The organism is Cognatundibacterium curvum (assembly GCF_014284235.1).
GTDB lineage: Bacteria > Pseudomonadota > Gammaproteobacteria > Burkholderiales > Burkholderiaceae_D > Undibacterium > Undibacterium curvum.
Genome location: NZ_JACOGD010000010.1, coordinates 1 through 57671, shown reverse-complemented (window position 1 = coordinate 57671; position 57671 = coordinate 1). Strand labels below are relative to the sequence as shown.

Here is a 57671-nt window from a genome sequence, read left to right as displayed (position 1 = left end):
GGCCACGCAATTCACGGGCGGCAGGCTGGAAGCGCTGGATCAGGGTAGGCATGTCGCTGCTCTGGGCACGGATACGCAGCATCCAGCGCGAGGCACGCTGGGTGATCGCGATCAGTTTCGACAACAGGTCCAGCTGCAATTTGCCATCGACTTTGTAATCGAGCGCATCGATCTGATCCCACAAGACTTCCAGATCAAAAATCTCACGCGCCAGTGTGAACGCACGGATCACATCCGCTGCGCTGGCACCGGCTTCAGAAGCGATGAAATTGACGAAAGTCGCACCGGCGCGGTTGACCACGGTGTTGGTGATATAGGTCGCAATGATTTCACGCTTGAGCGGATGCACTGCAATCGCATCGGCAAAACGCTCAGACAAGACTTGCGGGAAGTAAGCCTTGAGCGCACGGCTGAAGAAAGGATCATCCGGCAAATTGGATGCCACCAGTTCATCAAACACCGACATCTTGGCATAGGCCAGCACCACGGCGCCTTCCGGAGCAGTCAGGCCTTGCTTACGCGCTTTGCGATGGAAGATTTCTTCATCGCTAGGCAGGTATTCAATCGCGCGGTTCAGACGGCCTTGTTTTTCCAGGGTCTGCATCAGTCTTTGCTGACCATCGAGTACATACAACGGCCGGTGCGCAGCAATGTCCAGTGCCTGGCTTTGGTAGTAGTTATCGGTCAGCACCAGATGGCCGACTTCATCGGTCATCGAGGCCAGCAAATCATTACGTTGTTTGAGCGTGAGATCACCGGCTTCAACGATGGCACCAACCAGAATTTTGATATTCACTTCATGGTCGGAGCAATCCACACCAGCCGAATTATCAATCGCATCGGTATAAATACGACCGCCTTTTTGCGCGAATTCGATACGGCCATTTTGGGTACAACCGAGGTTACCGCCTTCTGCCAGCACTTTGCAGCGCAGTTCATTGCCGTTGACGCGGAAGGCATCACCGGCCTTGTCACCGACCTGGGCATGGGTTTCAAACGTGGCTTTGACATAGGTGCCGATACCGCCGTTATACAGCAGGTCGACCGGTGCCTGCAGAATCACGCGCAGTAATTCTACCGGCGTCAGTTCTTCAGTTTCCACACCCAGCACGGCGCGCGCCTGAGGACTCAGACGTATCGCCTTGGCGCTGCGCGGATACACGCCGCCGCCTTCGGAAATCAGCTTCTTATCATAGTCATCCCAGCTCGAGCGCGGCAAATTGAACAGGCGCTGACGCTCTTTAAATGAGGCTGCCACATCCGGTGCCGGATCAATGAAAATATGGCGGTGATCGAAAGCGGCGACCAGCTTAATCTGTTCCGATAACAGCATGCCGTTACCAAACACGTCACCCGACATATCGCCGATACCGGCCACTGTGAATGGTGTCGTCTGGGTATTGATGCCCATGGAGCGGAAATGGCGCTTGACCGATTCCCAGGCACCGCGTGCGGTAATGCCCATTTTCTTATGATCGTAACCAACCGAACCACCGGAAGCGAAAGCATCGCCTAACCAGAAACCGTAATCCGCTGATACGCCATTGGCGATATCAGAGAAGGTTGCCGTGCCTTTATCAGCGGCCACCACCAGATAAGGATCATCCGGATCATGGCGCACCACTTTGGCAGGTGGCACCACCGCGCCTTTGACGATATTGTCAGTAATGTCCAGCAGGCCAGACAGGAAGATCTTATAGCAAGCGACACCTTCGGCCTGATAGGCTTCGCGCTCGGATGCCGGCGGTGCGTTTTTCAGCACAAAACCGCCTTTGGAACCGACCGGTACGATCACGGTATTTTTGACTTGCTGCGCTTTGACCAGGCCCAGAATCTCGGTACGGAAATCCTCGCGCCGGTCAGACCAGCGCAAGCCACCGCGCGCGACTTTGCCGCCGCGTAAATGCACACCTTCCACCCGTGGCGAATAGACCCAGATTTCAAACAAAGGCTTAGGTTCAGGCACGCCCGGCACTTCACGCGGATTGAGTTTAAAACTCATGTAAGGCTTGAATTGCCCATCGGCCGTGGTCTGCCACAAATTGGTACGCAAGGTCGCCATGATGGTAGCGTAGAACTGGCGCAGGATGCGGTCTTCGTCCAAACTCGCGACATTGGCCAGCTCGGCTTCCAGCTTTTCTTTGATCTGCTGCTGCGCTGCTTCACGCTCACCGGCAAAATCAGGCTTAAAGCGGGCACCGAATAATTCAGCGATCAGCTGCGTGATCGCGGCATTCTTATTCAGCGCCGCTTCGATATAAGTCTGGCTGTAAGCAAAGCCCAGTTGTTTGAAGTAGCGGGCACAAGCGCGTAACACGGCGATAGAGCGCGCATCGAGTGCGGTATTGAGCACCAGACGGTTCAGATCATCGCTCTCCACATCGCCTTTCCAGACTTGCGAGAACAGGGTTTCAAACCTGCCCTTGATCGCGGATAAATCCGTGGTCGCAGGCAGTTGCAGGCCCAGATCATGTATCCACAGATTGTCATTGCCATTCAGGATCTGGTAAGGATGCTCGTCCAGCACGCGCGCGCCCATGTGCTCCAGCACCGGCAAGGAATCTGACAAGGCAACTTTGCTGGTGTTATAGATCTTAAAGCGCAGTACGCCAGCTTCAGCATCGAGCGGGCGATACAGCTTGACGACCATCGGTGCAGCCAGGCTCAGGCTGGCCAGCATTTCTGCATCTTCGGCACCAACCAGCGCCGAGAAATCTTCACGATACGCGGTTGGGAAAGCATCGGAAAAACGGTTGGCCAGCGCCAGCCCGCCGCCTTCGCCGTGGGTACGAAGCAATTCTGCGGTGCAGTCATCTTCCCAGCGCTGCGCGAGCTTGGCGATACGGGCTTCGAGTGCGCCCAGATTCACATTTTGTGGTGCGCGTTCCTTGGCTCTGACCTGGTAATGAATACGTGCCAGCGGGCTATCGGTCAGCATAGGCGTGAATTCTATCGACTGACCATTGAGTGCATACATCAATTCGTTGCCGACTTTGACGCGCAATTCCGTGTTGTAACGGTCGCGCGGCACAAACACCTGGGCCGATGTGAAGCGGCCAAACGGATCGCGGCGCAAGAACAGACGGGTGCGTTGACGCTCTTGCAGACGCAGGATGCCTATCGCGTGCTCCGCCAGGGTTGCGGTATCGATCTGGAACAATTCATCGCGCGGATAATCATCCAAAATCGCTTGCAAGGCTTTGGCTGCATGGCTTTGCGGTACCACACCGGAACTTTGCATCACGTCTGCCACGCGTTGACGCACGCGCGGGATCTCGCTGACCGGAGCGGAATACGCGGTGGAGGTGTACAGACCGAGGAAGCGTGATTCACCGATCACTTTGCCGTGATCGTCATAGCGTTTAATCGCCACATAATCGAGCCAGGCCGGACGGTGTATGGTGGCGCGTGTCATTGCCTTGGTCACCAGCAGAGTCTCATCGGATTCCATGATGGCCTGCACTTCCGGTGGCAGATAGGCCAGGCTGGTCTGTACTTTGCCACGCAAAATACCCAGACCGGATTCAGGAATCGCCACCAGCGTGACTTTATCGCCATCCTTGCGCAACTCGTAATCGCGCGCACCAAGGAAAGTAAAGTGACGGTCTTCCAGCCAGCGCAGGAAGGCCACGCCTTCATTGGCGGTCTGCGCCGGTGCATGCTTCTCGCAAGCGCTGCTGACTTGCTGCACACGGTCGAGCATGGCGGACCAGTCGGTCACAGCGGCACGTACATCGGCCAGCACTGCCAGCAATTCTTTCGCCAGTACCTGCTGATCCGCAGCACTCACGATGCGGTCGCATTCGACCATGATCAGCGATTCAACCGGATCATCGCGGCCAGCGGCCTTGGCAGCCGCGACCGAACTGACGGCACTGATCTGTCCCTGCGCATTGCGTTGCACGCTCATCAGCGGATGCACGATCCAGTGCGCGGTACGGCCACTGCGGTTAATCGCCATCGTGACCGAATCTACCAGGAAGGGCATATTGTCATTGACGATCTGCACGACCGTGTGTTCACTCACGAAGCCGTCTTCGGCCAGCGTAGGATTAAATACCCTGACGGCAGGCGTGGCAGCGGCACGTGGCGCATCCAGCAAGCGCCAGTGCGCGTTTGCCTGTGCAAACAGAGTGGCTGGCCCACGGGTCGTAATTTCGTCGGGATCGGTGTTCTCGAAATAGGCTGCCAAAAAAGGACCTTGTCGGTCGGCAGCAGGGCCAGGATGGGCTTGCGCATAAGCGATCAGCTCTGCGAAGTGCGTGGTGGTCATACGTTCTCCTTCGGGTGGGAAGATACGGGAAAATCACTGCGAATTCATTGCCAGCCGCCAGTATCCTCTAAACTGCGAAAGGCGACAAATACCTTTGCTTTTTTCCATGAAAAAAACAGCGTTTTCCGCCCTGAATTTGTGTTGACGCAATGCCGTGCTGCAGCAAAAACGCTGGATATGGGAGCTATTGCTGCTTCAGCAGGGTATGTTGCGGTGCGTTGGGGGATGTTTGCCGCGTAGACTGCCGGGGTTGACAGAAAAATGTCGGGACCTTGGGTACTTGCGTGGTTTGGGTGCTTAACAAATGTATTAAATGTATTTCTGACGGGGAGATTCCAGCTTCCCCCATATCACTGACGCCGCCATGCGGCGCATCGTGATGCGACTTACACATTACCGCGTTGATTAGCGCAATCCCAGCTCATTTTTTTCTAGCAATAATCGTCGGATTGCAGCGTGATGTTGACATCCATCTGGGTCTGAAATGCGTTTTTGGTAAGCAAGCGATACATTCAAGCTATCACCATCACTGGATCTTGTAATAGTCGCGCTGTAATCTCCATTGCAATATATGGCATACGGATCTCTCTGAATACTGCTAAAGTAAATTTGAGTCCACCCTTGTTCACGCAAAATGTCCTCTATCAACACGCCAGGATCCCGGTTTATATGTTTGTAGAGATCATAATTTCCGAACAGAATAAATCCGTTCTGACCTGTCTGCCCCCTACCCTTCCACTCTCCATCAGAAACGGACTTCGCAATAATTTCCTCCAATTGATGTTTCAGAAATCCTCTTTGTTCAGCGCTAACCGGGAGTGCTCTGTCAAAAACCATCTTATAAAGAATAAACAATATAAGTAAGCAGAAACCAATTCCTTCAATAGCAGAAAACAGATTTTATATTTTTTGGGAATCATTTAATAAAGTCTCAGGGTTCGCTGGCAAAGACATAAAAACTGATAATTGATGATGCCAATTCAGTCTTTGATGGCGGCGTTACATCTTTCAGGGCATACTACTCCGTCACACGCCATTGCGCCTGATGTGCGTTCATACACAATTGGAGCGCATTGAGATCTGCCCTATCAAGTGGTTTTTCCAGTAACTTCCCGATAGCATGTACCTGTGGCCAAGGTGCATTTAACATCAATTGAGATGCCAGCGATATAAACCGCTGTACATTCACTAATGGGTCAGTATCGACAAATGACTGAAGGTCGATAATTTCCATATAGTTAAACGAATTAATGATTCTTACCCACTGCCCAAGCTGACTATGATTTTGCTGACTTTCCAATAAAAAAATATTAATAATATCAACTCCTTTTGCCTCTGTTCCCTTGAGCTGACTTTTAATTTGTTTAATTTTTCCTTCTAACCACGTATCAATTCCGCCATACGATAAAGCCATGTCTGTTGAAATTTTTGGGTCATCGTAACGGAGATAGATCCGACAAACGCGTATGGTCAAAATATGCCTTTCACACAGGATTTAATACAAAAAATCATAGGCTAATTCGGCATATACACGAAATTGTTCGCCCTGAGATTGGTATCAATTTTCTCGAATTTTCACCCCTAAAGCCTCAATACGCTGTGGACAAAAACAATTTACGCCCATAGATCATGAGCCCGTCTAACAAATTTCTCTCTTTCACATCTAAATTCTGAGCCCGTATATTCAGGCAATCGGCTAAAAATAACTCGGATATCGCATGATATGCTTGTCGTGCTTCCGGTAAGCCATGACTTGCGTCAGGCAGATAGACGAAGGTGTAATTGGGATTCGCTTTGAGCAGCGCCGGAGAAAAATCCGCATTGATATCCATGCCCACTACGGCATCGCTGCCGCCATGGAACTGGAGTAATTTCGCGTCTTTCAGCTTATCCAGTTTACTAACTGGTGACATCTTGAATAAGCGTGCTCTTTCCTCAGGCAGACGCGGGTCACCAATTCTGCTCAGTAAATCGGAATGTTCTCCGTAGGTCGCGTAACGGGCTTCCGAAAAACGTACTAAGTCTGCGCTTGCCGAATCGACTATGGCGCATTTGAACTGATTTGATCTGGCCATTAAATTGAACGACAGATAGCCGCTGAAACTGGTACCGATCAAAGCGATGCGCCCGGGGTCGACCGGATAGTTTGCCAATACATAGTGAAGTGCGTCCATCACATCTTTTGGAATGCCACTATCCCACTGTAGCTTGTCCAGCGCTTCAAATTGTTTCCCAAAGCCTCTCGATCCGCGATAGTTGACATTAATCACGATCATGCCGCGACTCGTCAGCCAATATCGCTCCCGATCGTAAGCCGCGAAGTCACGTTCACCTGGTCCGCCATGCAATAACAATACGGCAGGGCATTTTTCCGACTGACAAAGACCTGCACGCGGCAGTGCCACATAGCCGGACAAAGCCGGTTCGCCAGCGCGTGCAATGGAAAAACCTTGCATCCGCTTCGCTGTTTCCTTCGCAGTTTCATGCGCAATTTCATTCGTACCGATCGTAGTCGCCTGACCGGTCACGATGCTTTTTATGATTTTATTTCGCCGGTCGTAGACATAGAAAACGGGAATACCGTTTCCAAATTCATATTTGACTATCCAAAATAAATCCTTAGGTGACCGGTCAACGATGCCCGGCGGCCCTAAGCCCTGAGCTGAGAGAAATGCGATATCGTCAGCGACAGCTTTATCCAGTACTTTTACCATCGGCTCAAAGTTTTCATATTCGATGATATCTGGCACAGCGGTGTCGGGATGTAAGATGACTTTTTTAATATCAGCGCCTTCTTGTGCCAGTATTTTCCGCCCACCATTTTTGAGATTGACTTCAATTAAGCCTAATGTGTCTGCATCCACCGATGAAAGAAAATAGGCTGCACTCTTGCCAGAGGCAATGGAGATCAGGCCACTTCCCTGCCGTTGATCCATTGCATTAATTTTTAGCTGAGTTTGCCTGCCTTGCTCCATACCGAAAGTCCAGACGATTTGCCCGGCCTGGAAAGCGACATGGATAAAGCCATCTTGTTGCCGGTCAGCCTGAAATAAATTACGTCTGTCCGGCACGGGTATGCGTGTACCGTCTGCGGAAATTTCGCTGAGCAGATTTTGGGATTTATTCCAGAAGCGGTCATAAGTAAATGCGTAATTATTTTTATACGTAGAAAAACTGCCGGTTTGCTCTTCATCCGTAGCGCTAAGCGGATGGATTTTTTTATTCAAGGTATCGAATTCGATCATCACATCGCGCTGATTTCGCTTGCAAGAGATGACTAATACGTGGCTGTCCCTGTTGGACCAGCGGTACCAATAGAGTTGAGAAATTCCATCTATATCGAGCACCTGATCATAGTTGGCAGAGGCCAGATCTAACAGACTAATCACCGTTGCGCCTTTCAGCCCGGCTACTGCGACCAGGTCTCCTGTTTGGTTCACTGCTGGCCTGCCTGCAAACCTGCTCTCAAAGATGTCTTGACGGGAGGGCGGGGTTTCATGCGCCGCATAAGACGGTGAAAAACATAATCCGCCAGAGATAAGGCATACAAACATTATCATGTGTTTTAAAGAAAGCAGCTTAATCATGGATGACCTGATTCGGGAACATGGGATACGACAGACATGGCTTACGGTTGACCTGGTATTTTAGCCATCCGGTCACAGCCACGCGTATAAAAAGATATTTAAATTGAAAATAAAAAAATCACTGAAATCATCAGTGACGCAATCAGGAGGTGGCTTCATTTTGCCAACACTGACCAGGTTTTTACCGCACCGGCTCCGTCACCGTTCCCTAAGTCGCAGAAATACGGCAGAATGCCTGTCCCGCCTTGCAATCCGCTGGCCTGAATCAGGCACAATCAGGCACGTGATGCAGTGGCGGCTACCTTGAGAACAGCAGCGCATCAGCACAGACTGATGCCGATACGGAGAAACACAGATGGCAAATCGTTGGGCGCATAAAGAATTTACTTTTATCTCTGACCGGCACTGGGAAAAAATCCCAAATCAAAGCGATGACGGCAGGCTGCAATTGTTTTGCCCGGAAACCGGCACCTCGCTGGCGCTCAGTATGGAAGCGATGGATATTCCTAAGAATATAATCGAAAGTGTCGCCAAGTCACTGATGGAAGCGCGCAAATTCGCGCATGTACGCGGCATTCAGGACATGATGCAAAGTAATGAAGTACCGGATCTGCAGTTTGTCGAGGAACACATAGGTCCGAATGCGGGCGGTAATGGCTATGAAGTGGTATATGAAGGCAGTCTGCCCGGCAAAAATTTCTTTGGCTTTCTGGGCTTTGTAAGTCAGCGCAAAATCGTCAATCTGATCGTGGTCACCCCCTTTTCTTATGCCAAAGGGCATGCCGGCATGTTCCGTGAAGTGGCGGGCGGTTTTTCAGTGGTTTTACCCTGAGTCTGATGTAATGCTGGCTGTTTGAACACGGCCAACGCCAGCTTACTGCCCCGGTGTATTTGCAAAAGGCCGCGCCGCATTCACATGCAAGGTGTGCTGTCTGCCATCCGGCCCGCGATAGGTATAGCGGAATGCCCCACCGGGAAACTGCACACCCAAGGCTTGCCCGGCTTCATCCAATGCGACATAAATATTGCCGCGTCCTAAACCCGACGTCCCTGCCGCTGTTGAGCGACTGCTGTCTGCATAATGGGGCAGCGTTGATGCATCGATCACCGGCATTTGCCAGACTTGCGCCGTGGCCGGTGGCAGACTGGATTGCTTACGCTGCAGCAGCACCTGTAACTGCGCCAATGCAGCTGCATCCAGGGTCTGCAGCGGACCGGCTGCGATCATCACATGGCCGGTATCCGCTGCCTGCACGCCATCTGGCGGTGCATTCATGCAATGCTGATTCAGACACCAGCTGACCACATCACCGGCACGCAACTCACGCAGATCGCGCACACCTTGCCAGCCCTGCGCCGTGCCGCTGCCTAAACCAGCAAAAAACTGCTGATACACATAAGCCTGAGGCCATTTCTGCCTGTCCTTCAATTGTTGCGCGAACTGGCGGATTGCTGACATAGACTGCGGCGCGGTGCGGCTGAGTACATAGCTGACCCAGCCTGAACAATCGGTAACTACCCGGTAACTGCCATCCTGCTGCTGCACGATGTCGGGCTGCGCGGCTGCGCCAGCCTGGCCGCGATGGGTGTAGCGGGTATCGCTGAGCTGAGCCAGGATACGCTCAGCCAACGCATAGGTGTCGGCCGCCTGGTCGGCCTGTGCCTGGCCGCTGCAACAAAATAGCAGCACAAAAATTCCAGCTAACGAAGCAGGTTTGCACATTGATGTATTCTGCATGGCTGTTCTCCGAATTGTGTTCGCTGCGGCACCAGGTTTATGGCTGCTGCCAGACCTTGACCCATTCCACATCCATACGATACGGACTTTGTTCGCGCGTGCCATAGCCTTGTTGCAGCAAGGGACCGGCCCAGCCACGGTCTTTCAGTTCACAGGTCAGGCGGATTTCCTGGGCCACCTGTGAAATAGCCTGTGTGGTACGCCAGCGTTCTGTGCCATCGACGTAAAACACGTATTCCTGCGGTGTCCACAATAAGCCATAGGTATGCCAGCTGCCATCGAGTGACACAGGCGACAGCCATTTGTCACCGATGTGCTGATGCTGTTCGCGGTAGCCGTCCCAGTGCAGGTTAAACGAAGCCAGCTGGCTCACGTCCTTGCCCTTCATATCAGTCAGTCTGTGCTCGATGATGTCTATCTCTACCCCGGAGCGTTGCGGGTCGCCTGTCCATTTTCCCAGCGTGGGTGACTGCAGCCAGAATGCGCAATGTCCGCCCGGTGCATCCTGAAAACGGATGCGCGACTCAGTATAGCCATAACGAAAACTATACTTACCGGCTGTGCTCAAAAAACCGCTGTAATGCTGACCCTGCCCGCTGTAAGTGCGTATATGCAAGCCCTGCGCATCCACGCTGACTGCGTCTGCCGTCAGCTGTGCCGCATCGCGCAGATAGGTAGCTGGCGTCCAGCGGCTCAGATCGAGCTGACTCCCCTGAAACAGATCTTGCCAGACCAACTGATAGCCATCTGGCGGCGCGGCCTGCGCTGTGCTGCAATAGAGCAGCACAGGCAGCAAAGCACCCAGCACAGGTGCGGCAATTCGCGCAGAGATGTAATGCTTCATCATCACACCGGATGATGATCATGCAGGGAACAGGCCTGTACCCTGGCGCCGAAGAAGCTGGCCTGCAATTGAAAGGCCTGCAGCAGGCGCTGGCGTCCGGCTTCATCTTCAGGCAGTGCAAACACCACTTTCAAAAACTTAGGCTGATGGCCAGCCTGCGCAGTCCGGCTGTGGCCAATATCGGCTGCCAGCAAATCCTGCTCCAGCAAGCTCATCACATCAGCCTGCGCCGGATGCTGGGCTGCGCGCAGCGCATTCAGTATCTCAGTTTCCGTGATCTGTACCGTATCGTGTTCGCCCTGGAATTTTTTGACCCCGGCGATATTGACTGCGATACCGCCGGTGATTTCATACTCCAGCGGCGCCACTCTTTCATAGTGAAATGCTTCCCAGCCGGGCAAGCCACGCTTAGCCTGCGCCACACTGGCCATCGCGGCTGCCACGCTGCCGCCGCTACTGATCATACCGACCGGCAGCATGTCTTCCAGCGTATCCGGCACAGGCGTATTTGCTGTATCTGTCATGACCAAGTCCTATTCTGAAAAAAATGCTGAAAAATTCTGGAAAACACCAGCCTGCATTGTATGCCAGCGCCAGCCACTTTATTTCAGGCTTTCAGCTTTGTTTTCAGTCGCGTCTTTGGCGGCATCCTTATTTGCTTCTTTACTTGCATCCTTAGCTGCATCTTTAGGTGGATCTTTCGGCATCGGTTTGCGCGGCAACAATTCATTGCGGTTGGCAGCGTGCGCTACGAAGCTGGCCACAATCAGCGCGGCCTGACTCAGGTCGGATTTTTGTACTTTGTCGTACACATCGATATTTGAATGATGGGTACGAGTCATGTAATCCATCTGATCCTGAATAAACTGAAAACCCGGTACGCCCACGCTGTCGAAACTCACATGGTCGGTGCTGCCAGTCTTGCGCAAGGTGGTGGTGTTCGCGCCCAGATCGGCGAACGGCGCCAGCCAGGCATCAAATACCGGTTTCACCGCCACATTGTTTTCGGCATAGATGCCACGGATTTTGCCGGCCCCATTATCGAGATTGAAGTAAGCGGAAATCTTTCCATGCTGCGGCTTTACCTGCAGTGGCCCGCCAGATTTACGCAAAAATACAGGCAGGCTTTTTTCAGCCGGATCTGTGCTTTCCGGGCGCGCGGCCACCCATTGCTGCACATAGGCACGTGAACCGAGCAAACCCTGCTCCTCGCCACCCCACAAGGCAAGACGTATGGTGCGGCGTGGCTTCAAGCCTGACTCTTTAAGCAAGCGCACGGCTTCCATCATTACCGCGACACCTGCCGCATTATCGGTCGCACCGGTGGCGCCATGCCAGGAATCCAGATGCGCCCCCAGCATCACGATTTCGTCTTTTTTATCGCTGCCCGGGATGTCGGCAATCACATTCACGGCTGCCTGCGCATCCTCATCTTCAAAACGCGCATCGACCTGCACCTCCAGCTCGACCGACTTCTTTTTTTCCAGCAAACGGTACAGCCGGTTATAGGCTTCACTCGCCAGCACCAGCGCCGGAATCTGCGCCGATTCACCCACCTTGTACGAACCACCACTCTGTACAAATACGGTACCGTCTTCGCCGCGCGATACATGCAGGGTTGCGATCACTTTTTCTGCACTCAGAAAGCTTTGCAGTTTTTTCTGGAATTGCTGCTGCTTCTGAACGGTCTGCGGATCAGCACGACGGGTTACAACTGGTTCCAGCTCCATTTTTTGCAGTTCTTCCAGCTCCTGAATGCTGTAGCGTTTGGCATCACCGGTCAGATGTGGTTTGAAACTGACCGGTTCATCCAGCAATACCAATGCCTCACTGAGCTTGCCCTTCCACTTTTGCAAATCTTCTTCGCTGCTGAGTCTGGCGATCACCGCACGACCATGCTGCACACCCTGGGTACCCGGCGTCCAGGCTTTAGGAATCGCCAGCAAATCGAGCGGCATAGGGCTCAGCATACGCAGGCTGGCATGTTGATAGGACCAGCCCAGCCCGAATGGCGCAAAGCTCTCGGTATGCACATTTTGCAAACCCCAGGTACGTAATTGCGCCTGACTCCAGTCTGCCGCCTTCTTTAGCCCGGCTGAACCAGTCAGGCGTGCGCCTATCTCATCGGTCAGAACCCCAAGGTGTTCATGGGCTTTGGGATGATTGAGCGCCTCATCACGCAAGCGGTTGATCAGCTCCAGATCGGTCTTTTCTTCCGCAGCCAATACGTGGCCGCAGGGTAAAGTCAACAGCAACAGACAGCCCAGCAGGCGGGACGGCAGGCGCATCGTGGTCTCCTCAGGTAAATTGTTATGATCCTGACTATGAACCGCAAAGCTGCACTTGGTTCCATCGCACACGCTGTGGACAGGTATTTTTTTGGCTCAGATAAGGAATTTTCTTGCTGAGTTCGCATCTAAAGACGGTAAAAACCCTGGTCTACACAGATTTTGCTGTTTTTTTCGCTACAAATAGTAAGGAAGCGTGATGACTTGGCAAATTCACGGGTAGAATTCAGCGTCAAATTAATTTGAATGCCTGGGCCTGTTGCTCATGCAAAAATGCTTATCCGCTGCAAAGCAGTTCAACTTTAAGGAAATATTCATGTCGATCAAATCCCGCGTCGTTTTGGGTAGTGCCATTGCGCTGTTCGCGCTGAGCGCTTGCAATGATAAAGATAAAGCTGCCTCTGCTTCCGCAGAGAAGGATGCTGTGGCTGCGACCGTCAACGGCGCACCTATCGGCAAAAAACAACTGGATCAGATCATGTTGCAACAGGCTGCACAAGGTCTGCCTGACAATGCTGAAACCCGCAAAATGGTGATCGACAATCTGGCGATGCAAATCATCGTAGCGCAGGAAGCGGTCAACAAAGGCATCGATAAGACACCGGAAGTCAAAGAACAGCTGGAAATGACACGTATGTCTATCCTGGCCAATTCCTATGTCAAAGACTATATGAAAAATGCGGCAGTGACTGACGAAGCACTGAAAGCAGAATACGAAAAATTCAAAACAGCAGCAGGCGGCAATGAATTCAAGGCACGCCATATTCTGGTTGAAAAAGAAGAACTGGCGAAAGAACTCATCGCGAAAATCAAGAAAGATCCTAAGTCTTTCGACGCACTGGCAAAATCCAATTCCAAAGATCCTGGCTCTAAAGACAAGGGCGGCGATCTGGGCTGGTTCAATGCACGTAACATGGTGCCTGAATTCGGTGACGCAGTCGCTAAACTGGAAAAAGGTAAATTCACTGAAGAGCCAGTCAAATCCCAGTTCGGCTATCACGTGATCATCCTGGACGATTCCCGTCCGGTGACAGTGCCTGCGCTGGATGACATCAAAGCTGGCCTGACTCAACAGCTGCAACAGGAAAACCTGAAGAAGATGCTGGAAGACCTGAAAAAGAAAGCAAAGATTGAAATAGTCGGCGCGTCTGCATCGGCATCCGCCTCCGCTACCGCAGCACCTGCGGCATCGGCACCAGCTTCTGCCTCTGCATCTGCTGAAACGAAAAAATAATCCGCCAGTACTGTAGTAAATACAGCGGCAGACTACTCAGCCCCGGCTTGGAAACAAGGCGGGGCTTTGTTTTGGAGCTCACCCATGCGCACCCGTTCAAGCATGCCTAAGCCAGGCAACTCACCCAGCCAACTCCCTTACAGCATCGCACTGCAAACCGGTGCGCATGCCGACCGGCTCGATCTGCGTGACCGCAGCTTTGTACCGGAGCTGCGTCATCTGCCGCAGCAATTTCCGGATGCAGCCTGCGTCAGTCTGCGCTGGCCGGATTATCTGGCGGACTATGTCATGAATCAGGGCAGCGACGGTGCCTGTACCGGTTTTGGTCTGGCTGCAGTCATTCATTATCTGAACTGGCTGCGCGGTCAGCCAGTTACGCTGCGCAGTGCGCGCATGCTGTATCACCTGGCGCAGTTTTATGATGAATGGCCGGGTGAGGATTACACCGGTTCCAGCTGTCGTGGTGCTTTAAAAGGCTGGCATAAGCATGGCGTGTGTGCAGCCAGTCTGTGGCCGTACACGGTCAAAGCGGATGATACAGTGGCAGCATTTGAAGCGCCGCAGCCTGGCTGGGATATCGATGCACTGAGCTGTACTTTGGGTGTGTATTACCGCGTCGATAAAGACGATATCACAGCCATGCAGGCCGCCATCGCGCAAAGCGGTGCACTGTTTGTGTCGTCTGCGGTACACGCAGGCTGGGATCATCCGAAAAAGCCGGGCGCAGGTCGCAGTCCTGCCGTGCTCAGCCTGCAGGATTTACCGGTAATACAGCCCCATGCGCATAATCAGGGCATGCATGCATTTGCGCTGATCGGCTATACCATGCTGGGCTTTGTGGTACAAAACTCCTGGGGCGCTGACTGGGGCAGGCAGGGGCTGGCTATTCTGCCTTACGAAGACTGGCTGCAGCATGGCAGCGATGCCTGGACCTTCGCGCTCGGCGTGCCGCGCAATGACGCCGGTACGCAAATCAGCAGCGTACCGGCCGCCTACCGGCGCAATAGCCTGCATTCCTATCGTCCGCGCCCCTCACACCAGAATAAGACCGCGCTAAGCCTGGATCAGGCTTACAGCATGAGCCTGATCCTGGATAGCAGCGCGCGCGTGATACAAAGGCTGCTGCCATTTGCCAATGCGGCTGCCACGGTGGACTATATCGCACGGCAGGCGCCGCTGACCTGGCATACGCAGACGAGGCAGCGTGGCCCGCTCAGGCTGGCAGTGATCGCTCAAAGCGGTCTCTGCGATGAAGCGCAGCAGATACAGGAAAATGCCGTAAGTGCCCCGGCCTGGCTGGCGCAAGGTATTTATCCTGTCTTCATGAGCTGGAATAATGGCCTCAATGGGCTGGAGCAGCAATTGCGTGCGGAATTTGCTCAGCAAAACCGGTCTGCTGCGCTGAACCGCAGCATAGAAGCGCAGGCCGATGCGCTGGGCTGGAAAGCGCGCTGGACACAGATGAAACACAATGCCTGGCTGGCGGCACAAGCTGATCAGCCACCACGTGCACTGCATGTGCTGCTGCGCGTATTGCGCGCACTGAAACGTGAGTGTGTTGAGTGTGGTGCGGGATTGGAATTACATCTGGTCGGCGACCGCGCCGGTGCCTTACTGACGGGTCAAATGATCGCGAGTGGCAGCGCTTTAGATTTCGCCAGCGTGCAACTGCTTGCGCCCGCCTGCAGCCTGGAATTTGCACTCAGCCATTTCGGCCCAGCCTTACGCAAACAAACACTGCAGCCGCAGCAGCTGAAGATTTACAGCATCGCGGAACCGGCACTGCATCAGACCTATTTTGCTGATGTGTATCAGGGTGGCTTGCTGCATTTGATCGCGAATGCACTGGAAGACCGTTATCAGACGCCGTTACTGGGTCTGAGCAACGCACTCGATGCCGGAGCAGCGCAGCAAGCGCACTGGCATCCGGCCTGCCACAAAGATCTGCAACGATGGCATCAGCTGTTTTGGCAAGGAACGCCGCCTCAGGATTTCGCCAGCCACGGCAGCGGGCTGACGGTCAGGCAGCGTAAGCAACTGAGTCTGATTGCACCCGGGGCACTCAGCGACGCCGCCGGACCATCCCATCCGGCGCGCGACGCCTTGTTGCAAGAGCTGATCGGCACAATCAAAGCGACAAAACGCGAAGGCTGACAGCTCAGTAAGAACTGCTCATCACGACCCGCGCGCTGCTGATCTGAGCTGGTGTCAGACGCCATACCAGTGGCGTATCGAGCAATTCCAGCTTGCGGATTTGCGCAGCATTTTTAGCTGGAATATTGATGGCCCAGCTTTGCTGACTTCTGCCATTGAGCGGGTCATTGACACCGGTATCAAAGGTTTCAGGATAAGAGTATTTTCTGAAGCCTTCTTTCAATACGCGGTAAATCTGACTGCCATCGGAGAAGGTGACGCGCAGCGTGTAATCACAACCGGAAGAATGGCAGTACCACATATACTCAGGGCTGCTGCCGTTCTGACTGTAAGGGAAAATTTTACTGAGCTGCGTGCTGTCCATAGGATCAATGGTCTCGATCAGATTACCCTGATGTGTGACCGGATCATAAAAGCGCGATGCGCCGGCCGTCGCGGTATTGCTATACGTCGCGACGATGGTATGCACAGGCACATTCTGGCTCAGGGGTAAATTCTGTTTGATTCCATCGACACCGTAAGAACTGGTTTTCGGTGTGTAATCAACCCAGACCGCACGGCTGCTGTCCCAGCTCGACAAGCCGGTCACCGATGCACTGTTCACTTTGATTTGCCCCTGTATCCAACGCTGTATGCGCGCCGTATTAAAATCAGAAAACATAGACAGGGGGTACTTGGGATCGCTGCCATTATCCGCATCATCCATAGGATCTTTGCGATAGCAACGTCCTTTTTCATCAAGCTGATAGCCGTTATTGCTGCGGCACCAGGTAAAACGCGGTGCGGTCGGTGGCATCAGCGGATTACGGAATTCACGGGTCACCATATTGAAGCCCCAGGCCGAGCCCTTAATCGAACCGGCTATGTAAGGAAACTTGCTGCCACTGGCATCGTTGTATTCGCTGGCGGAATGCCCCAAACCCATCGCATGTCCGGTTTCATGCAATAACAAACCATAGGTATTCGCACCGGCACCGACGCCGGAACCTATCCAGCTGACGCCACCGCCTATCCAGGCCAGCTGATTACTATTCTTGATAGTTTTATCAATCGCGATGATGGAAGCATAGGTAACACGGTTGAGCGCGCCATCGCCATTAGCACGATGCATCAGCAACGCCAAATCACTGCTGGTCTCGATCAGGTGACCGCCTTTGACTTCATGATGGGAACTGACCACATACGCAGCAGCGCCAGCCTTGGGTGGAATCACGATCGCATCTGCCACAAACTGACCCAGTGGATGATTACTGATCCTGACCTGTGAGGCGGGCCAGGTCGCAGCAGCCCGCAACTGAGCAGCGGCATCCATATTCAACACACGTTCACTATCCAGATTCAGACCGGTATTGGCATTATTGGCACCAAACAGCACGAAAGGCAGTATCTGCATCTGCAATTCGGTATTGGCACCAACCGTCAACGCCACAGGTTTGCTGTAATCGTAATTGCTGGCAGAAACGCGCAGGCTGATGCCGGGCTGTACCAGATTCGCTGGCAAAGTCAGGCTCCAGAAATCATTGCCGTATGGGGTGTCGAGTCCCTCAGACGGTGGCAATTGTGCGGGTGGCGTCAAAGCCAGCCTGGCTAATACCACGCCATCCTTGAGCACTTCCACGACCGGATTTTGTGCATCTGCACTGCCCAGTCTCAGCAAGACCAGCGCATCACGCTGCGCCGCCAGTGTCAAAGGCGCGCTATTGGCGGTACTCCAGTTCAGTCCATCCGGCGGTATCAGATGGGTCTGGGCGACTTCTGTTTTGCTGATGACCAGTGCAGTCTTGGCCACAACCGGCGGGTTGCCGCCAGCTGCGCCGCCATTTCCATCGCTGCCGGAATTACCAGAGCCACTGCCGCCGCCACAGGCGGACAAGATCAGCAAGGCAGCAGCGCAGGCACATGCGGAAAGAGGAAATGCAGAAAATCTGGCTGAGGAGTTTGGCTGTTTCATGATTTCACCTGTAGACGTATGCCTACACGATAAGACAAACAGCACAGCAGGTGAATTGTACTTTGGTGCAAAGCTGCACAGCAGGTCACAGGGGTGGATCAGCTGTTCACAACCGCAGGCAGCCTGCCGTGATTGCCGAATCCGACATCGGCTGGCATGCGTGGCATGATGCCGGGGCCGGATAATAATTGCATCGCCATCCAGATGGCGATCACGGCATAACACAGACGCGGTAACCAATCCGCCAATTGACGCCAGCTATCCGCCAGCTGCGCGTTTTCCTGCGCCGCATACCGCAATAAGGTCTCGCTCAGAGTGCCGCTTTGTTCCGCCACATTCAACAAGGGCATGATCGCACCACTGCCACCATCCGGTACTTGCATCAGCGCCTGGTACAGGCTGCGACCCGCGTGTAATTCCTTCACTGCAGCACGAAAGCGCATGCGCAAAGCCGGATTGCGCACAGTCTGGCTGGCCTTGGGCACTGCATCAAATACCGGCACCCCGGCTTCCAGCAACAGTCCCAGACTTTCATAAAAATTTCTGGCATCGTGGCGTAACTGAAAACGTCCCAGCACAGGCACATGCTGCACGCCCCGCAGCAGGCTGTCAGCGATTGCAGAATCGCCGCGTTCCAGGGTTTGCCACAAACGCGAAAGCAGCCAGGCCAGCACACCCAACAGCAAAAACGGCAGCAACAATCCACCCAGATAAGCTGTGCCGCTGATCTGGCCGCTGACCAGTTGCGGCAAGGGCCGCACGCACAGTGCGATCAGTAAAATCAGTAAAGGAAAACGCAAGCGGCTGCGGACTGCCGCAATCTGAGCACTGCGCTGGGTATAGTTATCAGCCAGACGCTGATACAACACAGCCGGGCTGCCCGCCTGACAGGCAGCGCGCAATAACTGACTTTCCAGGTCGCTCAACAAACCAGCGATTTGGCCTGCGGTTGCAATATCCTTACCACGCTTTAATTCACGCAAGGCGCGTTGCACCCGGGGTTGCAGCCGCGCCGGCAAACGCAACAGAGAAAACGCATGATGCGCAGACAGACCGGATTTTTCCATCAGTGCCAGATGCGTGAACATTTGCGCACGCACAGAAAACGGCATTACAGGCACAGAGCTGGCCATGCTGGACGGTCCTTTCATATTCAGGTGACAGCGCAAATCAGCGCAGCCTTGCCATCCATTCTACCCGCTGAGTTGGTGTACAAAAACAAAAACCCCATGCAAAAAAGTATGCATGGGGTTTTCTGAACCGGATCACAACAACAAACTGAGTGATTCAAGTTGTGGATACTACGTCTGCTGATTTGTCAGCTTATTTGCCCGACTTATGACGCGAAGTACCGCTGTTTTTATCGAACTTAGAAGGACGACGCTCGCCGCTGCGTGGTGCACCGGCAAAGGATTTCACACCCGGTTTGCCGCCAGCTTTTTCTGCGACACGACGATCACCGCCGCTGCGTTTGGCACCAGCCGGGAAATCCTGAGCGATACCGCCGCTGGACGGGCCGATTGAGCTGATCTTGATTTGCTTACCGGCGACCCAGACGCCCTTCAGTTGCTGCAGCAATTCCTTAGGCATACCGTCTGGTAAATCCAGTGTGCTGTGGTCGTCAAAAATTTCGATGCGGCCTATGTATTTGGCTTCCAGTCCGGCTTCGTTTGCAATCGCACCCACAATATTCGACGGTGTGACTGAGTCCTGTTTACCGACTTCGATGCGATAGCTTTGCATAGGGATCGCGACCTTGGTCTTGTCCTTTTTCGGCTTAGCGGCGCGCTCTTCCGGTTCTTCACGTGTGCTGAAGGCACGGTCTACCACCTGATTCAGACGGCTGCCCGGTGCGCTGTCAGCGATACGTGGCGCACGCTCTGTGCGCTCTGCACGTTCAGTGCGCTCATGACGGTCCGAACGTGCTGCACGTGGTGCAGAGAAATCAGCGCCCGCTGCATTACCGTTCTCTGCACTGATGCGCAAAGACTGCCCGGCCACGCGTACCGATTTCAAATGATCGAGCATCTCGCCCGGCAAATCATCCGGCAGATCGAGGATGGTGTAGTCGTCATAAATATCGATACGACCGATGAATTTCGATTCGATATTGGCTTCATTCGCAATCGCACCGACGATATTGCCTGGCTTAACGCCATGCTCATGACCAACTGCGATGCGGTAAGTCTGCATGCCAGGTTCGGCAACGCGCGGACTATGTTCGCGACGCGGACCACGTTCAGCGCGATCAGTACGCTCAAAACGATCGCCACGCTCACGTGGGGCGCGATCATTGCGGTCATTACGGTCATTGCGATCGTTACGGCCCGCACGCTCTTCGCGCCAGCTGTCATCGGCTTTAGTTTCGCGATAGTTTTTGTCCAACAGCAGCGGCTCATCGCCACGCGCCATTTTCGCCAGTGCCGCTGCGATTTCGATTGCAGGCACATTGTGTTCCTGTTCGAAGTCTTCAATCACGGCGGCGAATTCTTCCAGTCCGCCTTGTGCCAGCGTGGTGGCAATCTGATCTTTGAAACGTGCGATACGCACATTATTCACGGTCTGTATGGTCGGCAATTCCAGTGGCGATACCGGCTGACGGGTCGCACGTTCTATCGCTTTGAGCAGATTTTTTTCGCGTGGTGTGATGAACAGGATCGCTTCACCGCTGCGACCGGCACGACCGGTACGGCCAATACGATGGGTATAGCTTTCCGGATCATATGGCACGTCGTAATTAATGACGTGGCTGATACGCTCTACGTCCAGACCACGCGCGGCCACATCGGTCGCGACCAGAATATCGATTTTGCCGTCTTTCAGTTGCTGGATAGTGCGCTCGCGCTGCTGCTGATTAATGTCGCCATTGATCGCGGCCACGGAAAAACCGCGCGCATCGAGTTTGGCAGCCAGCTCTTCGGTACCCAGTTTGGTACGCGCAAAGATGATCATGCCGTCAAAGGTTTCTGCTTCCAGAATACGGGTCAGCGCATCCAGTTTATGCATGCCTGAAACCAGCCAGTAACGCTGACGGATATTGTCGGCGGTGCCGGTTTTGGCGGCGATGGTGACTTCGGCTGGTTTATTCAGGTAAGTCTGGGCGATACGCTTGATGACCGATGGCATGGTGGCGGAGAACAGCGCAGTCTGGCGGCCTTCCGGCGTTTCTTGCAGGATGCGCTCGACATCATCGATAAAGCCCATACGTAGCATTTCATCGGCTTCATCCAGCACCAGGGTTTTGAGCGCGGACAAATCCAGCGAACCTTTATCCAGATGGTCGATCACGCGGCCCGGTGTGCCGACGATCACATGCACGCCACGGCGCAGCGCCGATAATTGCGGACCATAGCTCTGGCCGCCATAAATAGGCAGTACATGAAAGCCGGGAATATGACGCGCGTAAGTCTGAAACGCTTCCGCGACCTGAATCGCGAGTTCACGGGTAGGCGCCAATACCAAGGCCTGTGGCGTGGTTTGACGGATGTCGATGCGCGACAAAATAGGCAATGCGAAAGACGCTGTTTTACCGGTACCGGTCTGGGCCTGGCCCAGTACATCGCGGTTATCCAACAAATAAGGAATCGTGGCCGCCTGAATCGGCGACGGGGTTTCGTAACCGACGTCTTGCAGCGCGCGCAGCAGTGGCGCACTCAATTCTAGGTCGGCAAAAGATAAAGGGGTGGTGTTTTCTGACATGGCGATGCTCGCTCGTTCGCTCGTATCGCAGGATGCGACAAGATATTTGGGACGCTAGTTTACTCTGTTGTACCCAGTATAGGTGCAGGATAAGGAAAGTTCGCCTGTTTTTTCAGCAAATTAAGGGTGAAAAGCAAGCTACGCGGCCGATATTGCGCCACTTCCTTAGCATACAGCCAAGCCTTTGGTCACCACTCGCGTATCGTGACCGCATAAAAAAAGCCCATCCGGTCAGGGATGGGCTCAATCTGTTGGAGAGTTATTATTATTTTTTCTTATTATTTATTTTTATTATGTGTCCTGCCCTGAACGCTTACCAGGTGAATACCGCGCTGTATTTACCATTCGTGGCACCGGTGCCACCGCTGTAATACAGCACTTTGGCGTACACCACGACCGCCGCTGTGCCGGTATTGGCATACGTCACGGTATCAGCTGCACCCTTGCCGTTGGTGCTGGAAGTCAACTTGGTGCCCGTGCTGTTATACAGTTCCAGATCGTAGTCAGAGCTGGAGTTTGGTGTCATCACCACTTTCAGGGTTTTACCGGCCGGAACCGTCACCTTGAAATAATCCACATCGGTACTGGCGCTGATCGTGCCATTAACAGTCGTGTTCGATGTGCTGATCAGGTTCGCTGTCGCTGTGGTGTTATTGCTTTCTGTTTCGCTGATGACGTTGCCCGGAGGAACAGCGCCAGCCAGAATATTCTGTGCTTCAAACTTGGCACGGAAAGTATTGGCATAAGTCGCATCGTTCGGGAACAAGGCAGTTGCCGCATTCACGATTGCTGTCGCCATGGCTGGCATCTTGACGTTAGAACCCAGACCGAAATGCGCTTCCAGAATAATCTTGTCGACGTTTTCACGTGGCTTGCCAGCTGCGATCAGCGCAACCAGCGACTGGAACAGCGGTGTCGACCATAATTCATCCGACTGGAAAGTCACGCCATTTTCTGTGACCGAGGTATGTGGCGGATAGGATTTCGATGCATTGTATTTGGCATCGGTGCGGTTCAGCATACGGCCACCCCAGCATGCATTATGTCCATCCCATTTAAACGCCCATTCCGGATGGAAGGTCTTGCCGTTGGCGGTGCTGTAGGAGTAGGAAGCCGCCCAGTAATCACCAAAGCCTTCGCCCATACCGCCGGTGTCGCCACCAGTCCAGCTATTATTGATGTTGTACTGAATACCGTGACCATATTCATGCAGGATCACGCCCACGTCTTCGGTATCATTCACACAGCCATGGCCGAAAGCCAGATAATCCTTGCCGGCTGCAGCTGGCTGGTAATGGGAATTGTCATCGCCATTCACGCCATCGGTATCTACATTCAGCGGACGGTTGATGATGGATTTGGAACCGGTGAAGCCCAGCGACTGGATATAGCGCTGGTTCTGATCCAGATGGAAGTAAACGTTGGTATCGTCAAACGCGTTGTTGCCACGTTTGGCTGTCCACACTCCGTTGGTGGTGGTGCTAGGCGCGGTATTTGGGGCCTCGATATCCGTGATGTTTACGAAAGGACCGGACAAGGTATACACACCATTGGTGACGGTCAGATCGCGCAGGGTTTTGGTCGAGTATGCGGCATCAAACGCGCTCGCGGCTGAGGTATCAGACAGGTTTTCTGTATTGAGCACAGAACGTGGATCGGGATCAAACACCAGGCCGCTGCCGTTGACGCCGGAAGCCACTGCGGCCACGGCCAGGCTGCTGGCAGCAGGTGCTGCTGCGACTTTGCCCAGCTTGGCAGAAAATGCGGCCATTTCAGACTGACGGTCGAGTGTGGAGACATTCAGTCTGGCGCGCTCAGCCAGACTGCGTTCACCCCCTTTGGACATACGTGGCAGTGTAGTCGAATAGGAATCCAGTAATTTGCCATCAGCGGTGCTGATGTACTGCACGAAACCACCGGTAGGCATCTGGGCCGAGATGTTGACTTTATGCGCGAGCTGGAAACCGGACGGACCTGCAACCCAGACCAGATCGGTCTTCGGTGCGGCCACCAGTTTGTGCTGCACTTTCATATTGGCCCAGGCTTTGTCCAAAGCCTGCTCTGTCGTGATTTGCTTTTGCACGTACAACTGATTGACGGCATTCGCGTCAGCCTGTGCAGACACTGGCTTAGTCTCATTGAAGACTTTCAGTAAGTCGCCTTTGTGGCTGATCGAAATAACGATTTCAGCGCGATCCACCGGGATGCCGCGCAGCATTTGCTGATAGTAGTAATGCTTACCGAGCAGGGAATCCTGCACCTTGGTCAGCACCAGATTATCGAGACTGGCTGGCAAGCCATATTTGGCCGCGTTTTTAGCCAGCACATCTTTTGCGGAAGCGGCTTTTTCACCAGCGAATATGGTCAGATTTTCGACCGTATGGCTGGCTGCAAAAGCACCGCTGGAAACAGCGGACAAGATGAGTGTTGCGAGGATGGATCGTGATTGAAACCGCATGTGTACTTCTCCCTGGTTATATCGATTTCCAGTCAGTTCACTGCCGGAAATCATTCATTATTTGCGCATCGCTGCGCCCATGTGGCAGCCCCGCCGGGCTAGTTACTTCAACAACGTCGACTCAGTGTAGGGGGAAATGTTGTCCGAGAATAGCGAGCAAAATGACGTCAAAAAACCGATATAAATTACATTTTGACGACAAAATAAATCATTTTGACGATTAATTTTGTTAAAAAACCATGCTGCGCACCAACATTTTCTGAAATGCACTCATTTTGGGCGATACGGAATCACTGTTTCACCAAAAAACGCACATTTTCCGTGCAATTTCAGACCAGATTTGGCCGCAACTGAGCAGCAACTCTAATTTCTCGTGGGCAATTTACAACAATGAGGGTAAATGAAATAGATCAAATCCACGGCAAAGCCAGATTTGTATTCAGTTTGAAAAGTAAGACTGAGTAAGGATGCGGCTCGCAAGACGAAATACGGCCAGATCGTAAGAAGCACGCGGACTTTTTGAATGAAAAAAATTTTTGTTTGAATCAGAGCGCTGCGAGCTTATTTTTCAGTCAAGCCGTATTGATGTAGCAGCCTGCTTTGCTCGCCGCTATCAAGCAGACGTTGAATCTGGCGGTTAATCTGTTCCAGTTTCCAGCCTGATTTCGGCGACAGCGCACATTGAGTATAGACCCTGGAAAAATGCGCAGGCGCGATACTGAACTGTGACCTTTGCTCAGGATGCAGTTTGAAATAGCCTTCTATCTCCGCGTCAGACGTAATCAATGCATCGGCCGCACCCATAGCGACCAACCGGAACATACTCGCGACTTCGATCTGATCCAGACGCTGGATTTTACCGGCCGCCACTTCCTGCTGTATCTGCGGATAATGATAGGCCAGCTGGGTTGCGATTTTTTTTCCTTTGAGCTGAGCCGGATAGCTGGTCGGCACGGCATTTCCCTTACGCACCAGCACACGCTCAAACTGCGGCAAATTTGGCAGACTCCACTGTAAATCCGAGGACTGATCCATCCATTGCGGACTGAAATAACAGACCAGATCAGCATCACCACGCAGCAGTGCCGGCTCTACCCGACGCCGGGAATAAGTCTGATACACAGCTTGAGCTGGCAAACCACGTGCAATCGCATCGGTATAGTCTTTCAGTAATCCACCCGTCAACTGATGCTGCTTATCGAATACATTGAGCGGATTATCCAGGGTTTCAATAACAGCAATACGCAGTTTTTCTTCAGCGCGTGCACAGGCCTGGCGGCTGTGAGCCAGGCCAACGAGTAGCAACGACAAAATGACTAAGCCTTTTTTTGACACAACAAACTCACTGTGAATAATGACCAGCCCAATCCGGAAAACCACGCACACCCTGCATGCCACCGGTATGGAGCGCCAGCACCGTCTGCCCGGATCGAAATATTCCATTCAGGCAAAGCAAATGCAAGGCGTACAACATCTTGCCAGTGTAGACGGGTTCCGTCGGGATACCAGTACTGGCATAAAAATTTTTGCAAAATTCGCTTAATTCCGGCGAGATACGCGCATAGCCACCATGATGAAAGTCGGTCAGCAAGCGGAAATTTTGCCACGCCGGGTAGCCAGCCTGAATCAACAATCGCGCCAGCTCCTGTTGCAAATATGCAGCATTTGGAAAACTCGCCACAGCCGTAACCTGGCCACGCCCGCGCATACCTGCCAGCACACCCGCGGCGGTGGCGCCCGTTCCGGCGGCCAGCCAGACCTGATCTGGTACCAAGCCCAGCTCCTGCTCCACTTCAGTGACCAGCTCGGCCACGCCGTGCAAAGCGCTGGCGGCACTGCCGCCTTCCGGCAGCCAGACCGCCTCAGTCTGTTTGCCATCAAGCTGCGCATACTGACGCCAGAAATCCGGCTCCTGACGCAAGCTGCGATAATCCTCACGGTTCACATACAGCAGCTGCATACCCAGCGCGCGGCAATCGGCCAGCATCGCACTGTCCATCCCCACATGCGCACGCACCAGAAAACGTCCAGACCAGCCACGCTGCTGTAAAGCATGCGCCAGTGCGTGTAAATGGTTAGACCACAAGCCGCCCATGCTGAGTACCAGTGGCTGTCCCGACAAGGCCAGTAAAGGGTATTTGAGCTTGCGGAACTTATTCCCGGATACCTGAGGATGCAGCAAATCATCACGCTTCATCCACAAGCGGATACCGGGAAACAGATCACTCTGCACAGGCTGACAAGGAAAGACGGCTGGAATCACGATAGTGTTATGGCTGACAAAATGCTAAAGTAAGGCCGCGCTATTGTAAGTGACATCCGCTAACTCTGCAGGCGCATCCAGGACACGCAGGATCAGACCATACCCGGCCTGACAGGCCACCAGCAATCCCGTCGGAGAGGACATGCCAACCGATTCACAACATCCCTTGCAGCATGTGCGGTCACAGCTGACCAAAATGATAGAGGATATTAAAACCCACGGTAACCAGGACAATCTGGTACCGAATCTGGAGCAATTGCTGAAGCAGTTAGACAGTCTGACCGAACACGATCACCTGACCGGTGCCTACAACCGGCGCACCCTGTTGTCGTATCTGGATTCCGAACTGGCGCGCTCCTACCGCACCGGCCATACCTTTACACTGGCTGTGATCAGCATCGACGGACTGGAGCTGATACTCGAACAACATGGACAGGCTGTCGCCAAACAAGTGCTGCAAATGCTGGCCAAAGAAGCACTGACTATGCTGCGCACCCTGGATTCTTTCGGCCGGGTCGCCGCCAATGAATTTGCCATCATCATGCCAACCACCTGGCTGGACCAAAGCCTGAAAGCCATCGCCCGCCTCAAACAACGTATCGATCAATGCGACTGGAATGCCGTCGCTGCCGGATTACAAATCAGCTTCTGTACCGGCCTCACCACCAACGCCATCAAGGATACGCCCGACATCATGCTGCAAAGAGCGACGCAGGCCCTGCAGCAAGCCAAAGCCAAAGGCAAAGACAGCATCACCGACATCGAAGCCCCGCTGCCGGAATACCGGCCGGAAGAGGATTAATGTTGAGGGATTATGAATATGGACAAGTCAAAAAATAGTCATACCGATGTTTTACGCTTCATTTGCGGATACGTGGTGGGTGCGGGGTTAGCGTTAATCTATTTATGGGTCTCTCAGGCTAATTAGTTCGCCATTCAACGCCTTTACATTGCCAGTGAAATCGCCGGTGTCTCTTGATTTGTTTTTTTCATCTGCTTTTTCTGTCATTGAACAGGCTTAGGACAGGCGCGTAATTTTGCAATGTGCCTGACTACTTTTGATCTGACAGGAATGACAGTGATTTTTTATTGGTCGTATTTTTATATTTCCACACCGCGCATGGAACTTCCCGGCGCTCTGGCATACTAAGCCTGCAAGCCGCTGCCTGTCTGATGTGAGGGCAGTTCCCGGTTTCTCATGCCTCAGCTCTGACAGGAACTTCATGAAATCTACTCCATTGCTGGCCAGTGTGCTGGCCGCTTTTGTTGTCGCCGGTGCTGCGCTGCCGGTATCTGCTGTGGCGCAGGCCGCTGCCAGTCAGGATGCGCGTCTCGATCCGCTCAGGCAGCGCGCAGATTACATCCGTGAGCATTACACCAAATTCGAATACCGCATCCCCATGCGCGATGGCAAACGCTTGTTTACTGCGGTGTATGTGCCGAATGATGCGGATCGCAAAAAGACTTATCCGGTGCTGATGGTGCGTACACCGTATTCGATTGCACCGTATGGCGCGGATCAGTATAAGGGCATGCTGGGACCGACCGCTGAGTATGAAAAAGAAGGCTATATTTTTGCATTCCAGGACGTGCGTGGCACCTATATGTCGGAAGGCGAGTTCATCAATATGCGGCCGCATATCGATGTCAAACGTGGCAGCAATGATGTCGATGAAAGCTCAGACACTTACGACACCATAGACTGGCTGATCAAACACCTGCCTCAGCAAAATGGCAAGTTCGGGCAATGGGGTATTTCCTATCCTGGTTTTTATACCTCGGCCGGTGCGATCGACAGCCATCCTGCGCTGAAGGCGATTTCACCGCAGGCACCGATAGCGGACTGGTTCCGCGGCGATGATATGCATAGAAACGGCGCGCTGAATCTGTCGATGGCATTCACCTTCTTTCATAGTTTCGGGGTACCGCGTCCGGAACCGACTGAAAAACGCGGCTGGCGTGAATTCAATTACGGCACACCCGATGCCTATGAATTTTTCCTGAAACTGGGACCGCTGGCGAACGTGAATGCACAATACTTCAAGGGCGGTATCCCGTTCTGGAACGACATCATCGCGCATCCGGATTATGATCAGTTCTGGCAAAGCCGCAATCTGCTGCCGCATCTGAAAAATATTAAAGCAGCGGTACTGACCGTGGGCGGCTGGTATGACACCGAAGATTTATATGGCCCTTTGCAGACCTATAAGGCGATAGAAAAACTCAATCCCGGCATACAGAACACGCTGGTGATCGGGCCCTGGATACATGGTGGCTGGACCCGCAGCAATGGCGATCAGGTTGGCGATGCGCACTTTGGCTACAAGACGGTGAACAATTATCAGCCCGTCGAGCTGGCGTTTTTCCGTCACCATCTGAAAGGCGCTGAGCAGCCGCGTTTGCCGGAAGCCTGGATGTTTGAAACCGGTGCCAACCGCTGGCGTGGTTTTGACAGCTGGCCACCACAGCAAGTTAAAGATCAGGCTCTGTACTTCCATGCCGATGGCAAACTGCGTTTCAACGCACCAAACGAACAGCAGCCAGCCTTTGATGAATACCTGAGCGACCCGGCCAAACCTGTGCCCTACACCACCGAGATCATGAATGGCTGGAGTAAAAATTATGTCGCAGCGGACCAGCGCTTTGCCAGCAGCCGTCCCGATGTACTGAGCTGGGAAACGGATGTGCTGGAGCAGGATGTCACGCTGGCTGGCCCGCTGGAGGCCGATTTGTTTGTGAGCGTCACTGGCAGCGATGCCGACTTCGTGGTTAAGCTGATTGACGTTGCGCCCCCGGATCTGAAAGAACAAGGCATACAACGCGGTCATCAGCAAACTCTGGTGCGTGGCGAGCCTTTCCGTGCGCGTTACCGCCAGAGTTTCAGTCAGCCGCTGGCTATGGTGCCGGGACAGATCACGCCAGTGCGCTTCAGCATCAATGATGTGCTGCATACCTTTAAACGCGGCCACAAAATCATGGTGCAGGTGCAGTCGTCCTGGTTCCCCTTCATAGACCGCAATCCGCAAAGCTTTGTGCCGAACATTTACGAAGCCAAGGCCAGCGACTTTATCAAAGCAAATCATAGAGTCTACCGCTCTGCGGGCCAGGCCAGTGCTTTGCGCGTGAAAGTGTTACCGGCGACGGATGCCCGGCCTTAAGGCAAGCCTGCGCTCGCTATGTTGAGTCTGCAGCGACCCGCCAGCTGGCGGGTCGCTGCTTTTCTGAGGGCTGACACTTCAGGTATATTGTCGGATTCTTGCCAGTGCGCCGTCTCCACTTCTTCAATCTATGAACGATTCATCCTCTCATGACGATCAGCGAGCTGATACGGATCTGCTGATCGCGATTGCGCAAACTCCCATCCCCTTACAACGTCGCGAGCAAATAGAAGTCATATTGACAGAGCGTGGCATGTCTGTTGACGACATTAACTGTCTGCGCCAGTTAGCTGGTCTGCCAGCACTCAGTAATTTTCCATTCGGGGATCGTCCTGCCAGTCGTTTCCGGCGTATAGGTGCGTTCCTGATCGACATCATCGTGCTCAATCTGAGTATGATGCTGGTCCATTTTTTGTTGCATCAGTCCGGACTGGCTTGGGCAAAATCACTGTCTGGCATATTTGTCTCCTTGTGTCTGGGCTATATGCTGATACGTGATGCCTTACCCAACGGCGGCATAGGCAAACGCTGTTTGCGCCTGCGTGCAGTCACAGCATCTCATGGTGAAGCATTGACCGTCTGGCGCTCCTGCCAGCGAAATCTGGCGATGCTAATGACGGTGTTTGAGCTGATCGCGTTTCTCTTTAATGAGAACAAACAACGTATGGGCGACCAGTTAGCGAAGAGCATAGTCGTTGATCTGTATCCGGAATAAGCCATCTGGCTATCTGGCCGCGCAGCAAAGCCTGTCGCGCGCTTATGCCGCAAACGCATGATTTGCGCAACATAAAGATAAAAATGACAAGCTTACGTTTTGACAATATGCTATTCTGAGCCGCGTATTGCCTTTCCCGTTTCATTTCTACACTTACTGCGATTTTTCACCGGACTACCTAATTGGGAGACAAGCATGTCGAACATTGCTGGTAAAGCCTATGCGATGAATGTCATCACACCAGTACGCTGGTACACGGCATGGGTGAATAAGTTGTTTTTCTGGGTTGCACTGAAACGCCCCAGCACTTTGCAGGGTCTGATCACACTGTCTTTAATCCATTATGCGCGCTGGGTGATCGTCGGGCGCAAACAATTTCCGCATGTTTCGCCTGAGCAGCCTAAAGAAAAACTGAAGTACAGCTACATGCTGTTTTTCAGTAATTTCAATGGCAGCTGGGATCAGTATGTGGACTCGTTCACCTTCGCGATACCGGGCGGGCTCGATCTGTTCTGGAAATGGAATATACGCTATTCCAAGTCGGTCGCTTTAACGCCTTTCCATCGCTATATCCAGTACAACCAGCTCGAAACCATCCACTATTACAGCGCCTATCCGCTGGCCGCATCCAACGATATCAAGTCGGCTCAGACAGTCAGGGAAAGCCTGCTCGCGTTTAACCGCACTGTCGATCAGGGCAGCGACCAAGAGTTTGAAAGACGGTATAAGGCCTTGCTGCGCGGGCTGCAGCATGATCTGGGTGAAATGCACCCGACCCCCATCATCAGTATGTCTGCCGCGCAGGTGGAGAAGCGGGTGCGCTGGCACGCGGGTCAACTCGATCAGGAGCGTCCTCATGGCTAATGTATTTGGTAATGCTTACGGTCTGACCGTACTCTCCCCCATCCGCAATGGTCTGGTGGCGGGACGCGAAATCTCGCATGCGGATCTGGTCCGCGATCTGCTGCAAAGCTGGAATCAGGAATTCAACAGCCCGATGGCACTGGTGCCTGAAACCTATCTGTGTCGCTTTTTCGTGCTGGATGATGTAGTCACTGAATCCCTGCCTGGCGGCAGCGCGCCGGATACCTGGTCGGATTATCTGCCGGTGGTACCGGATGGCCTGCGCCGCAGCGTGATGCCAGTCGAAGAGCATCTGCAATCGGCCTATCTGGTGTTCACCACCAATTTTTATTGTGGCCCTTCGGGTGAACCGGATGCCTATTTACGCGGCATGTGGGAAGCCATCAACCAGCGCATACGCGAAGTCTGGCAACACTGCTATGGCTTTGAACGGGTGCAGGATGCGCGCAGTTTCACGGACTATATACGGCAATGCCAGCTCAAGACTTCGCTGTTCTTTGTCGGCTCGAATGACTTACCGCTGGCGGAACAGCTCAAAGCGCTGTATCTGAAACAGGAGTTCGCGCGTTTTGCCACCGCCCATCAGGGCTTACCCGCCGCCGAGCTGCGCGCGCGCTACCGCGAGTTCATGCACAGAGTGCAGGCGGAACATGTGCAAAGCCCGACCTGGGCTCCGGGACAATATCGTCTGTAACGCCATACAGGGAACAAGACCATGACTCAAGAACTGGATTTATCCGATATCCAAGGCCATATCCTGCGCGCTTACGCACGTTTTGGTTATCCCAAAGGCCGCTATGTGTTCCTGAATATCCGCCACAGCGCCCGCGCACGTCAATTCGTAGGACGCATCACTCAGCGCGTAACTACCGCCGTCAACTGGGGCAGCGGGCCAAATGCGGTACAGCCACCGGATTGTGCGGTGAATATCGCCTTCACTTATCAGGGTCTGAAAGAACTGGAATTGCCACGCGCTTCGCTGGTCGATTTTTCGCCGGAATTTATCGAGGGCATGAAGCACAGGCGCGATATTCTCGGCGACGATGGGCCGAGTTCACCCGAACGCTGGGATCCGATCTGGCGCAACAACCGAGTCACGCGCGAGAAGGATGTACACATCACGGTCTTGCTGAATGCACGCGCACCAGCGCCAGCCACCGCCGATGTCGCAGGTATGGCGCAAGCCATGCAAAGCTGTACTGAATTTCTGGAACAAGGCTATCAGTGGCTGCTGGACGAAGTGCGGCACAGTGAAGGCGGGGTGGTAATACTCGGCGGTAATCGCGGTGACAATGGCGAGCTGCTCGATTATCAGGAAGTGAACGTGGTGATGGAAAACGGCATGCCAACCGCCAAAGAGCATTTCGGCTATACCGATGGCATCGGTGATCCAGTGTTTGAAGGTGTGCCTTACGATGCGGACCGCGTACGTGGCCGCGGCAAACAAATGGCAGACGGCAGCTGGGCACCGCTGGCGACCGGTGAATTCCTGCTTGGTCATGTGGATGAAGCGCATGAATATCCGCCCGCACCCTTGCCTATCCTGCTGGTACGCAACGGCACCTATATGGTGTATCGCAAGCTGCATGAAAACGTGGCGAGCTTCGAACACTATCTGCAACAGGAAGGAAAAAAATATCCAGGCGGCCCAGAACTGCTGGCAGCGAAATTTGTCGGACGCTGGCGCGATAACGGTGCGCCGCTGGTGTCAGCGCCGGATGCAGCAGCCAAACAGGCCTTCGATGCGCGCTTTGCGACAGCCACACCGGAACAGCAGGACAGGATGTTGAGCGACTTTACCTATGATGCTGATATGAGCGGCGGCAAATGCCCGTTCAGTTCGCATCTGCGCCGTATCAATCCGCGTGCCTCGCTGGAAATGGGACGTGATCCCGGCGATCCGCCCGGCTCACTAAAACGTATGACAGGTGCGTTTGATACGCCAGGCGCGCTGGTCAACCGGCGCCGTATCCTGCGTCGCGGACTGCCTTACGGTGCCGTACACGACCGCCAGCGCGATGACGGCAATCACGGCATCATCATCATGATGCTGAATGCCGACATTAACCGTCAGTTTGAATTCGTGCAGCAGCAGTGGATTAATTACGGCAATGATTTTAAGGCGGCCAACGATAAGGAAATCATCCTCGGCAACCATAGCAGCGATCCGCGTTTCGCGAGCAAGGCCGTGCTGCAGGTTGATCCGGCCAGCGAGGATGCGCCTTATATTCTGGCGCGTATTCCGCGCTTCGTGGAAACCCGTGGCGGTGAGTATTTTTTCATCCCCAGCATGACTGCACTGAGGATGATCGCACGCGGTGTTATTGATCCGACGTAAAGTTAGTCGTATTGCCCCATAAAAAACGACTGGCCTGGGTCTGCTGATCGAGCGGGTCCACGCCGGGAATATTCCAGCTGTCCGGCTCTTTGCGCGGGGTATGATTATGCTCGTGCCGGAATGCTGAAATCGCGTCATACACGATTTTACGCGCGCGGTTGATGCCGCCCAGCGGGCGATGCTCAGGCAAGGCATGCCAGGGTGTGAATGACAGCTCTTCGCCAAAATCACGCTGCGGCTCAGAATCAAAATTCTGACGCGGTATGCGGATGGTGGCGATCTTGATAAATGGCGACAGGGTCTCCGGCCATAATTTACCCGGATCTTCGATCGGCATTTTTTCCGCGTCGGTCTGTATCTGTATCATGAAGTCAAACACCGCATCTTCTTTTGACAATTGCTTGACCATGGCGCGGCGCAGAAAATCGTCTTTGGGATGATCCGGCAAATGGTCGATCGACTTGGTACTCGGCACGACGGCATACTTAACCGCTTTGTCGCCGTACAGGTAAGGCGTGGTGCTGAAATAAGAAATATGCAGAGGATTGGCAAACTTCAGCATGGAATGCCACAGGTTATACGAGACCCGCCAGTGGGTCAGGAAATACCAGATGGTGGACAACACACCGCTAGTCATAGACTTGATCAGACCCGCGAATTCTTTGACATTAGCCGTCACAAATACATCGGTGCTGATGAGGATGAAATCATGGGTTTCTGCATCCTGTTCCGCTTCCAGCAATTTTTTACCCGGTACACCCATCAGTTTGATGGCCATGCCACGAATGTCGCTCTTGATATCCGGCTGTATCGTGCCATTCTGATTGGAAAAGCGTATCCAGGATTTATACCTGCGAGGCTCCTGAAAGACGCCGACGCGTAAATCTGCAGGCAAATCTGGTTCGACAATGAAATACGCCCTGACCAGTCCATGCATCTTAGGATGCGCATCCCTGCGCATCACACCTTGCGGATATTCGCGCTGAATTTTTGCCTTCAGACGTTTGCGTAAATCATTGATGTAATGCGCTTCATCCGGTGGAATTTGTTCAGTTGCGAGAGGTGGCGGCGCCATAGCTATCCTTTCTTGTTTCCGGGCATATCAACATGCATGCTGCATAGAATTTCGGGTTCTGCCAGCCTGAATTCAGAAGTAACAAAATAACGGAAGAGACTGATGGCTGGGCGGATGTCTGATCTGTGATGAGGACCTGGCAGTTGTTACAGCGCGCTGTCGGCTGAGACAATTTCGCTAAGTCCTACAGATACTACACAGTTTCAAATTCACTAGCAATTTTTGCACCATCATTTGATGCGCCGCATAGACAAAATCCGGTTTTACTTGTTGCACTGCCAGTGCAACAAAGAAACATACAGCTTGAGGCAAGTTAAAAATTAGTTTTATTACTTATATTTAGCCTCTCCCCTGCAAGCAGGCCTGCACTGACAACTGAAAGTCAAATATACAAATCATGCCGGTATCATCAAAGAATTCAGTTACTCTTACACCCAAAAAATGCTATATCTTTGAGTACATACAAGAATAATGTACTAAAACTACACTAAGGAGACTTCATGTTTACCTTTAGCAAGCTATGCCTGCGCCTGGCTACAATTTTTTGTTGCAGTGCGCTGTTGACTGCCTTATCCAGTGTATTGCCAGTAAAGGCAACAGGTTTAGCTGCACCAGACCGGATAGAACCGCCCTTCTGGTGGACCGGCATGCAAAACCGCCAGTTGCAGCTGATGGTGCATGGTGACCAGATCGGACTGACGCGACCGCAAATCAGCGGCACAGGTCTGCGCGTGCGTAAAGTACAGGCTATGCCGAATCCGAATTACCTGGTCATCGATCTGGAACTCAATCGCTCTATGCGGGCAGGCAAGCGGCATATTCGCTTTGTTGATGCTAACGGGCAGATCAAGGCCGAGGCAGATTATGAATTCAAAGCCAGGGAACCCGGCTCCGCCCGGCGCCATGGTTTTGGCCCTCAGGATGTGATCCTGAATCTGATGCCGGACCGCTTCGCGAACGGCAATCCGGCCAATGATGTGCTGCCCGGTTTTACTGACAAACTGGATCGCAGCGACGACAGCGCAGGCCGCCATGGCGGTGATCTGGCTGGCATACAACAGCATCTGGCCTATATCGCCGACATGGGCTACACCATGATCTGGCCGACGCCGGTGGTGGAAAATAATCAGCCGCAGTATTCCTATCATGGCTATGCGGCGACCGATTTTTACCGCATCGATGCGCGGCTAGGCAGCAATGCAGAGTACCGGGAACTGGTACAACAGGCGCGCCGCCACGGCATAGGCGTAATCCAGGATGTGGTGCTGAATCACATTGGTGATCAGCATTGGTGGATACGCGATCTGCCAGCACCGGACTGGATCACTTACCAGGGCAAATTCGTACCGACCGCACATGCGCGTACCACAGTCAGCGACCCCTATGCCGCCAATGTGGATAAACAGAATTTTAGTCAGGGCTGGTTCAGTGCACATATGCCGGATCTGAACAATGCCCATCCTGTGCTGGCGCAATATCAAATCCAGAACAGTATCTGGTGGATAGAGTACGCCGGTCTGTCCGGCATACGCACCGACACTTATAGCTATTCCGATCCTGGCTTTCTGGCGCAATGGTCGCGCCGCATTTTGGAGGAATATCCGCAGTTCAGTATGGTCGGCGAAGAATGGAGCACCAATCCCAATGTGGTGGCGCGCTGGTTACGCGGCAAAGTGAATCCGGATGGCTATGTCTCTTCTATGCCCAGTATGATGGACTTCCCTTTGCAGGATGTGTTGATCAAGGCCTTGACCGCCAGCGAGTCCTGGAATGGTGGCTTCAACAGCCTGTATGAAGCTCTGGTCAATGACCAGTTTTATCCTGACCCGGCCCGACTGGTGCTGTTTGAAGGCAATCACGACCTGAGCCGCCTGTACACCGTGCTCAATGAAGACTGGGATCTGACCCGCATGGCGCTGGTGTATCTCGCAACTATGCCACGCACGCCGCAACTGTATTACGGAACTGAAATTTTAATGACCAGCGCCAAAGAAAGAAATGATGGCGCAGCACGGCGTGATTTTCCCGGTGGCTGGAGCGGCGACACCGTCAATGCCTTCACCGGCACAGGTCTGACAGACGCGCAAAAATATGCGCAAAGCTGGCTCAAAACCCTGCTTAACTGGCGCAAACATCAGCCCGTCATTCATCGCGGCAAACTGATGCATTTCGCCCCCGAAAACGGCATCTACAGTTATGTACGTACGCTGGGGCAGCAACAGGTGATGGTGTTCATGAATAAGAACAGCAGCGCCAGCCAGATCGCTCTCAACAGATATGCAGAAATCCTGCCAGCCGGTGCGTGGGGCCGCGAGCTGTTCAGCGGCCAGCAAGTCGAATTATCGCAGTCACTCAACATACCGGCGCGTGGTGTGCTGGTGCTCGAGGTAGGCCGGCCCTAAACAGATTTCAGTGCCGCCAGCATTTGCTTGCGCTGGCTGGTATAGGCCCACCAGGACTGCGCCTCTGCCCCATTCATGAAATCAACGACCGACAACAGCACATCCAGCACACAGGGATCCTGCTGTTGTCCGCTCAGCAGGCATAGCCGCTGATACAGGTCCAGTGCAGATGCACCAATCAGCTGTTGAGGATGCGTGATGCCGAGCAGACGTAAATCGGCCGCCCCGGCGGCAGCGATATTGGGTAAATCGGTCAGCGCATGCAGCGCTTCACGTCTGACCTTAGACGGATGCATGCTGGGCTGCTGACGTTTGCAGCGCCAGCCAGTCAGGCTGCAACAAACCAAACAGCGCGGAATCAGACACCTGGCCATCTACAATCCAGCGTTCGCGCAGCAAACCCTCCTGCACAAAACCGAGTCGCTTCAGGGACTGTTCTGACGCGCGGTTAGCCGGATCTATATCCGCTTCGACACGGTGTAACTGCAAATCCTCAAAGCCATAGGCCAGCAAAGCCTGCAAGGCCTCTTGCATATAACCCTGCCCCCAGTAAGGACGCGCCAGGCCATAGCCAATCTCAGCGCGGCGGCATTCCCACAGGAAACTGAACAAGCTACAGTTACCCAGCCAGACGCCATCCTGTTTGCGTACGATAGCCAGACAGAGATAATCGCCACGCGGTAAGGCATCCAGATCACGCTGGATACGACGCTCAGCCTGCTCGCGGTGCTGCCAGGCCGGTTCGCTCCAGTAGCGCACAAACTCGGCATCAGCACACATCGCAAACAAGGCATCGGTATCATCCATCTGCATAGGACGCAATTCCAGCCGCGCTGTGCTTAAACGTACCTGGGAAAAATCATACGAAGATACTGCCTGCATCACCGGCCCCAGTCTGTATTAAATAATCACACTACCCGTGCTGCCGGAGCCAGAACTGAAACCACCAGTCATATCCTGCAGCACTGACATCCAAAGCAAAATGCCAAGCGCAATCCAGATCACATTGGCGACACCAAAACGTGCGTTGCGCTGGCCTTCAGGATCACGCATCGCAAGATTCACGTTGCTTTGTACCTGAACCAGAAACATGGTGAACGGTATCAGCAAAGCCAGCGACAGTAAATCCGTCACAGGCACGCCGATTCCTTTGCCCGCCATGCGGTCGAAAATACGCATCAAAATCGTCAACAGCACGATCATATGTGCCTGAAAGCGATGATTCCAGCCTCTAAGCTGCTGCAACTGAGGCCGGCTGTCAGCTATTTCACGCAACAAGGCATGCGTAAAGAAAATACTGAAAATCGCGCGCGCCACTGGCCAGATATTGTCACCAGTGGACTCCCGGTAAGCACGCCAGTTTCGGTAGAACCAATAGGTCGCATATAAACCCATGGTAGCAAGAGTCATAATCGCAAATTTTTTGGTGGAAACAACAAAAAACTGCTTTTCTGGACTGATGGCATCTGGTACCTGACTGTCAACAGGCGACTGGGCGAAAGAAGAATGTTCTGTAAGCATAAGGAAGCAGGGAAAAAGTAAATAAATGGCCAGGGCTTGTTGGCAGGTTCTGGTTATCCACAATACGCGACGCACACGGCTTTTGTCCAAAACAGCAGTAAGCACGCCAAGTGCTAAGACTACCGGAAAACAAGCACGCATGATGGAATTGCGTTCGGGAGCCGCACGATATATGCCACAGCCTGATCCCAGGCTGGCAGGCAGTTTATTGAGTAAATTATTCGAAATAATCGAATAATACTGGAACTATTTGAATTAAAAAGTAGTGGCAATAAGTATAATCATAATCTCTTTTTTACAACTTGTTGATTTAGTGCATCCCCATTTATTGCTAATTTTGATAACAAAACGATTGCAATTCGTTGGAATATGTCCAAAATAGAACGATAGGAAAAAATCCTTAAAGAAATTTGTTTCTGGGATGCATGGAATTTCCTGGGAATCTCTTTCCCACACAGACTAAGCTCAGACTCTCACATCGCTCCGTTAAGTAAGTAGAAGTTCACGTCGTATTTCATTTGGGAAATGTAATATGTGGAATTTTTCGCTTCGCCAGCATAGTCAAGTCAGCATCGCCTATGCATTGCTCATCCTGTCCAGCCTGATTTTGCTTTGGCAATATTTCGCGTTGATGAGCAGCATTGCACTCGCCTGCATCTTGTTGAGCGCCAGCTATCTGTTTTTTCGTTCGGTACAGACCGGGCAACCCAACCTGGCCGATGAGGCAACACTACATCGTGTGACACCGTCAGTTCAGGAAGATGAAGAGCTCGCCAATTTATTACACCATGTGCTGCCACTATGGGAAAAGCATGTGCAATCAGTACGTGAACAAACTGAATCTGCCATTGGTAATCTGATTAACAGCTTCATGCATATGGTCAGCGAACTTGATGCAGCAGGCTTCGGCGGCGTCAGCAATATGTCACTGAACAAGAATAATGATGCGACTATCACTTTGCTACAGCTCTGCCGCAAAGAGCTGACACCTGTGATTGACTCTTTGGGAAAAATGATCGCCAGCAAAGATGAATTGCTCAATTGCATACGTGAACTGGCGAAATCGACCAAAGAACTCGATACCATGGCGCATGAAGTCGGCCAGATTGCCGCCCAGACCAATTTGTTGGCGATCAATGCCGCCATTGAAGCAGCGCGGGTGGGTGAACACGGACGTGGTTTTGCAGTGGTGGCCGGTGAAGTACGGAAGCTGTCCCATCTGTCTGCTGAAACGGGACGGCGCATGGGTGAGCGCGTGAAAAATGTTTCCGCCGTGATGCAAACTGCCCTGAACACCGCGGATCGTACTGCCAGCCAGGACAGCCAGATACTGGAAATTTCCGGACACGTCGTTAAGGATGTGTTGTCGCACGTTGAAAGCATGGGCGATACCGCCAAACAGCTGTTGATACATGGCGGTGCGATACGCGGCAATATCGAAGAATCCCTGGTCAGTCTGCAATTTCAGGACAGGATAGGACAAATGCTGGATGTGGTGCGCACAGACATACAGAAAATGCAGCAACAGGTGGCGCATGCCGGGCCTGGCGAATTGCCTGCGACCTCGGTTTGGCTGGAAGAGTTGCAGACGACTTACACCATGCAGGATGAATACCGGAATCATGGCAAGGATAATGCCAGTACAGAGAATGAGACCGAAATCACTTTCTTTTAAACGCACGATTTCCAATTGAAGCCCAGGCCAGTCCTCAGTGCCTGAAACGATTTTTGCAGTGGAGTACGTATGCTTGCACCCCAACAAAGATCAAAGGTCATGGTCGTCGAAGACGACGAACTGGTCTCATTGCAAATTCAGCTCAAACTGGAATTACTGGGCTTTGATGCAGTGGGAGCCACCACCACAGGTGAAGAAGCGATCACACTGGTCAAGTTGTTACAACCGGATATCGTGCTGATGGATATCATGCTGGCAGGGAAAATGGATGGCATTGAAGCCGCTCAGATTATCCATTCGCAGCAGCAAATTCCAGTCGTATTTTTATCCGGTGACACCGAAGATGCAACCCTGAGCAGGGTCAAACAATCTGAAGCATTCGGCTACATCATCAAACCCTTTACTGATCGCGAGTTACGGACTTCGCTGGAGTTGGGCGTCTACAAACACCAGGCCGAAGCCAGACTAAAGCAAAGTGAGCAAAGGCTGCGTGCGATTTTTGAAGCCGAACCAGAATGTGTCAAAGTCGTCAACGCAAACGGTGATTTGCTGGAAATGAATTCCGCCGGCCTGGCGATGCTGGAAGCAGAAAGTCTGGAAAGCGTCCGTCAACACACGCTGATCAGTTTTGTAGCACCGAAATATCGGGCAGCCTTTTATCAGCTGATGCAAACCGCGATTTCAGGTGGCAATGGTATTCTGCAATTTGAAATTACCGGCTTACGTGGCACCCACCGCTGGCTGGAAACCCATGCCGTTCCTATCCGCGACAATGTGCATGAAGACACCATGGTACTGGCCGTTACCCGTGATATCTCCGAACGCCGCCGCACAGAAGAAGCCTTGCGCCAAAGTGAACTCGATTTGCGTGAAGCCGAACAAACGGCGCATGTCGGTCACTGGGTATGGGAACCAGACAATAATAAGGTCACCTGGTCAGATGAAATGATGCGCATCTGGAGGCGCGATCTGTCCAGCTACAGAGGTGATATCCAGCGCATGATCAGGGAAACTGTGCATCCGGATGATCAGGAAAAAATCTCAGCGCGACAAACCGATACCTTTAAACAGCACAGCCTGGCACAACCGTTTGAATACCGCATCATTCTGCCGGATGGGGAAGTGCGCTATATCTGGGCGATGCCAGGTAACCGTTTAATCAATGCAAACGGCCGGGTAGTACGCCTGACCGGCATCGTACAGGACATCACTGAGCGTAAGCTGGCAGAGGCAAGCCAGCATGAAAGTGATGCGCAACTTGAGCAAACCTTTGTTGCGTCTCCGATAGGCATGGCGCTGATTGATCTGAATTTACGCTTTCTGAAAGTGAATCATGCCTTCTGCGACATGTTGGGCTGGAGCGAAGCAGACTTCATGCGAGAAGGCTTTGATCTGGTTGCGCCTATATCCGACAATGTGAGTGACCGCGCGCTGTTACAGGAAGTGATTAAGGGGGTGCGTCCCACCTTACAGCTGGAAAAACGTTATCTGCATCGCGAGCAGCATGACATCTGGACCCAGTTAAATGTGAGTGTGGTGCGGGATAAAGATGGCAAAGCCGCGCATTTCGTTTTCCAGATCCAGGACATTACGGAACGCAAAGTGGCAGAAGCCCAGCTGCACAAATTATCGCTGGCAGTAGAGCAAAGTCCGGAAACCATCATCATCACCAATGTGCAATATCAGATTGAATATGTGAATGAGGCTTTTGTAAAAACTTTCGGCTACAGCAGGGAAGAACTGATAGGGAAAACACCAGCGGTGATCGGCACCCGTAATCTGCGTCAGGAGCAACGGGAACATTTGTTTGCCACTCTACAGCAGGGACAAATCTGGAAAGGTGAATTTGTTAATCAGCGTAAAGACGGCAGCCTGATTATCCAATATGCGATCATCACCCCGCTGCGTCAGGAAGACGGCAGCATTACGCATTATGTCTCGGTGCAGGAAGATATTACCGACAAAAAAAGGCTGGGCGAAGAACTCGACAAACACCGACATCATCTGGAAGAGCTGGTGGTCAGCCGTACCGCAGAGCTGGCACAGGCAAGGCTGCAAGCCGAGGCTGCGAATGAAGCCAAGAGCAATTTTATTGCGAATATGAGCCATGAAATCCGTACCCCGATGAATGGGGTGCTGGGCATGACTTATCTGGCGATGGCTGCGACCTCCGATCCTAAGCAGCGCGACTACCTGAAAAAAATCCAGCTGTCCGGTCAGCACTTGCTGCACATCGTCAACGACATCCTCGATTTTTCTAAAATTGAAGCTGGTAAGCTGACGCTGGAATCGGTCGACTTCTGGCTCGATGAGATACTCAATAACCTCGCCAGCATGATGAGCAACAAGCTGATAGGCCGCAATATCGTGCTGAATTTCGATGTTGATCCTGCGCTTGCCAATCACATGCACGGTGATCCTTTACGGCTTAGCCAGATCCTCATTAACTACACCAATAACGCATTGAAATTCACCGAAAGCGGTGAAATTGTGGTCAGGGCGCGTAAAGTGAATGATGCAGCCGATGGCTGGCTGGTGCGTTTCGAAGTGCAGGATTCCGGCATAGGTATGAGTGAGGAACAGCAAAGTAAATTATTCCGTTCCTTTGAACAGGCAGACAGCTCCACCACGCGCAAATATGGCGGTACCGGCCTGGGCCTCGCGATCAGCAAGCAACTAGCCCGTCTGATGGGCGGTGATGTCGGTGTCAGCAGCGAAGTCGGCAAGGGCAGTACCTTCTGGTGTACCGTGCATTTATCTGCAGCGAAACAGGAAGTCGCACCACCTGAGCCGCTGGAAGAAAATATGAGTAATACCAAGCTGCGTTTGCTGGTCAATGAGCGCGAACGTATCACGGTGCTGGTAGTCGATGATAATCAGTTCAATCAGCAGATCGCATCAGAACTACTGGAAAGTGCAGATCTGACGGTATTGCTGGCCGGTGATGGCCAGCAAGCCCTGGATATCCTGGCCAGCAAGGCCGTGGATTGCATACTGATGGACATACAGATGCCGGTTATGGATGGACTGGAAGCGACCCGGAAAATACGGGCACAGGATAAATTTGCCACCCTGCCAGTCATCGCTATGACAGCTAATGCGATGAATGAAGACCGCCTGCAATGTCTGGGCGCCGGGATGAATGATTTCATTGCCAAGCCATTCATTCCGGAAGTTTTATTCACCACTATCCTGCGCTGGCTCAGTCATTTGCCACTGGACCAGCCTTTACCCCATCTGGAAGAGCAGGCAGCCAGCTTCCATTCCAGCCAGACTTCACGTATCGATCTGGGTGTACTGGAAAAACAGCTGGGCAATCATCCTGAGAAAATCGGTAAGTTTGCGCGCAAATTTATCGAGTCAGCTGATCATGGTCTGCAAGACCTGGAGCAGGCTTTCCAGAGCAAGGATATCCAGCTGATTGCGGCACTAGGACATAAGCTTAAATCCAGTGCGCGTACTGTCGGTGCGCATCAGTTTGCTGATGCCTGCCACAAGCTGGAAATGCTGCGGGCCCAACCGAATCTGGACGAGGCACAAACTCTGATACAGTGGCTGCATCATGAATTTATCGACATAGAAAAGGCAGTGCATCAGTATTTGGAAGAAGCAACAGGCGGCAAAGTGAAGCAAAATACCGGCGCGCAGCCCAACCACACAAACAATTTCTCCGATTTGCATGTACTGGTTCTGGAGGACGACCCCAGTCATCTCGATATTGCCTGCGCCTGTCTCCGTAAGCTGGGCGTGACCCGCATCATGTCTTGTCTGGACGGGCATCAGGCTTTGACCATGATACGCACGTATCAACCCGAAATTATTCTGTGCGACCTGCATCTGAATGGCATGGATGGCATCAGCTTCCTGCGACTGGTTGCGGAACAATCCTATACCGGGTCCATCGTACTGATCAGCAGTGTCGATCATAACTTACTGAAAGCGGCAGAAAGCCTGGTACGCGCTTATGGCTTGCGCTTACTCGCTGCGTTGAAAAAACCCTTGCTACCAGACTTGCTGGAGCTGGCACTGGTACAACAAAAACAAAGCCTGCCACGCCAGGTGACCTACAAAACAGAAGCGGTATTGACGCTGGACGAGCTGCAACAAGGTCTTGCCGAAAACTGCGTAGAAGTCTTTTTCCAACCTAAAGTATCAGTACATGACAAGCGGGTGGTAGGTGCGGAATGTCTGGCACGCTGGCGTCATCATGAACGTGGCATCATCGGCCCGGCCAGCTTTGTGCCGGTACTGGAAGCACATGGCATGATCGATGTGCTCACCCATGAAGTCTTAAAAAAAGCAGCGCATCAGTTAGGGCTGTGGCTGCAACAGGGACATGATTTCAAGGTCTCGGTCAATGTCTCTATGGATGACCTGGATCAGCTTGATCTGCCGGAAGAATTTGAACGTATCGTGCTGGCCGCCGGTGTCCCTCCTGATCACATCACGCTGGAATTGACTGAGAGCCGGCTGATGGAAAATCTGACCCTGAGTCTGGAGATACTGACACGTCTGCGTTTAAAAGGATTTGGTTTGTCGATTGATGATTTCGGTACCGGATTCTCAACCATGGAAAATCTCAAGCAGTTACCCGTGACTGAACTCAAGGTGGATCGTGCTTTTGTGAATGGGGCGACCAAAGATGAGGGAGCACGTGCCATCCTGGGTTCGAGTATTCAGTTAGGAAAAATATTCCGCCTGAATCTGGTCGCGGAAGGCGTGGAAAAACAGCAGGACTGGGACTTAATCGCCAATTCTGGCTGCGATGAAGTGCAAGGATATTTCATCGCGAAACCGATGGCGAGTAAAGATTTTATCGAGTGGAAAATCAATTGGGATGAAAAACTGCAGGCAAATAAATCGATCAATTCCACCTCATAAGCGGGTCACAGCGGCGGCTGACTGACCCTTCAGCCTTAGTACATCAATTGGAAATACAGGAGTTCACAATGACGCAACACGGGGAACAAAGTTACGCACATCTGAGTGTTATGGTAATCGATGACGATGACTTTCAGCTCGAATTTATTTCTGACTTACTCAATGATTTAGGGATCAACAAAGTCCAGACTGCGCTGGGTGGTGAAAACGCCATACTGACGCTGGAACATGGACGTTTTTTGCCAGACCTGATTTTATGCGACATCCAGATGCCAGATATCGATGGCTTTGAAATGATGAAATTACTGGGTGACCGCCATTTTCATGGTGGCGTCATCCTGATGTCGGGCCAGGGTGCCAAGGTGCTGTACTCGGCTTCACTGGTAGCTCAGCTGGCAAGGTTGCGGTTTTTGGGAACGATAGAAAAACCGCTGCAGAAAGAAGCTTTACTGGGTGCGATGGATAAGCTCAGTCCGGTCACCTGAGCACTTCTCACTTTGCGCGTGTGCGCGCAATGGCGGGGAACTGCATAAAAAAAGGGGCGATACGCCCCTTTTTCTTTAAGCTTATTCTGTGAATCAGAATTTTTTCCAGAGTTTGACAAAGTAAGCTGCACCACCTAAACCAAACTGTACGCTGTCGTAGTAAAACCCATTATCAGTTTCATTTGGATTTTGACGGGTCGGTTTGACATTGAAAATATTAGTGCCACCCACGGTCAGCTTGGTGGTGTCATTGAATGCATACGTGAGTGCCACATCCGCCGAGGTCTTAGGTTCGTAATAGGCATTCGGTACGCCATTTTCTGTCCCTGAGAAAGTACCCAAAGTCTGCGAACCATAACGAATGACTTTGAATTCACTGGACCATGGACCCTGCTCATAGTTGAAGCTGAGTGTGGCTTTCATACGTGGCCCACCCTGCTCGATAAACAGGCGTTCACGCTCAGACAACAAGACATTTTCAAAGCCCTTGAGTGAAGGCGGTGCCGACACTTTAGTCACTTCGGTTTTACTGAAATTCGCGCCAAAATACGTCGTCAGTTTGCCAGCACCCAAATCCGTTTTATGGGATGCCGTCAAATCCAGACCCTGAGTTCTGGTATTGATGGAGTTCACAAAGAATTGAGCCTGTCCCACACCCAGTGCGGATAAGGTCGCACCCAGTGCCGGGTAATTATTGGCATCAAAACGTCCGGACAAGACGATGCGGTCAGAGATATCGATACGGTAAAAATCCGCCGTCATACTCAGTTGCTGGCTAGGTTTAAATGTCAGGCCCAGCGTGTAATTCTTGGACTTTTCTTCTTTCAGCTTAGGAATACCCGCTGCATTGGCAACCGGACCACCGTTCGGTGCCAGCACCACATCCATAGGCACACCGCTGATGAAGTCAGTAAAGGTCGAAGAGAAAAAGACTTGCTGCAAAGACGGTGCACGGAAGCCTGTGCTCAGCGAGCCGCGCAGATACATCGCATCCATCGCCTTGTAGCTCAGCGCCAGCTTGCCGGTCAGGGTGGAGCCGAAGTCGCTGTAGCGCTCACCGCGCAATGCAGTTTGCACTTTGAAGCGGTTAGTGACATCGGTTTCGATATCAGCATAGGCGGCCACGCTGTTACGGTTGCGGTCAGTACGATCGCCAGGCTGGAATCCGGGGAAACCCTGACTACCGCCATTACCGCCAATACCCACGCCGTCCACATCGTTATAAGAACCAGCTTCACCGGCAAAAATCTTGTAATTCTCACGACGGTATTCGGCACCGAAAGCGACGTTCACACCTTCCATAAAGCCGTCAAAGAAACGGCTGAAATCCAGATTGGTCGTGGCCTGGGAGAATGAAAAACCACCGGCATCAAACTGGCTCGGGCTGATACCCTTGCCGCCATTGAGCAAATCTTTATTCGCGATCGAGGCATTGAGCGTATTGCTGATGTTATAGCGCAGCTGGTTCTTGCCATAAGTCTGCGACAGATCGGCACTCCATTCACCGATGCGCCAGCGATAACCTGCTATGCCATAAGTGTCGTCAATATCGCCATTGATATAAGGAACAAAGCCGTTCGGGTACATGGCAGCGGAATTACGGGACGGAATATCATCACTGCCGATACCACCACGCGCCCAGGCGGCAGACGATGCCTTACGTTGTTGGGCACCCAGGGTGAAATAGAATTTATCAGAGCCACCATTCGGCACTTCACCGTTCAGATACACGGTAGGGCCGGTCATTTTCGTATCGCCGATAGTACGTGGATTGCCAGGATCAGCACGGTTAGAACGACCACGGTCGGTGTACTCAGCGGTAATCCCCAACACGCCTTTTTCACCTATACGTACGCCGCAATAGGCGGAAGGCAAATAGTTTTTGCCATCGCCGGCAGAATACTGGCTGTAGCCGAAACTGGCTTCGCAGCCCAGCGTTTTCTTCAAACTGATATCGAGCACACCGGCAATCGCGTCTGAGCCATACTGAGCCGCAGCACCATCGCGTAAGACCTGAATATTACTGATCGCCATTACCGGAATCGCATTCAAATCGGTACCGGTGTTACCACGATTACGCGCACCAAACAGGTTCACCAGCGAAACCGTATGACGACGTTTGCCATTGACCAGCACCAGCGTCTGATCTGAACCCAGTCCACGCAAGGCCGCAGAATCGACCAGATCCGCACCATCGGCACCGGTCTGACGGGTAGAGTTAAACGAAGGTGAGATATTAGCCAGCGTCTGGGCCAGATCGAATTGCCCACCCTGCTCGGCAGATTTTGTGACGGAGATAAAATCAACTGGTACCGGTGTCTCGGTAGCGGAGGAATTGATTTTGCGTGAACCGACTATGGTTAAAGTCTGTATCGGCGCTTCGGCCGATTTTGCGGGTGTTGCAGTTTGCGCCAGGGCCGTGAATGGGACTACTGCAGCCATACCGCCAACACCATACAGCGCCAGCAGAATTGCTTTACACATAGGTTTCATAACCGGAATTCCTTGAAAAAAAGCGTGAATCGGGACAGGAAACCACCAACTGCAGTCTGCTGTTCTTCACATTTTTTGCGCAGAATTCGTTGTCACTGACCTCTATTTGCGGCAGTTTCCAGGATTTTTCAGTATCCGGTTGCAACTCAAGCAGTGTCAATCAATGCGTTGTAAATTTACGTCTTTTATGCGGAAAACACGTATATTTACCGTATTTTGACGTATTTTTTTTCATTTTTAACGACAAAAAGATGTTAAATATTTCAATCCAGAAATACTGCGACTACCGTACCAGGAAAACATTTCGCCATCGACCAATTCAACCGGGAGGCCAGTCTGGCGTTCCAGCGCATCTGCATGCTGCTGAGTAAAACGATAGGGCTCACTCGACAACAGGATCAGATCAATTTCAGCGCACAAGTTTGAAGACCATTTGAAACCTGGATAGCGCTGATCGCTGTCAGCAATCTCCACTTGCTGCCAACCGATCTGGCGACACATATCGGCAATATAGGTCTGGGCCGACACCGTCATCCACGGATCTTGCCAGATGCAATACAGCACGCGCTGTGGTCTGCTGCATGATGCACAGGCAGCCAGCGCTTGCCGCGCCGCCTCGAACTGTGCACACAGGGCTTCGGCTTGCGCACTATGCCCAAACAAGCCGCCAGCCAGCCGGAATAAAGCTGGATTATCGTCCACCGTCAACGGATGCGTGACCACCACATGCGGCACGAAAGTCGCGAGTTCGTCCACCACTGGTTTCGTGTTTTCGTCGATATTGACGAACAGGTGGGTAGGCGCGAGTGTACGGATTTTGGCGATATTCACATCCTTGGTACCACCAACTTTAGGAATCGCGGCAACCTGGTCAGCCGGATGTATACAAAATCCGGTACGGCCTGTCAGTGCCTGCTGCAAACCCAGGTCTATCAGCAATTCCGTCAGTGAGGGAACCAGACTCACGATGCGTGCCTGTTCCGGATGATACACAGGATGCTGCTGCCCGATAGCGTCGGTAAAGAACTGACTCATGTGCTGGGCTCCTGCGGCGCGGGCTGCCTTGGCTTTTGCGGTGTGCGCGAAAAAATAAAGTCATACAGCGGATTTGGCAGCAACCGCAGCAGCTTCGCAACTATCCCCATCTGCCATGGAATCACGCGATAGGAACGGCCAGCAGCGATGGTCTTGACGGCCTGCGCGGCAAAGCGTTCAGCGGGCATCAGGAAGGGCATGGGGAAAGTATTCACCTGCGTCATCGGTGTGTCGATATAGCCGGGCGCGATAGTCACCACGCGTATGCCATCACGTGCCAGCTCTACCCGCAACGATTCACAATAACTGATCACGGCAGCCTTTGAGGCACTGTAGGCTTCGGCACCGGGTAAGCCACGAATGCCAGCCACACTGCCTATGCCAACCAGACGACAAGCTTGCTGTCCCGCGATACGCTGCATATGGGGAATAAACGCACTGAAGGTCGCCACGGTCGCCATCAGGTTGGTCTGTACGATACGCTCAAACACGGCATAGTCTTCCTGATGCGCGCTCAGTGTGCCCATCGATACACCTGCATTCGCAATCACCACCTGCACCGCTCCGGCCTCCGCGATGAAGTCCTGTGCGGCCAGCCGTAAGGCGGCATGATCGGTCACATCCAGCGCATAAACACAATGACGCTCAGGATGTGGCAACGACTGCCTTAACTGTTCCAGCTGAGCCTGGCGGCGCGCGACCAGCGCCACCCGCGCGCCTTGCTGCGCATAGCGACGCGCCATCGCCGCACCGAGACCGGACGAGGCACCGGTAATAAACACATTCATCATCTGGATTCCAATCTGCGAACAAAGCTGAGGCTGGAATATACGTCAGCTTTTAGCTTGCTGACCAGTCCAGACACAGAAAAATCATACACGGTGCAATGCACCACACCTCATCCCTGCGCAGGTGTAATCGCTGCCAGCCAGGCCCGTGGCGACAAGCCTGTCTGCTGCGTAAACACCCGGCTCAGTGCCGATGCGTTGGTGTAGCCGAGTGCGGGTGCGATGACTTTTACCGCCTGTCCTTGTAGTAACTGTTTTTTGGCAACCGCGATACGCCATTCAGTCAGATAGGCGGCCGGTGCCACCCCCATTACTTTTTTAAAGCGACTCGCAAACGCACTGCGTGACATGGCTGCTTTATGGGCTAACTGCTCCAGCGTCCAGGCTAATTGCGGACTGTCATGCATCGCGGTGATTGCCTGTGACAGTTGCGGATCAGCCAGGCCGGAAATCAATCCGGCAGAAATACCCTGTTCTGAGGCCTGATCCAGCAAGCTGCGCAATAGCTGCAGCAATACCACAACAAACAAACGGTCAGCAATCAGACGCTGCCCGCAGCGCACCTGATCGACTTCCTGAAACAACACATCGAGCACGGCTTTGAGACCAGGCACAGCCGCCAGTGGCAATACGATCAGCGGTGGCAAAGCCCTGACCAACGGATGCGAGGCACCACCTGCAAAGTACACCGAGGCGCAGGTGAAATCCGCACCATCCACCGGTGCATTGTGAAACTGATGCGCCAGGGCCTGCGGATAGAAAATTAAGCTGGGCTCACTGATGTCTAAGCTGCGCGATACCCCGGCGCCGGCATGATGCGTGAGCCGCATTTCCCCCTTGCGCAACACATGAAAAAATCCGCGTCCCGCTTGCGCATCAAACTGCGTCACACCACATAGCGCACCTGAAAAATACAGGTTCGCCGTGACTGGAAAATGTTCCAGTAAGGACGACAGACGGTCTAGTGCCGGTAAAGTTTGTTTCGCCATATCTGGATGATTAGATACTTATCTGAGACGTAAAGATACCAATCATACACATCAAACGCGCACACTGTGAACTGTGCTGAATGCACTGCTTCATTGAACTCACTGATTTTCTTTAACTTTAATTGCAAAGGAACATATCATGTCCCACGTCGCTTTGATTCAATCCGCCACCACCACTGCACAACGTCAGGCACTGCTGGCTCCGATACAACAAACCTTTGGCAGCACCCCCAATATGTTCCGTGCAGTCGCTAATTCACCGGCAGCGCTGAGCAGCATGTGGGCTGCGTTTGGTGCATTGGGTAAGGGAGTGCTCGGAGCTCAGCTGGGAGAGCAAATTGCGGTTGCCATCGCGCAGAGTAATGCCTGCGAATACTGCCTGGCAGCGCATACTCTACTAGGTAAAAATGCCGGTCTCAGTGAAGCTGAAATGGCAGCGGCACAAGCTGGGCAGTCAACAGATCCAAAAACCGCAGCAGCACTGACATTTGCCTTAAAAGTGGTGAAACAGCGCGCTCAGGTGAATGAGCAGGATTTTGTACAGTTACGCAGTGCAGGATTTGAAGACGAACATATCGTCGAAATTCTGGCTCATGTCGCGCTGAATATTTTCACTAACTACGTCAATATCGCACTCGATGTACCTCTGGATTTCCCGGCGGTTGCATTGAATCCGGTCTGACAGGCTGAGGTCAAACGGATAGCAGCCGACATCGCAAGCCTATCCGTTTGGCACAAGAAAAAACCCGCAACAGCAAGGCTGGTGCGGGCTTTCTTGTTGCATACGAAGACTGGCTGGCTTCTGAAAACGCTTAGCTTACTTCTTCTTAGCGGGTGTCTGTGCAGCGGCTGCCGGTGTTGCTGCAGGAGCGCTGCTAGCAGCCGGGCTGATACCTTTTTCTTTCTGTGCTTTCGCCAACAGGAAATCCAACACTTGCAACGCAGCGCGGTTTTGCATGTCTTCAGTCACACGACCCACACCGGACACTGCCTGCGATGGAGAAGTCACATAACGTCCGTCAATGGCGATCATCGGTACGCTGTCTACCTGATATGCTTCCTGAGTCTGATTCAAACGAGCGACCTTGCTTTGCATGCTGAAAGCAGAGTTATAAATTTCACTGAATTTTTGTTTATCCAGGCCGGATTTGGCCACAAAATTCATGACGTCCGCATCAGTCTGCAAGCGGTTACGGTCCACATGATAGGCATTAAAGGCCTTGATATGATGCGACTCCAGCTTGCCCATGGTATCCAGCGTCAGGAATAATTTCTGTTGCGTGACCAGGCTGTGGAAATTCACATGCACACGTTTGAACACAATCTGATCACTATGCTTTTTGACCCATTCGGCGATCAGCGGTTCGAGTGCATTACAGTGTGGGCAAAAATAACCAAAGAATTCGGTGATTTCGATTTTCTTACCTGCTTCGACTGGCTGAGCTTTGGTCAGTACCCGGTATTCCTTGCCCGCTTCGGGCGCTGCCGGAGTAGCCAGTGCCAGACCCGCTGCCATGCTCAGACTGGCAATCACGACACCACGAAACAGTTGTTGCAAAACTCGCATACGCTTCCTTTACTTAATCATTGAAATCCATCATCCGCCATGACAGGTTTTCTGACGCAGACCCGGCAATCAGGACGATCTTACTTGAGGGTTTTTACGATCGCGACATCGACGCCATTCTCTGACAACTTAGCGCGGTTACGGTTCATTGTTTCTGCATTTGGATACGGACCCACCCTGACCCGATACATGGTACCGGTATCAGAATTTTTCTCGCTGATTTTCGCTTCAAAGCCGATCAGGGCCAGCTTGGCACGCGCGCTTTCCGCATCATTCACTTCGCGGAAGGCACCCGTCTGCAAGTAATAAGTGTATTTATCCTCCACCGCCGGATCAATCTTGACCACTTCGGCCGGTTTCTCTGCAGGCTTGTCTGCAGTCGCTGGTTTTTCAGCGGCCGGTTTGACTTCTATCTTGCTGTCTGCCGGTTTGACAGCCACGGTATTCTGCTCCGCTGCCGCTTTCGGTGCGTCTTTCAGCACATCTTTATTGGCTTCTTTGACCGCGTCCTTATTGCCATACAGCGGCTTATTCGGATCTTGTAGCTGGGTCAGCGGCTGGTCCGGCTTGTCCTTACCACCCTTATTGGTAAATGGGGTGGATGACTTGGTAATCAGCAGCGCGACGGCCACGGCAATACCCAGACCGATCACCAGACCTATGATGATGCCTGTGAGCGTGTTACCGCGCTGACGGGCCAAAGTTGTGAAATGTGCTTTCATGCGTCTCCGGAAATTGATGTTGCCAGAAATGTTCATATGCTGTCACTGGCTGCCAGCCCGCGTCCTGTCTGGGCTGGCAGCCAGTTTTGCGTATTATTTACATCTTGTTGGGTGCGGATACACCGATCAGGCTCAGGCCATTGCGGATGACCTGACGGGTAGCCAGCATCAGCGCCAGACGTGCCAGCTTAGTCGCTTCGTCGTCAACCAGCACGCGCTCTGCGTTGTAATAGCTGTGCAGCTCACCGGCCAGATCACGCAGGTAGAAAGCGACCTGATGTGGGCCAAGTTCGTCTAAGGCTTTTTCCAGCATTTCCGGATATTCTGCCAGCTTAGCCAGCAGGCTGGCTTCGCGTGGCGCAGTCAGCGGCGACAGATCGACGTGTGCCAGCGGCGCGAACGCTGCTTCATCAGTCGCATATTGCGCCAGTACCGAGCAGATACGTGCATGGGCATACTGCACGTAGTAAACCGGATTTTCGTCAGACTGAGCCAGTGCCACGTCTACGTCAAACACAAATTCTGTATCTGCCTTACGTGAGATCAGGAAGAAACGCACCGCATCACGGCCACGCACTTCGTCACCGTTACCCGACCATTCGATCAGATCGCGTACAGTCACGTAGGAACCCGCGCGCTTGGAAATTTTAACTTCGGCACCGTCCTTCATGACCGTCACCATTTTATGCAGCACATAATCCGGGAAGCCCTGAGGAATACCGACGTTCAGTGCCTGCAAACCTGCGCGCACCCGTGCGATGGTGCCGTGGTGATCGCTGCCCTGAATATTGATGGCCTGGCGATAACCACGTTCCCACTTGGTGACGTGATAGGCAACGTCAGGCACAAAATAGGTGTAGGTGCCGTCCGATTTTTTCATCACACGGTCTTTGTCATCGCCGTATTCCGTGGTTTTCAGCCACAGCGCGCCATCCTGTTCATAGGTTTTGCCAGCAGCGATCAAGGCCTGCACTGCGGCTTCAACTTTACCGTCGCTGTACAAAGAAGATTCGAGATAATAGTTATCAAACTTCACGCCAAAAGCCTGCAAATCCGTATCCTGTTCACGGCGTAAATACGCCACCGCAAACTGACGGATAGAATCGATGTCATCTGCATCGCCGCTGGCGGTGGCTGGTACGCCATCGCTGGCTGCGACGGTTTTCTTGTCCAGGAAATCGCGTGCGATTTCGGCGATGTAATCACCGTTGTAAGCAGACTCTGGCCAGTTCGCATCGCCAGGCGCAAAGCCTTTGGCACGCGCCTGTACCGACAAGGCCAGATTACCGATCTGTACGCCGGCATCGTTGTAATAGAATTCGCGCGTCACGTCGAAACCCTGTACATGCAGCAATGCGGCCAGCGCATCACCCAGTGCGCCCTGACGTCCATGGCCTACATGCAGAGGTCCGGTCGGGTTAGCGGACACAAATTCCACCACCACTTTTTTACCGGCACCGCGTGTACTTTGACCAAATGCGGCTGACTGCTGCAACACGGTACGTACTACCGATTGCTTGGCTGCTGTCGCCAGACGAATATTGATGAAGCCAGGTCCGGCGATTTCGACTGCTGCAATCAGAGGATGTTGTTGTGCTTCGATGTTGGCAACGATCTGGGTGGCCAGCTCACGTGGATTTTTGCGCAAAGGCTTAGCGATCTGCATGGCGATATTACAAGCGGCATCACCGTGTGAAGGATCGCGTGGACGCTCCAGCAGGATGGCAGGTTGCAGATCACTGCCTTCCAGCACAGGAGCAACAGCGGTTTGCAAAAGATTCAGTAAGTCTTGTTTTTGTTGAGCTAACATGGCACAGGATATTCTTTGCTTATTGGCAATGAAATGGAATGAGAACAGCAAACATTATACTGTCTCCCCCGCGCCATGTCCGTTTGGAAATTCAGACGGATGCGGTTTGCAGCGCAGCGGCTGATGGTGCATTCTTCAGTAATTGGCGTACACGTAATAATTTACTCAAGAGAATGCCATTCACCAGCCCGAAAGCGATACTGCAAACCAGAATCGCGCCAGTGTCCGTACCTAATGCTGGCTGCATCGCAAAGGCTATACCCTGCACGTATTTACCCACAAAAATCAGCATCATCAAGGTCAGCGGCAGCCAGCTGCCACGTACCCAGATATGGCTGGCGGACTCAACCCGCAGGCTGTGTGCATTGGCCATACGCATGGCTATTTGGGCGCCCAGCCAGACTGCACCGGCCCAGCTCAGCAAAGCCAGTGCGTTCCAGCCGAATTGCTGCAACTGCCCCTGGATAGACAAGCAAGCCATCATCACAGGCAATATGGTCACACTGCGCAGGTTTTGCATACGGTCACGGCTTGCCAGGGTACCAAAATACAATAAAGTTGCCAGAATGACCCAGACCCAGACTGGTGTATGACTCAGAATTTGCTGCAGCATGATGATCTCCTTGTTGGTATTGGTGATGACTGATTGCGATGGAGTCAGTATGGCTGCGCTGCAAGCACAGTACGAGCAAAATGCGACGGAGTCACGGTTAGAGTCGCAAAGCGCAGTCCTGATGGCGTCAGTTGCCGCCGCCGCACGTGTAGAATGTCAGCTTTTCATTGTTTGGATCAGCTATGTGGTTTAAGAACTTACAGGTATTTCGTCTGAATGCGCCCTGGAACATCAGCGCCGACGAGCTCAACACGCAACTCGCCAGAATTTCTTTTTCGCAATGTGCGTCCAATGAAATGCAGAGCCAGGGCTGGGCCTCGCCACGTAATAATGAATTGCTGGTACACAGCGTCAATCAACAGTTCCTGATCTCGCTGGCGACAGAAAAGAAGCTGCTGCCTTCCAGTGTGATTAATCAGGTGACCAAGGCGCGTGCGCTGGAGCTTGAAGAGCAACAAGGCTTTGCACCAGGCCGTAAGGCCATGAAGGATTTGAAAGAGCGTGTGACTGATGAGCTGTTGCCGCGTGCCTTCGGCGTCAAGCGTTTAACCCACGTCTGGATCGATACCGTCAACCGCTGGCTGGTGATCGATGCATCGAGCCCGGCCCGTGCCGATGAAGTCATCAAGCTGCTGCTGAAATGCTGCGATAAGATTCCGCTGGAAAGCCTGCGTGTCAAAACCAGTCCACAAGCCGCGATGACAGGCTGGCTGGCCGGTAACGAGGCGCCTAAAGGCTTTACCATCGATCAGGACACTGAACTCAAGAGTGCGAATGAAGATAAATCCACCGTGCGCTATGTACGTCACACACTGGAACCGGATGATATACAAAAGCATATCGCTGCCGGCAAACTCTGTACCAAGCTTGCGCTGACCTGGAATGACCGCGTCAGTTTCGTGCTAACCGATACTCTGACCATCAAGCGCATCAAACCATTGGATGTACTGGATGATGACAAGGATAAGGGCATGAATGAAGAAGAACGATTTGATGCTGATTTCGCGCTCATGACAGGTGAACTGGCGACATTAATCGATGATCTGGTATTTGCGCTGGATGGTGAAGCACAAAGCAGTTAAAACACGGCTCTCAGCGGTGCAGTCATCGTTGGCTGCGCCGCATTGATACTCAGTTCCCCCCTATCCTCCAATCGCTTACAACTCAGGCCGTACACGCTGCATGAGCGCCTGGTGTACGACAGCATCCCCTCCTCTTCACCTCATTTAAACGTGCTGACAGCAAGCTGAACCCTGCGCTATTCGTGTCTGCGTCTATCCCTCTGTTTTCAGTGCATTGTGCCTGTTTAGGCTATGCTTTGCGGTGTTCGTGCAGTGATCGCTATCGCAGCGTCGGGCGCAACTGAATGCTGATGCGATACGCATCCATAGCTTTGTTTGCTGTCACTGGCTGTAACGATGGCTAGCGTGGACAGCGCTTTACACCTGGCAGTGTGCTACACAAAGAATAGCTGATGCGGATATTGTGACTGCGAAGATTGAGATTGATATGCTGTATTTAACGCAGCAAATACTGAAGCAGAAAAGCAAAAAGCCAAGCTTTACGCTTGGCTTTTTAACTTGGCGGAGCGGACGGGGCTCGAACCCGCGACCCCCGGCGTGACAGGCCGGTATTCTAACCAACTGAACTACCGCTCCTAAACCCTAAAACTGGCTCTGTTTTCTTCGTTTATCTGTGGTGGGTGCTGAGAGGCTCGAACTCCCGACCTACGCCTTGTAAGGGCGCCGCTCTACCAACTGAGCTAAGCACCCATATTTGCTTAGTCAGATAAACTATTTAACGTTTGTCACCAACGTCAACAGAAGCAAAATTATACATCATATTTTCACTTCTTGTCTAGTCTTTTACTGCATTTTTTCGCTTAACACCGCGTAATTTGCTGCAAAAACCTAGGCTTTCACTTAAAGCAAAACCCCCCGTTACTACTGTAACGAGGGGTTTTTAAAGGGAGCCTGACGATAACCTACTTTCACACTGGTTGCAGCACTATCATTGGCGCAGAGTCGTTTCACGGTCCTGTTCGGGATGGG

At 52.7% G+C, this 57671-nt stretch carries 40 protein-coding genes and 2 tRNA genes (1 of these 42 running past the window's edge); 15 read left to right on the top strand and 27 right to left on the bottom strand.

The window, feature by feature from the left end; all coding sequences use genetic code 11:
- The 3 genes from H8K43_RS16905 to H8K43_RS16895 all read right to left on the bottom strand — a co-directional run.
- Window positions 1–4273, bottom strand: partial view of an NAD-glutamate dehydrogenase gene (locus tag H8K43_RS16905; RefSeq protein WP_186904944.1) — the 5' portion only. Its footprint begins 485 nt before the window's first position; only the first 4273 of its 4758 coding nucleotides appear in the window; its start codon is at window positions 4271–4273; the stop codon falls past the left edge of the window.
- Window positions 4274–5291: 1018 nt separating this feature from the next.
- Window positions 5292–5687, bottom strand: a complete 396-nt coding sequence (locus H8K43_RS16900) for a hypothetical protein (protein ID WP_186904943.1) — start codon at window positions 5685–5687, stop codon at window positions 5292–5294.
- A 175-nt stretch (window positions 5688–5862) separates the two neighbouring features.
- Window positions 5863–7860, bottom strand: coding sequence for an alpha/beta hydrolase family protein (locus tag H8K43_RS16895; protein ID WP_186904942.1), 1998 nt, complete (start codon window positions 7858–7860; stop codon window positions 5863–5865).
- 355 nt (window positions 7861–8215) lie between these two features.
- Between H8K43_RS16895 and H8K43_RS16890 the strand changes: the two genes are divergently transcribed.
- Window positions 8216–8692, top strand: coding sequence for a hypothetical protein (locus H8K43_RS16890; RefSeq protein ID WP_186904941.1), 477 nt, complete (start codon window positions 8216–8218; stop codon window positions 8690–8692).
- Window positions 8693–8734: 42 nt separating this feature from the next.
- Here the strand turns inward: H8K43_RS16890 and H8K43_RS16885 are convergent, their stop codons facing one another.
- The 4 genes from H8K43_RS16885 to H8K43_RS16870 form a co-directional block, all read right to left on the bottom strand.
- Window positions 8735–9598 carry a hypothetical protein gene (locus tag H8K43_RS16885; protein WP_186904940.1) on the bottom strand — a complete coding sequence of 288 codons (864 nt, stop codon included), beginning with the start codon at window positions 9596–9598 and terminating at the stop codon, window positions 8735–8737.
- Window positions 9599–9635: 37 nt separating this feature from the next.
- Window positions 9636–10445: a glycoside hydrolase family 16 protein gene (locus H8K43_RS16880; protein WP_186904939.1), complete on the bottom strand. Its 810-nt coding sequence runs from the start codon at window positions 10443–10445 to the stop codon at window positions 9636–9638.
- Window positions 10445–10966 (bottom strand): hypothetical protein, encoded by a 522-nt coding sequence (locus H8K43_RS16875; RefSeq protein ID WP_186904938.1) that lies wholly within the window; start codon window positions 10964–10966, stop codon window positions 10445–10447. Before H8K43_RS16875 ends, H8K43_RS16880 begins: the two co-directional genes overlap by 1 nt.
- 78 nt (window positions 10967–11044) lie before the next feature.
- Window positions 11045–12730 carry a M20/M25/M40 family metallo-hydrolase gene (locus tag H8K43_RS16870; protein ID WP_186904937.1) on the bottom strand — a complete coding sequence of 562 codons (1686 nt, stop codon included), beginning with the start codon at window positions 12728–12730 and terminating at the stop codon, window positions 11045–11047.
- A 316-nt stretch (window positions 12731–13046) separates the two neighbouring features.
- On the opposite strand from H8K43_RS16870, the gene H8K43_RS16865 reads away from it, so the two are divergent.
- Window positions 13047–13964 carry a peptidylprolyl isomerase gene (locus tag H8K43_RS16865; RefSeq protein ID WP_186904936.1) on the top strand — a complete coding sequence of 306 codons (918 nt, stop codon included), beginning with the start codon at window positions 13047–13049 and terminating at the stop codon, window positions 13962–13964.
- Window positions 13965–14048: 84 nt separating this feature from the next.
- A complete protein-coding gene (locus tag H8K43_RS16860) occupies window positions 14049–16118 on the top strand; it encodes a C1 family peptidase (RefSeq protein WP_186904935.1) in 2070 nt (689 codons plus the stop codon).
- Between the two features lie 4 nt (window positions 16119–16122).
- Here the strand turns inward: H8K43_RS16860 and H8K43_RS16855 are convergent, their stop codons facing one another.
- The 6 genes from H8K43_RS16855 to H8K43_RS16830 all read right to left on the bottom strand — a co-directional run bounded on the left by H8K43_RS16855 (window position 16123) and on the right by H8K43_RS16830 (window position 26489).
- Window positions 16123–18069, bottom strand: a complete 1947-nt coding sequence (locus tag H8K43_RS16855; protein WP_186904934.1) for a M66 family metalloprotease — start codon at window positions 18067–18069, stop codon at window positions 16123–16125.
- Between the two features lie 98 nt (window positions 18070–18167).
- Entirely contained in the window at window positions 18168–19202 is a 1035-nt protein-coding gene (locus tag H8K43_RS16850) for a type II secretion system F family protein (RefSeq protein WP_186904933.1), read from the bottom strand.
- A 190-nt stretch (window positions 19203–19392) separates the two neighbouring features.
- Window positions 19393–21768: a DEAD/DEAH box helicase gene (locus H8K43_RS16845; RefSeq protein WP_186904932.1), complete on the bottom strand. Its 2376-nt coding sequence runs from the start codon at window positions 21766–21768 to the stop codon at window positions 19393–19395.
- A gap of 313 nt (window positions 21769–22081) precedes the next feature.
- A complete protein-coding gene (locus H8K43_RS16840; RefSeq protein ID WP_186904931.1) occupies window positions 22082–24226 on the bottom strand; it encodes a pre-peptidase C-terminal domain-containing protein in 2145 nt (714 codons plus the stop codon).
- A gap of 561 nt (window positions 24227–24787) precedes the next feature.
- Complete coding sequence (locus H8K43_RS16835) at window positions 24788–25561, bottom strand: substrate-binding periplasmic protein (protein WP_186904930.1); 774 nt, start codon at window positions 25559–25561, stop codon at window positions 24788–24790.
- A 7-nt stretch (window positions 25562–25568) separates the two neighbouring features.
- Window positions 25569–26489: a 1-aminocyclopropane-1-carboxylate deaminase/D-cysteine desulfhydrase gene (locus tag H8K43_RS16830; RefSeq protein WP_186904929.1), complete on the bottom strand. Its 921-nt coding sequence runs from the start codon at window positions 26487–26489 to the stop codon at window positions 25569–25571.
- Between the two features lie 142 nt (window positions 26490–26631).
- Here H8K43_RS16830 and H8K43_RS16825 point away from each other — a divergent pair, with 142 nt between their 5' ends.
- The 6 genes from H8K43_RS16825 (at window position 26632) to H8K43_RS16800 (ending at window position 33564) form a co-directional block, all read left to right on the top strand.
- Window positions 26632–27291: a GGDEF domain-containing protein gene (locus tag H8K43_RS16825; protein ID WP_186904928.1), complete on the top strand. Its 660-nt coding sequence runs from the start codon at window positions 26632–26634 to the stop codon at window positions 27289–27291.
- Window positions 27292–27712: 421 nt separating this feature from the next.
- Window positions 27713–29647, top strand: coding sequence for a CocE/NonD family hydrolase (locus H8K43_RS16820; protein WP_186904927.1), 1935 nt, complete (start codon window positions 27713–27715; stop codon window positions 29645–29647).
- Window positions 29648–29777: 130 nt separating this feature from the next.
- Window positions 29778–30362 (top strand): RDD family protein, encoded by a 585-nt coding sequence (locus H8K43_RS16815; protein ID WP_186904926.1) that lies wholly within the window; start codon window positions 29778–29780, stop codon window positions 30360–30362.
- A gap of 195 nt (window positions 30363–30557) precedes the next feature.
- Entirely contained in the window at window positions 30558–31226 is a 669-nt protein-coding gene (locus tag H8K43_RS16810; protein WP_186904925.1) for a hypothetical protein, read from the top strand.
- Entirely contained in the window at window positions 31219–31920 is a 702-nt protein-coding gene (locus H8K43_RS16805; RefSeq protein WP_186904924.1) for a hypothetical protein, read from the top strand. Before H8K43_RS16810 ends, H8K43_RS16805 begins: the two co-directional genes overlap by 8 nt.
- 21 nt (window positions 31921–31941) lie before the next feature.
- Window positions 31942–33564, top strand: a complete 1623-nt coding sequence (locus H8K43_RS16800; protein WP_186904923.1) for a Dyp-type peroxidase — start codon at window positions 31942–31944, stop codon at window positions 33562–33564.
- Here the strand turns inward: H8K43_RS16800 and H8K43_RS16795 are convergent.
- Window positions 33548–34639, bottom strand: a complete 1092-nt coding sequence (locus H8K43_RS16795) for a catalase family protein (protein ID WP_186904922.1) — start codon at window positions 34637–34639, stop codon at window positions 33548–33550. The genes H8K43_RS16800 and H8K43_RS16795 overlap by 17 nt on opposite strands.
- Before the next feature lie 500 nt (window positions 34640–35139).
- Between H8K43_RS16795 and H8K43_RS16790 the strand changes: the two genes are divergently transcribed.
- Window positions 35140–37041 (top strand): glycoside hydrolase family 13 protein, encoded by a 1902-nt coding sequence (locus H8K43_RS16790; RefSeq protein ID WP_186904921.1) that lies wholly within the window; start codon window positions 35140–35142, stop codon window positions 37039–37041.
- Here the strand turns inward: H8K43_RS16790 and H8K43_RS16785 are convergent.
- Genes H8K43_RS16785 through H8K43_RS16775 form a run of 3 tightly spaced genes read right to left on the bottom strand, consistent with a single transcriptional unit; the run spans window position 37038 to window position 38451 of the window.
- Entirely contained in the window at window positions 37038–37337 is a 300-nt protein-coding gene (locus H8K43_RS16785) for a helix-hairpin-helix domain-containing protein (RefSeq protein WP_186904920.1), read from the bottom strand. The two genes, H8K43_RS16790 and H8K43_RS16785, sit on opposite strands and share 4 nt — an antisense overlap.
- Window positions 37324–37923, bottom strand: coding sequence for a GNAT family N-acetyltransferase (locus H8K43_RS16780; protein ID WP_186904919.1), 600 nt, complete (start codon window positions 37921–37923; stop codon window positions 37324–37326). The genes H8K43_RS16785 and H8K43_RS16780 overlap by 14 nt, the downstream gene beginning before the upstream one ends.
- Before the next feature lie 18 nt (window positions 37924–37941).
- Window positions 37942–38451 carry a hypothetical protein gene (locus H8K43_RS16775; protein WP_186904918.1) on the bottom strand — a complete coding sequence of 170 codons (510 nt, stop codon included), beginning with the start codon at window positions 38449–38451 and terminating at the stop codon, window positions 37942–37944.
- A gap of 643 nt (window positions 38452–39094) precedes the next feature.
- On the opposite strand from H8K43_RS16775, the gene H8K43_RS19215 reads away from it, so the two are divergent.
- From H8K43_RS19215 to H8K43_RS16760, 3 genes are all read left to right on the top strand, one after another.
- Complete coding sequence (locus H8K43_RS19215) at window positions 39095–40237, top strand: methyl-accepting chemotaxis protein (RefSeq protein WP_186904917.1); 1143 nt, start codon at window positions 39095–39097, stop codon at window positions 40235–40237.
- Window positions 40238–40306: 69 nt separating this feature from the next.
- Entirely contained in the window at window positions 40307–45118 is a 4812-nt protein-coding gene (locus H8K43_RS16765) for a response regulator (RefSeq protein ID WP_186904916.1), read from the top strand.
- 68 nt (window positions 45119–45186) lie between these two features.
- Window positions 45187–45603 carry a response regulator gene (locus H8K43_RS16760; protein ID WP_186904915.1) on the top strand — a complete coding sequence of 139 codons (417 nt, stop codon included), beginning with the start codon at window positions 45187–45189 and terminating at the stop codon, window positions 45601–45603.
- A gap of 93 nt (window positions 45604–45696) precedes the next feature.
- On the opposite strand, the gene H8K43_RS16755 is transcribed toward H8K43_RS16760, so the two are convergent.
- The 4 genes from H8K43_RS16755 to H8K43_RS16740 all read right to left on the bottom strand — a co-directional run bounded on the left by H8K43_RS16755 (window position 45697) and on the right by H8K43_RS16740 (window position 50908).
- Window positions 45697–48087, bottom strand: coding sequence for a TonB-dependent receptor plug domain-containing protein (locus tag H8K43_RS16755; RefSeq protein WP_186904914.1), 2391 nt, complete (start codon window positions 48085–48087; stop codon window positions 45697–45699).
- A gap of 246 nt (window positions 48088–48333) precedes the next feature.
- Entirely contained in the window at window positions 48334–49131 is a 798-nt protein-coding gene (locus H8K43_RS16750; RefSeq protein WP_186904913.1) for a helical backbone metal receptor, read from the bottom strand.
- The gene (locus tag H8K43_RS16745; protein WP_186904912.1) at window positions 49128–49922 is read right to left on the bottom strand and encodes an SDR family oxidoreductase; all 795 of its coding nucleotides are present in this window, start codon (window positions 49920–49922) and stop codon (window positions 49128–49130) included. Before H8K43_RS16745 ends, H8K43_RS16750 begins: the two co-directional genes overlap by 4 nt.
- Window positions 49923–50029: 107 nt before the next feature.
- Window positions 50030–50908, bottom strand: a complete 879-nt coding sequence (locus H8K43_RS16740; RefSeq protein WP_186904911.1) for an AraC family transcriptional regulator — start codon at window positions 50906–50908, stop codon at window positions 50030–50032.
- 139 nt (window positions 50909–51047) lie between these two features.
- Here H8K43_RS16740 and H8K43_RS16735 point away from each other — a divergent pair, with 139 nt between their 5' ends.
- Window positions 51048–51590, top strand: coding sequence for a carboxymuconolactone decarboxylase family protein (locus tag H8K43_RS16735; RefSeq protein WP_186904910.1), 543 nt, complete (start codon window positions 51048–51050; stop codon window positions 51588–51590).
- 135 nt (window positions 51591–51725) lie between these two features.
- Here the strand turns inward: H8K43_RS16735 and H8K43_RS16730 are convergent, their stop codons facing one another.
- The 4 genes from H8K43_RS16730 to H8K43_RS16715 all read right to left on the bottom strand — a co-directional run bounded on the left by H8K43_RS16730 (window position 51726) and on the right by H8K43_RS16715 (window position 55647).
- Complete coding sequence (locus H8K43_RS16730; protein ID WP_186904909.1) at window positions 51726–52475, bottom strand: thiol:disulfide interchange protein DsbA/DsbL; 750 nt, start codon at window positions 52473–52475, stop codon at window positions 51726–51728.
- A gap of 80 nt (window positions 52476–52555) precedes the next feature.
- Complete coding sequence (locus H8K43_RS16725) at window positions 52556–53197, bottom strand: SPOR domain-containing protein (RefSeq protein WP_186904908.1); 642 nt, start codon at window positions 53195–53197, stop codon at window positions 52556–52558.
- 97 nt (window positions 53198–53294) lie between these two features.
- A complete protein-coding gene (gene argS / locus H8K43_RS16720) occupies window positions 53295–55007 on the bottom strand; it encodes an arginine--tRNA ligase (protein WP_186904907.1) in 1713 nt (570 codons plus the stop codon).
- A 91-nt stretch (window positions 55008–55098) separates the two neighbouring features.
- On the bottom strand, window positions 55099–55647 hold the full coding sequence (locus H8K43_RS16715; protein ID WP_408058558.1) for a DUF6622 family protein: 549 nt from the start codon (window positions 55645–55647) through the stop codon (window positions 55099–55101).
- 155 nt (window positions 55648–55802) lie between these two features.
- Here H8K43_RS16715 and H8K43_RS16710 point away from each other — a divergent pair, with 155 nt between their 5' ends.
- Window positions 55803–56702, top strand: coding sequence for a recombination-associated protein RdgC (locus H8K43_RS16710; RefSeq protein WP_186904905.1), 900 nt, complete (start codon window positions 55803–55805; stop codon window positions 56700–56702).
- Between the two features lie 499 nt (window positions 56703–57201).
- Here the strand turns inward: H8K43_RS16710 and H8K43_RS16705 are convergent.
- Both H8K43_RS16705 and H8K43_RS16700 read right to left on the bottom strand, forming a co-directional pair.
- Window positions 57202–57278 (bottom strand) — tRNA-Asp (locus H8K43_RS16705).
- A gap of 38 nt (window positions 57279–57316) precedes the next feature.
- Window positions 57317–57392 (bottom strand) — tRNA-Val (locus H8K43_RS16700).
- Window positions 57393–57671 lie beyond the last annotated feature (279 nt).

Coding starts and splice junctions, on each gene's coding strand:
- H8K43_RS16900 (WP_186904943.1), bottom strand. CDS start 5,687: ATGGCTTTATCGTATGGCGGAATTGATACGTGGTTAGAAGGAAAAATT.
- H8K43_RS16895 (WP_186904942.1), bottom strand. CDS start 7,860: ATGATTAAGCTGCTTTCTTTAAAACACATGATAATGTTTGTATGCCTT.
- H8K43_RS16890 (WP_186904941.1), top strand. CDS start 8,216: ATGGCAAATCGTTGGGCGCATAAAGAATTTACTTTTATCTCTGACCGG.
- H8K43_RS16885 (WP_186904940.1), bottom strand. CDS start 9,598: ATGCAGAATACATCAATGTGCAAACCTGCTTCGTTAGCTGGAATTTTT.
- H8K43_RS16880 (WP_186904939.1), bottom strand. CDS start 10,445: ATGATGAAGCATTACATCTCTGCGCGAATTGCCGCACCTGTGCTGGGT.
- H8K43_RS16875 (WP_186904938.1), bottom strand. CDS start 10,966: ATGACAGATACAGCAAATACGCCTGTGCCGGATACGCTGGAAGACATG.
- H8K43_RS16870 (WP_186904937.1), bottom strand. CDS start 12,730: ATGCGCCTGCCGTCCCGCCTGCTGGGCTGTCTGTTGCTGTTGACTTTA.
- H8K43_RS16865 (WP_186904936.1), top strand. CDS start 13,047: ATGTCGATCAAATCCCGCGTCGTTTTGGGTAGTGCCATTGCGCTGTTC.
- H8K43_RS16860 (WP_186904935.1), top strand. CDS start 14,049: ATGCGCACCCGTTCAAGCATGCCTAAGCCAGGCAACTCACCCAGCCAA.
- H8K43_RS16855 (WP_186904934.1), bottom strand. CDS start 18,069: ATGAAACAGCCAAACTCCTCAGCCAGATTTTCTGCATTTCCTCTTTCC.
- H8K43_RS16850 (WP_186904933.1), bottom strand. CDS start 19,202: ATGGCCAGCTCTGTGCCTGTAATGCCGTTTTCTGTGCGTGCGCAAATG.
- H8K43_RS16845 (WP_186904932.1), bottom strand. CDS start 21,768: ATGTCAGAAAACACCACCCCTTTATCTTTTGCCGACCTAGAATTGAGT.
- H8K43_RS16840 (WP_186904931.1), bottom strand. CDS start 24,226: ATGCGGTTTCAATCACGATCCATCCTCGCAACACTCATCTTGTCCGCT.
- H8K43_RS16825 (WP_186904928.1), top strand. CDS start 26,632: ATGCCAACCGATTCACAACATCCCTTGCAGCATGTGCGGTCACAGCTG.
- H8K43_RS16820 (WP_186904927.1), top strand. CDS start 27,713: ATGAAATCTACTCCATTGCTGGCCAGTGTGCTGGCCGCTTTTGTTGTC.
- H8K43_RS16815 (WP_186904926.1), top strand. CDS start 29,778: ATGAACGATTCATCCTCTCATGACGATCAGCGAGCTGATACGGATCTG.
- H8K43_RS16810 (WP_186904925.1), top strand. CDS start 30,558: ATGTCGAACATTGCTGGTAAAGCCTATGCGATGAATGTCATCACACCA.
- H8K43_RS16805 (WP_186904924.1), top strand. CDS start 31,219: ATGGCTAATGTATTTGGTAATGCTTACGGTCTGACCGTACTCTCCCCC.
- H8K43_RS16800 (WP_186904923.1), top strand. CDS start 31,942: ATGACTCAAGAACTGGATTTATCCGATATCCAAGGCCATATCCTGCGC.
- H8K43_RS16795 (WP_186904922.1), bottom strand. CDS start 34,639: ATGGCGCCGCCACCTCTCGCAACTGAACAAATTCCACCGGATGAAGCG.
- H8K43_RS16790 (WP_186904921.1), top strand. CDS start 35,140: ATGTTTACCTTTAGCAAGCTATGCCTGCGCCTGGCTACAATTTTTTGT.
- H8K43_RS16785 (WP_186904920.1), bottom strand. CDS start 37,337: ATGCATCCGTCTAAGGTCAGACGTGAAGCGCTGCATGCGCTGACCGAT.
- H8K43_RS16780 (WP_186904919.1), bottom strand. CDS start 37,923: ATGCAGGCAGTATCTTCGTATGATTTTTCCCAGGTACGTTTAAGCACA.
- H8K43_RS16775 (WP_186904918.1), bottom strand. CDS start 38,451: ATGACTCTTGCTACCATGGGTTTATATGCGACCTATTGGTTCTACCGA.
- H8K43_RS19215 (WP_186904917.1), top strand. CDS start 39,095: ATGTGGAATTTTTCGCTTCGCCAGCATAGTCAAGTCAGCATCGCCTAT.
- H8K43_RS16765 (WP_186904916.1), top strand. CDS start 40,307: ATGCTTGCACCCCAACAAAGATCAAAGGTCATGGTCGTCGAAGACGAC.
- H8K43_RS16760 (WP_186904915.1), top strand. CDS start 45,187: ATGACGCAACACGGGGAACAAAGTTACGCACATCTGAGTGTTATGGTA.
- H8K43_RS16755 (WP_186904914.1), bottom strand. CDS start 48,087: ATGTGTAAAGCAATTCTGCTGGCGCTGTATGGTGTTGGCGGTATGGCT.
- H8K43_RS16750 (WP_186904913.1), bottom strand. CDS start 49,131: ATGAGTCAGTTCTTTACCGACGCTATCGGGCAGCAGCATCCTGTGTAT.
- H8K43_RS16745 (WP_186904912.1), bottom strand. CDS start 49,922: ATGATGAATGTGTTTATTACCGGTGCCTCGTCCGGTCTCGGTGCGGCG.
- H8K43_RS16740 (WP_186904911.1), bottom strand. CDS start 50,908: ATGGCGAAACAAACTTTACCGGCACTAGACCGTCTGTCGTCCTTACTG.
- H8K43_RS16735 (WP_186904910.1), top strand. CDS start 51,048: ATGTCCCACGTCGCTTTGATTCAATCCGCCACCACCACTGCACAACGT.
- H8K43_RS16730 (WP_186904909.1), bottom strand. CDS start 52,475: ATGCGAGTTTTGCAACAACTGTTTCGTGGTGTCGTGATTGCCAGTCTG.
- H8K43_RS16725 (WP_186904908.1), bottom strand. CDS start 53,197: ATGAAAGCACATTTCACAACTTTGGCCCGTCAGCGCGGTAACACGCTC.
- argS (WP_186904907.1), bottom strand. CDS start 55,007: ATGTTAGCTCAACAAAAACAAGACTTACTGAATCTTTTGCAAACCGCT.
- H8K43_RS16710 (WP_186904905.1), top strand. CDS start 55,803: ATGTGGTTTAAGAACTTACAGGTATTTCGTCTGAATGCGCCCTGGAAC.